General features: G+C 66.7%; 50 protein-coding genes and 1 pseudogene (2 of these 51 only partly in view). 28 read left to right on the plus strand and 23 right to left on the minus strand.

Features of this window, described 5'->3' with window-relative positions:
• The 7 genes from ACTXG5_RS12820 to ACTXG5_RS12850 form a co-directional block, all read left to right on the plus strand.
• Nucleotides 1-196, plus strand: partial view of a TIGR00730 family Rossman fold protein gene (locus tag ACTXG5_RS12820; RefSeq protein ID WP_445163997.1) — the final stretch only. It extends 368 nt beyond the left edge of the window; 196 of the gene's 564 nt are visible here — the last part of the coding sequence; its start codon lies off the left edge, out of view; it ends in the stop codon at nucleotides 194-196.
• Between the two features lie 33 nt (nucleotides 197-229).
• On the plus strand, nucleotides 230-2,014 hold the full coding sequence (gene fadD6, locus ACTXG5_RS12825) for a long-chain-acyl-CoA synthetase FadD6 (RefSeq protein WP_445163998.1): 1,785 nt from the start codon (nucleotides 230-232) through the stop codon (nucleotides 2,012-2,014).
• A gap of 140 nt (nucleotides 2,015-2,154) precedes the next feature.
• The gene (gene folP / locus ACTXG5_RS12830) at nucleotides 2,155-2,979 is read left to right on the plus strand and encodes a dihydropteroate synthase (RefSeq protein ID WP_445163999.1); all 825 of its coding nucleotides are present in this window, start codon (nucleotides 2,155-2,157) and stop codon (nucleotides 2,977-2,979) included.
• Nucleotides 2,976-3,971: a glucosyl-3-phosphoglycerate synthase gene (locus tag ACTXG5_RS12835; RefSeq protein ID WP_445164000.1), complete on the plus strand. Its 996-nt coding sequence runs from the start codon at nucleotides 2,976-2,978 to the stop codon at nucleotides 3,969-3,971. The genes folP and ACTXG5_RS12835 overlap by 4 nt, the downstream gene beginning before the upstream one ends.
• Nucleotides 3,972-4,018: 47 nt before the next feature.
• Complete coding sequence (locus tag ACTXG5_RS12840) at nucleotides 4,019-4,372, plus strand: DivIVA domain-containing protein (protein ID WP_445164001.1); 354 nt, start codon at nucleotides 4,019-4,021, stop codon at nucleotides 4,370-4,372.
• Nucleotides 4,369-4,947 (plus strand): DNA-3-methyladenine glycosylase I, encoded by a 579-nt coding sequence (locus ACTXG5_RS12845; RefSeq protein WP_445164002.1) that lies wholly within the window; start codon nucleotides 4,369-4,371, stop codon nucleotides 4,945-4,947. Before ACTXG5_RS12840 ends, ACTXG5_RS12845 begins: the two co-directional genes overlap by 4 nt.
• 213 nt (nucleotides 4,948-5,160) lie before the next feature.
• A complete protein-coding gene (locus ACTXG5_RS12850; RefSeq protein WP_003406247.1) occupies nucleotides 5,161-5,328 on the plus strand; it encodes a DUF3117 domain-containing protein in 168 nt (55 codons plus the stop codon).
• A gap of 34 nt (nucleotides 5,329-5,362) precedes the next feature.
• On the opposite strand, the gene glgA is transcribed toward ACTXG5_RS12850, so the two are convergent.
• Nucleotides 5,363-6,526, minus strand: a complete 1,164-nt coding sequence (gene glgA / locus ACTXG5_RS12855) for a glycogen synthase (RefSeq protein WP_445164003.1) — start codon at nucleotides 6,524-6,526, stop codon at nucleotides 5,363-5,365.
• A 206-nt stretch (nucleotides 6,527-6,732) separates the two neighbouring features.
• Here glgA and glgC point away from each other — a divergent pair, with 206 nt between their 5' ends.
• Nucleotides 6,733-7,947 (plus strand): glucose-1-phosphate adenylyltransferase, encoded by a 1,215-nt coding sequence (gene glgC / locus ACTXG5_RS12860; protein ID WP_445164004.1) that lies wholly within the window; start codon nucleotides 6,733-6,735, stop codon nucleotides 7,945-7,947.
• Nucleotides 7,948-8,011: 64 nt separating this feature from the next.
• Here glgC and ACTXG5_RS12865 read toward each other — a convergent pair whose 3' ends face one another.
• From ACTXG5_RS12865 to ACTXG5_RS12885, 5 genes are all read right to left on the minus strand, one after another.
• A complete protein-coding gene (locus ACTXG5_RS12865) occupies nucleotides 8,012-8,686 on the minus strand; it encodes a methyltransferase family protein (protein WP_445164005.1) in 675 nt (224 codons plus the stop codon).
• Nucleotides 8,683-10,314 carry an ABC transporter permease gene (locus ACTXG5_RS12870; RefSeq protein ID WP_445164006.1) on the minus strand — a complete coding sequence of 544 codons (1,632 nt, stop codon included), beginning with the start codon at nucleotides 10,312-10,314 and terminating at the stop codon, nucleotides 8,683-8,685. The genes ACTXG5_RS12865 and ACTXG5_RS12870 overlap by 4 nt, the downstream gene beginning before the upstream one ends.
• Nucleotides 10,314-11,234: an ABC transporter ATP-binding protein gene (locus ACTXG5_RS12875; protein ID WP_445164007.1), complete on the minus strand. Its 921-nt coding sequence runs from the start codon at nucleotides 11,232-11,234 to the stop codon at nucleotides 10,314-10,316. The genes ACTXG5_RS12870 and ACTXG5_RS12875 overlap by 1 nt, the downstream gene beginning before the upstream one ends.
• Complete coding sequence (locus tag ACTXG5_RS12880) at nucleotides 11,224-11,862, minus strand: TetR family transcriptional regulator (RefSeq protein ID WP_445164008.1); 639 nt, start codon at nucleotides 11,860-11,862, stop codon at nucleotides 11,224-11,226. Before ACTXG5_RS12880 ends, ACTXG5_RS12875 begins: the two co-directional genes overlap by 11 nt.
• Before the next feature lie 144 nt (nucleotides 11,863-12,006).
• Nucleotides 12,007-12,675, minus strand: a complete 669-nt coding sequence (locus tag ACTXG5_RS12885; RefSeq protein WP_445164009.1) for an O-methyltransferase — start codon at nucleotides 12,673-12,675, stop codon at nucleotides 12,007-12,009.
• Nucleotides 12,676-12,877: 202 nt separating this feature from the next.
• On the opposite strand from ACTXG5_RS12885, the gene sigE reads away from it, so the two are divergent.
• The 4 genes from sigE to tatB all read left to right on the plus strand — a co-directional run bounded on the left by sigE (nucleotide 12,878) and on the right by tatB (nucleotide 16,200).
• Nucleotides 12,878-13,633 (plus strand): RNA polymerase sigma factor SigE, encoded by a 756-nt coding sequence (gene sigE / locus ACTXG5_RS12890; protein WP_445164010.1) that lies wholly within the window; start codon nucleotides 12,878-12,880, stop codon nucleotides 13,631-13,633.
• Between the two features lie 117 nt (nucleotides 13,634-13,750).
• Nucleotides 13,751-14,146 carry an anti-sigma E factor RseA gene (gene rseA / locus ACTXG5_RS12895; protein WP_445164011.1) on the plus strand — a complete coding sequence of 132 codons (396 nt, stop codon included), beginning with the start codon at nucleotides 13,751-13,753 and terminating at the stop codon, nucleotides 14,144-14,146.
• 158 nt (nucleotides 14,147-14,304) lie between these two features.
• Nucleotides 14,305-15,819, plus strand: a complete 1,515-nt coding sequence (htrA, locus tag ACTXG5_RS12900; protein ID WP_445164012.1) for a serine protease HtrA — start codon at nucleotides 14,305-14,307, stop codon at nucleotides 15,817-15,819.
• On the plus strand, nucleotides 15,820-16,200 hold the full coding sequence (tatB, locus tag ACTXG5_RS12905) for a Sec-independent protein translocase protein TatB (protein ID WP_445164013.1): 381 nt from the start codon (nucleotides 15,820-15,822) through the stop codon (nucleotides 16,198-16,200).
• A 24-nt stretch (nucleotides 16,201-16,224) separates the two neighbouring features.
• On the opposite strand, the gene ACTXG5_RS12910 is transcribed toward tatB, so the two are convergent.
• The 5 genes and pseudogenes from ACTXG5_RS12910 to ACTXG5_RS12930 form a co-directional block, all read right to left on the minus strand.
• Nucleotides 16,225-17,382, minus strand: a complete 1,158-nt coding sequence (locus ACTXG5_RS12910; protein ID WP_445164014.1) for an Mrp/NBP35 family ATP-binding protein — start codon at nucleotides 17,380-17,382, stop codon at nucleotides 16,225-16,227.
• Nucleotides 17,383-17,427: 45 nt separating this feature from the next.
• Nucleotides 17,428-18,855: a lytic transglycosylase domain-containing protein gene (locus ACTXG5_RS12915; protein ID WP_445164015.1), complete on the minus strand. Its 1,428-nt coding sequence runs from the start codon at nucleotides 18,853-18,855 to the stop codon at nucleotides 17,428-17,430.
• 162 nt (nucleotides 18,856-19,017) lie between these two features.
• Nucleotides 19,018-19,527: a DUF1003 domain-containing protein gene (locus ACTXG5_RS12920; protein WP_445164016.1), complete on the minus strand. Its 510-nt coding sequence runs from the start codon at nucleotides 19,525-19,527 to the stop codon at nucleotides 19,018-19,020.
• Nucleotides 19,520-20,834: pseudogene (locus tag ACTXG5_RS12925) on the minus strand (magnesium transporter MgtE N-terminal domain-containing protein). The gene ACTXG5_RS12920 and the pseudogene ACTXG5_RS12925 overlap by 8 nt, the downstream one beginning before the upstream one ends.
• A 59-nt stretch (nucleotides 20,835-20,893) precedes the next feature.
• Nucleotides 20,894-21,454 carry a DUF4190 domain-containing protein gene (locus ACTXG5_RS12930; protein WP_445164017.1) on the minus strand — a complete coding sequence of 187 codons (561 nt, stop codon included), beginning with the start codon at nucleotides 21,452-21,454 and terminating at the stop codon, nucleotides 20,894-20,896.
• A gap of 86 nt (nucleotides 21,455-21,540) precedes the next feature.
• Between ACTXG5_RS12930 and ACTXG5_RS12935 the strand changes: the two genes are divergently transcribed.
• From ACTXG5_RS12935 to ACTXG5_RS12960, 6 genes are all read left to right on the plus strand, one after another.
• Nucleotides 21,541-22,068, plus strand: a complete 528-nt coding sequence (locus tag ACTXG5_RS12935) for a general stress protein (protein WP_313864152.1) — start codon at nucleotides 21,541-21,543, stop codon at nucleotides 22,066-22,068.
• 75 nt (nucleotides 22,069-22,143) lie between these two features.
• Nucleotides 22,144-23,496, plus strand: coding sequence for an extracellular solute-binding protein (locus ACTXG5_RS12940; RefSeq protein WP_445164396.1), 1,353 nt, complete (start codon nucleotides 22,144-22,146; stop codon nucleotides 23,494-23,496).
• A gap of 17 nt (nucleotides 23,497-23,513) precedes the next feature.
• Nucleotides 23,514-24,434: a carbohydrate ABC transporter permease gene (locus ACTXG5_RS12945; RefSeq protein ID WP_445164397.1), complete on the plus strand. Its 921-nt coding sequence runs from the start codon at nucleotides 23,514-23,516 to the stop codon at nucleotides 24,432-24,434.
• 4 nt (nucleotides 24,435-24,438) lie between these two features.
• Nucleotides 24,439-25,263: a carbohydrate ABC transporter permease gene (locus ACTXG5_RS12950; protein WP_445164398.1), complete on the plus strand. Its 825-nt coding sequence runs from the start codon at nucleotides 24,439-24,441 to the stop codon at nucleotides 25,261-25,263.
• A 4-nt stretch (nucleotides 25,264-25,267) separates the two neighbouring features.
• On the plus strand, nucleotides 25,268-26,449 hold the full coding sequence (locus ACTXG5_RS12955; protein ID WP_445164018.1) for an ABC transporter ATP-binding protein: 1,182 nt from the start codon (nucleotides 25,268-25,270) through the stop codon (nucleotides 26,447-26,449).
• The gene (locus tag ACTXG5_RS12960; RefSeq protein ID WP_445164019.1) at nucleotides 26,446-27,060 is read left to right on the plus strand and encodes a suppressor of fused domain protein; all 615 of its coding nucleotides are present in this window, start codon (nucleotides 26,446-26,448) and stop codon (nucleotides 27,058-27,060) included. Before ACTXG5_RS12955 ends, ACTXG5_RS12960 begins: the two co-directional genes overlap by 4 nt.
• A gap of 37 nt (nucleotides 27,061-27,097) precedes the next feature.
• Here ACTXG5_RS12960 and corA read toward each other — a convergent pair whose 3' ends face one another.
• On the minus strand, nucleotides 27,098-28,198 hold the full coding sequence (corA, locus tag ACTXG5_RS12965; RefSeq protein WP_445164020.1) for a magnesium/cobalt transporter CorA: 1,101 nt from the start codon (nucleotides 28,196-28,198) through the stop codon (nucleotides 27,098-27,100).
• 163 nt (nucleotides 28,199-28,361) lie between these two features.
• Between corA and ACTXG5_RS12970 the strand changes: the two genes are divergently transcribed.
• The 3 genes from ACTXG5_RS12970 to ACTXG5_RS12980 all read left to right on the plus strand — a co-directional run bounded on the left by ACTXG5_RS12970 (nucleotide 28,362) and on the right by ACTXG5_RS12980 (nucleotide 31,474).
• A complete protein-coding gene (locus ACTXG5_RS12970) occupies nucleotides 28,362-29,351 on the plus strand; it encodes a malate dehydrogenase (RefSeq protein WP_445164021.1) in 990 nt (329 codons plus the stop codon).
• An 84-nt stretch (nucleotides 29,352-29,435) separates the two neighbouring features.
• Nucleotides 29,436-30,599, plus strand: coding sequence for an NAD(P)-dependent malic enzyme (locus tag ACTXG5_RS12975; protein WP_445164022.1), 1,164 nt, complete (start codon nucleotides 29,436-29,438; stop codon nucleotides 30,597-30,599).
• A complete protein-coding gene (locus ACTXG5_RS12980) occupies nucleotides 30,596-31,474 on the plus strand; it encodes a glycine betaine ABC transporter substrate-binding protein (RefSeq protein ID WP_445164023.1) in 879 nt (292 codons plus the stop codon). The genes ACTXG5_RS12975 and ACTXG5_RS12980 overlap by 4 nt, the downstream gene beginning before the upstream one ends.
• A gap of 4 nt (nucleotides 31,475-31,478) precedes the next feature.
• On the opposite strand, the gene ACTXG5_RS12985 is transcribed toward ACTXG5_RS12980, so the two are convergent.
• From ACTXG5_RS12985 to ACTXG5_RS13000, 4 genes are all read right to left on the minus strand, one after another.
• Complete coding sequence (locus ACTXG5_RS12985) at nucleotides 31,479-32,309, minus strand: SDR family NAD(P)-dependent oxidoreductase (RefSeq protein WP_445164024.1); 831 nt, start codon at nucleotides 32,307-32,309, stop codon at nucleotides 31,479-31,481.
• Between the two features lie 115 nt (nucleotides 32,310-32,424).
• A complete protein-coding gene (locus ACTXG5_RS12990) occupies nucleotides 32,425-33,291 on the minus strand; it encodes an SDR family NAD(P)-dependent oxidoreductase (protein ID WP_445164025.1) in 867 nt (288 codons plus the stop codon).
• A 78-nt stretch (nucleotides 33,292-33,369) separates the two neighbouring features.
• Entirely contained in the window at nucleotides 33,370-37,110 is a 3,741-nt protein-coding gene (locus tag ACTXG5_RS12995; RefSeq protein ID WP_445164026.1) for a multifunctional oxoglutarate decarboxylase/oxoglutarate dehydrogenase thiamine pyrophosphate-binding subunit/dihydrolipoyllysine-residue succinyltransferase subunit, read from the minus strand.
• Between the two features lie 147 nt (nucleotides 37,111-37,257).
• Nucleotides 37,258-38,019, minus strand: coding sequence for a hypothetical protein (locus ACTXG5_RS13000; RefSeq protein WP_445164027.1), 762 nt, complete (start codon nucleotides 38,017-38,019; stop codon nucleotides 37,258-37,260).
• Between the two features lie 353 nt (nucleotides 38,020-38,372).
• On the opposite strand from ACTXG5_RS13000, the gene ACTXG5_RS13005 reads away from it, so the two are divergent.
• Nucleotides 38,373-40,220 (plus strand): MFS transporter, encoded by a 1,848-nt coding sequence (locus tag ACTXG5_RS13005; RefSeq protein WP_445164399.1) that lies wholly within the window; start codon nucleotides 38,373-38,375, stop codon nucleotides 40,218-40,220.
• Between the two features lie 24 nt (nucleotides 40,221-40,244).
• On the opposite strand, the gene ACTXG5_RS13010 is transcribed toward ACTXG5_RS13005, so the two are convergent.
• Both ACTXG5_RS13010 and ACTXG5_RS13015 read right to left on the minus strand, forming a co-directional pair.
• Nucleotides 40,245-43,649: a TM0106 family RecB-like putative nuclease gene (locus tag ACTXG5_RS13010; protein WP_445164028.1), complete on the minus strand. Its 3,405-nt coding sequence runs from the start codon at nucleotides 43,647-43,649 to the stop codon at nucleotides 40,245-40,247.
• 58 nt (nucleotides 43,650-43,707) lie between these two features.
• A complete protein-coding gene (locus tag ACTXG5_RS13015) occupies nucleotides 43,708-44,295 on the minus strand; it encodes an LppP/LprE family lipoprotein (protein WP_445164400.1) in 588 nt (195 codons plus the stop codon).
• A 422-nt stretch (nucleotides 44,296-44,717) separates the two neighbouring features.
• On the opposite strand from ACTXG5_RS13015, the gene ACTXG5_RS13020 reads away from it, so the two are divergent.
• From ACTXG5_RS13020 to ACTXG5_RS13030, 3 genes are all read left to right on the plus strand, one after another.
• Nucleotides 44,718-46,433 (plus strand): DEAD/DEAH box helicase, encoded by a 1,716-nt coding sequence (locus ACTXG5_RS13020; protein ID WP_445164029.1) that lies wholly within the window; start codon nucleotides 44,718-44,720, stop codon nucleotides 46,431-46,433.
• Nucleotides 46,430-47,572 (plus strand): acyltransferase family protein, encoded by a 1,143-nt coding sequence (locus tag ACTXG5_RS13025; protein ID WP_445164030.1) that lies wholly within the window; start codon nucleotides 46,430-46,432, stop codon nucleotides 47,570-47,572. Before ACTXG5_RS13020 ends, ACTXG5_RS13025 begins: the two co-directional genes overlap by 4 nt.
• Nucleotides 47,573-47,641: 69 nt before the next feature.
• Complete coding sequence (locus ACTXG5_RS13030; protein WP_445164031.1) at nucleotides 47,642-48,358, plus strand: siderophore-interacting protein; 717 nt, start codon at nucleotides 47,642-47,644, stop codon at nucleotides 48,356-48,358.
• 25 nt (nucleotides 48,359-48,383) lie between these two features.
• Here ACTXG5_RS13030 and ACTXG5_RS13035 read toward each other — a convergent pair whose 3' ends face one another.
• The 4 genes from ACTXG5_RS13035 to ACTXG5_RS13050 form a co-directional block, all read right to left on the minus strand.
• Nucleotides 48,384-48,965 (minus strand): TetR/AcrR family transcriptional regulator, encoded by a 582-nt coding sequence (locus ACTXG5_RS13035; RefSeq protein WP_445164032.1) that lies wholly within the window; start codon nucleotides 48,963-48,965, stop codon nucleotides 48,384-48,386.
• Nucleotides 48,965-50,206: a cytochrome P450 gene (locus ACTXG5_RS13040; protein WP_445164033.1), complete on the minus strand. Its 1,242-nt coding sequence runs from the start codon at nucleotides 50,204-50,206 to the stop codon at nucleotides 48,965-48,967. The genes ACTXG5_RS13035 and ACTXG5_RS13040 overlap by 1 nt, the downstream gene beginning before the upstream one ends.
• Nucleotides 50,207-50,350: 144 nt before the next feature.
• Entirely contained in the window at nucleotides 50,351-51,670 is a 1,320-nt protein-coding gene (locus ACTXG5_RS13045; protein WP_445164401.1) for an FAD-binding oxidoreductase, read from the minus strand.
• Between the two features lie 69 nt (nucleotides 51,671-51,739).
• Nucleotides 51,740-52,987: an MFS transporter gene (locus ACTXG5_RS13050; RefSeq protein ID WP_445164034.1), complete on the minus strand. Its 1,248-nt coding sequence runs from the start codon at nucleotides 52,985-52,987 to the stop codon at nucleotides 51,740-51,742.
• A gap of 72 nt (nucleotides 52,988-53,059) precedes the next feature.
• On the opposite strand from ACTXG5_RS13050, the gene ACTXG5_RS13055 reads away from it, so the two are divergent.
• From ACTXG5_RS13055 to ACTXG5_RS13065, 3 genes are read left to right on the plus strand one after another with little or no spacing between them, the layout of a single operon-like run.
• The gene (locus ACTXG5_RS13055) at nucleotides 53,060-53,896 is read left to right on the plus strand and encodes a uracil-DNA glycosylase (protein WP_445164035.1); all 837 of its coding nucleotides are present in this window, start codon (nucleotides 53,060-53,062) and stop codon (nucleotides 53,894-53,896) included.
• Complete coding sequence (locus ACTXG5_RS13060; protein ID WP_445164036.1) at nucleotides 53,893-55,023, plus strand: FAD-binding protein; 1,131 nt, start codon at nucleotides 53,893-53,895, stop codon at nucleotides 55,021-55,023. Before ACTXG5_RS13055 ends, ACTXG5_RS13060 begins: the two co-directional genes overlap by 4 nt.
• 38 nt (nucleotides 55,024-55,061) lie before the next feature.
• A complete protein-coding gene (locus tag ACTXG5_RS13065) occupies nucleotides 55,062-56,093 on the plus strand; it encodes an LLM class flavin-dependent oxidoreductase (RefSeq protein WP_445164037.1) in 1,032 nt (343 codons plus the stop codon).
• A gap of 3 nt (nucleotides 56,094-56,096) precedes the next feature.
• Here ACTXG5_RS13065 and ACTXG5_RS13070 read toward each other — a convergent pair whose 3' ends face one another.
• Nucleotides 56,097-57,671 carry the end of a diguanylate cyclase domain-containing protein gene (locus ACTXG5_RS13070; protein ID WP_445164038.1) on the minus strand. It continues 2,418 nt past the right edge of the window, so the window shows 1,575 of its 3,993 coding nt (coding positions 2,419-3,993); its start codon lies beyond the right edge, outside the window — the gene reads right to left on this strand; it ends in the stop codon at nucleotides 56,097-56,099.

Below are 57,671 nucleotides of genomic sequence, written 5' to 3' on the forward strand. Positions count from 1 at the left end.
CGAGGCGTGGACGACCGGCTATCTGGGTATGCACGACAAACCCGTGGTGATGCTGGATCCGTGGGGGCACTACGAGGGCTTGCTGGTGTGGTTGAACGGATTGCTGGACAGCGGGTACATCTCGCAGGTAGCGGTGGACCGGCTGGTGCTGGTCGATAAAGTGGGTGCCGCAATCGAGGCGTGCGCCCCTATCTGAGGTCGGCTGCGTCAAGGGGAATCGAGGGAGCACGTGTCCGACCACGGCGCGGGAGCACGCAAACGGATCGGCCTGACCGATATCGCGTCGGGGCTGCCGGGCGTACTGGCCGACCTGCCGGTGATCGTCCGCGGCGCGCTGACGGGCCTGTTGGCCCAGCCCGGCTCGAACAAGTCCATCGGCAGCGTGTTTCAGGAGCGGGCCGCTCGCTACGGTGACCGGGTCTTCCTGAGGTTCGGCGATCAGCAGCTGACCTACCGCGAGGCCAACGCGGCCGCCAACCGGTACGCCGCTGTGCTGGCCGCGCGCGGCGTCGGCCACGGCGACGTCGTCGCGATCATGCTGCGCAACTCGCCCCAGACCGTGTTGGCGATGCTGGCCACGGTCAAGTGCGGTGCCGTCGCCGGCATGCTCAACTACCACCAGCGCGGCGAGGTGCTGGCGCACAGCCTGGGCCTGCTCGACGCCAAGGTGCTGATTGCGGAGACCGACCTGGTCAGCGCCGTCAGCGAGTCCGGTTCGTCGGGAGCCGGGGCGACCCTGACCATCGAAGACCTGGAGCGCTTCGCCGTGAGCGCGGTGGCCACCAACCCGGATTCGGTGGCGGCCGTGCACGCCCGAGACACCGCCTTCTACATCTTCACGTCGGGCACCACCGGGTTCCCCAAGGCCAGCGTGATGACGCATCTGCGGTGGCTCAAGGCGCTCGCGGCGTTCGGCGGGCTGGGGCTGCGGCTGAAGAGCTCCGACACCCTGTACAGCTGCCTGCCGCTGTACCACAACAACGCGCTGACGGTGGCGCTGTCGTCGGTGATCAACTCCGGCGCGACGCTGGCGCTGGGCAAGTCGTTTTCGGCCTCCCGGTTCTGGGACGAGGTCATCGACAGCCAGGCCACGGCCTTCATCTACATCGGCGAGATCTGCCGCTACCTGCTCAACCAGCCGGCCAAAGCCACCGACCGCGCACACAAGGTGCGTCTGATCGCCGGCAACGGGTTGCGTCCGGAGATCTGGGAGGAATTCACCAAGCGGTTCGGCATCGCGCGGGTGTGTGAGTTCTACGCCTCCAGCGAGGGCAACACGGCATTCATCAACATCTTCAATGTGCCCCGGACGACCGGTATCGCGCCGATGCCACTGGTGTACGTCGCATACGACCCTGACACCGGGGCTCCGCTGCGCGACGACGACGGCCGGGTGCACCGGGTGCCGGCCGGCCAGCCCGGTCTGTTGCTCAGCCCGGTCAACCGGTTGCAGCCGTTTGACGGCTACACCGACAAGTCGTCGAGCGAAAAGAAGCTGGTGCGCAACGCTTTCCGGGACGGCGACTGCTGGTTCAATTCCGGCGACGTGATGAGCCCGCAAGGGATGCGGCACGCCGCCTTCGTCGACCGGCTCGGCGACACCTTCCGCTGGAAGGGCGAGAACGTCGCCACCACGCAGGTCGAGGCGGCGCTGGCATCGGACAAGGCCGTCGAGGAGTGCACCGTCTTCGGCGTCGAGGTGCCAGACACCGGCGGACGGGCCGGGATGGCCGCGGTCCAGCTGCGCGAAGGCGCCGAGTTCGACGGCAAGTCGCTGGCCCGCGCGGTGTATGGCCAGCTGCCCGCGTACGCGCTGCCGCTGTTCGTTCGGGTGGTGGAGTCGCTGGAGCACACCACGACGTTCAAGAGCCGCAAGGTGGAGTTGCGCGAGCACGCCTACGGCCCGGACGTGAAGGACCCGTTGTACGTCCTGGCGGGCCGCGACGACGGCTATGTGCCGTACTACGGCGAATATCCCGAAGAGGTGGCGGCCGGTAAGCGACCGCAAGGCTGAGGCCTTGGGGGAGCGCGGCGGCCCATCAGCTCGAGCCGGTAAGCGACCGCAAGGCTGAGGCCCCCGCGGTGGCCGGGCACTATGGACGTGTGCAGTCAACTCTGTGCGGCCGACCCGTTGCGGGGGATCGCGCGCTGGTCATGGCGATTATCAACCGCACACCGGACTCGTTCTACGACAAGGGCGCGACCTTCAGCGACGAGGCCGCCAGGGCCGCCGTTCACCGCGCCGTCGCGGAAGGCGCCGATCTCATCGACGTGGGTGGCGTCAAGGCGGGCCCGGGCGAGAACGTCGACGCGAACATGGAGATCGCCCGGCTGGTGCCGTTCATCGAATGGCTGCGCGGCGCCTATCCGGACCAGCTGATCAGCGTCGACACCTGGCGCTCCGAGGTAGCCAAACTGGCCTGCGCGGCGGGTGCGGACCTGATCAACGACACCTGGGGAGGCATCGACCCGGCCCTGCCCGAGGTGGCCGCCGAGTTCGGCGTCGGCCTGGTGTGTTCGCACACCGGCGGCGCGTTGCCGCGCACGCGTCCCTTCCGGGTGAGCTTTGGGACGACCACTCGCGGTGTGGTCGACGACGTGATTCGCCAGGTGACCGGGGCCGCGGAGCGGGCGGTCGCCGCCGGAGTGGCCGCCGACCGGGTGCTGATCGACCCGGCCCACGACTTCGGCAAGAACACCTTCCACGGGCTGGTGCTGTTGCGCCACGTGAACGAACTTGTTAAGACCGGGTGGCCCGTGCTGATGGCTTTGAGCAACAAGGACTTTGTCGGGGAGACTCTGGGTGTGGAATTGACCGAACGGCTTGAGGGGACACTGGCAGCCACCGCGCTGGCAGCTGCCGCCGGGGTGCGCGTGTTTCGGGTGCATCAGGTCGCCGCGACCCGACGGGTACTGGAAATGGTCGCCTCGATCCAGGGCACCCGCCCGCCGGCGCGCACCGTGAGGGGACTGGCATGACGGCATCGGAGTTGGTGGCACGCGATCTCGCCACCGGGGCCGTCGCGGCCCGGCCCGGCGACGTCTGGCTGTCCAACCGCAGCTCGAGCCGTCCTGGCCGGACGCTGGGGCAACTGGAAGAGGCGAAGGCGGGGCGCACGATCTCGGTGGTGCTGCCGGCGCTTAACGAGGAAGCAACCGTCGCCTCGGTGGTCGACAGCATTTCACCGCTGGTCGACGGATTGGTCGACGAGCTGATCGTGCTCGACTCCGGCTCGACCGACGACACCGAGATCCGCGCGATCACGGCCGGCGCCCGGGTGATCAGCCGGGAACAGGCATTGCCCGAGGTTCCGACCCGGCCCGGCAAGGGCGAGGCGTTGTGGCGCTCGCTTGCCGCGACCAGCGGCGACATCGTGGTCTTCGTCGACTCCGACCTGGTCGACCCGCACCCGATGTTCGTGCCCTGGCTGGTCGACCCGCTGCTGACCGGCGACGGCATTCACCTGGTCAAAAGCTTCTACCGGCGGCCCCTGATGGTCCGCGAGGCCGACGGTGTCGACGACGCGGATGGCAGTGCGCCCTCCACCGGTGGGGGGCGGGTGACCGAGCTGGCCGCCCGGCCGCTGCTGGCGGCGCTGCGGCCCGAGCTGGGCTGCATATTGCAGCCGCTGGGCGGCGAGTACGCGGCCACCCGGGAACTGCTGACCTCGCTGTCGTTCGCCCCGGGTTACGGCGTGGAGATCGGCCTGCTGATCGACACCTTCGACCGGTTGGGCCTGGACGCGATTGCCCAGGTCAATCTGGGTGTGCGGGCGCATCGCAACCGGCCGCTGGCCGAGCTGGGCGCGATGAGCCGCCAGGTGATCGCGACCCTGCTCTCGCGCTGCGGCATTCCCGACTCCGGGGTCGGGTTGACCCAGTTCCTCGCCGACGGCGAGGGCTACACCCAGCGCACCTCGCCGGTGTCTCTGGCGGACCGGCCGCCGATGAACGGGGTTCGGCCCCGATAGGGCCCACGCTCGCCGTGCTGTCGGCGGTATAGGGCACTATCGACTCCGTGGCGTTGGTCTTGCTGTACCTCGTGGTGTTGGTGCTGGTGGCGATCGTGCTTTTCGGCGCGGCGAGCCTGCTGTTCGGTCGGGGTGAGCAGTTGCCGCCCCTGCCACGGGGCACGACGGCGACGGTGCTGCCCGCATTCGGTGTCACCGGCACCGACGTCGACGCGGTCAAGTTCACCCAGGTGCTGCGCGGATACAAGACCAGCGAGGTGGACTGGGTGCTGGATCGGCTGGCCCGCGAGCTCGAGGCGCTGCGCGGTCAGCTTGCGGCGGTCCACCCCTCGCCGGTCGCGGGGAAAGAAGCAGCCGACGCGGGGAAAGGCACGGACGCCACGAGCGAGGGTCCGGCGTGACCGATGACGGGCTGATTCGCTGCAGCTGGGCGCTGGGCCGGCCCGGGCCCGACTTCGACTTGTACCGCGACTATCACGACAAGGAGTGGGGCCGCCCATTGCGCGGCCCGGTGGCGCTGTTCGAGCGGATGAGCCTGGAGGCCTTCCAAAGCGGCCTGTCGTGGTTGACGATCCTGCGCAAACGGGAGAATTTCCGGCGCGCGTTCTCCGGGTTCGACATCGGAAGGGTTGCTCGCTTCACCGACGCGGATGTGCAACGGCTGATGGCGGACGCCGGGATCGTCCGCAACCGGGCCAAGATCGACGCGACGATTGCCAACGCGCGCGCGGTGGCTGACTTGGATTCTTCCGAAGACCTGTCCGACCTGCTGTGGTCGTTCGCGCCGCCGACCCGGCCCCGCCCGGCCGACGGATCCGAAATCCCTTCCGCTACCGACGAATCCAAGGCCATGGCGAAGGAACTCAAACGGCGCGGATTCCGCTTCGTGGGCCCCACCACCGCTTACGCGCTGATGCAGGCGACCGGGATGGTCGACGACCATGTCCGCGATTGCTGGGTCCCCTCGCCTCGATGAGGTGGGGCGCAACCGGGCCCGGCAAACCGGCGCCATAGCCCCGGAGAGGGCCCTAGGGATGGGTCTTGTGCATTTGGTGACCCGAATAGGGAACAATGGGGGAGTGATTTGGCAGTTCAACGTCGGGTATGGCTGGAAATCTGCTGGCGGGGCTAGCTCGCCGCCGACCAGGCTCGCGAGGACGGGTCCACTCGAATCTGGAGGGAGCACTCGATGGCGGCGATGAAGCCCCGGACCGGAGACGGTCCCCTGGAAGCGACTAAGGAGGGGCGCGGCATCGTGATGCGGGTACCACTTGAAGGTGGTGGTCGTCTTGTCGTCGAGTTGACGCCCGACGAAGCCGCCGCCCTGGGCGACGAACTCAAGGGCGTCACCAGCTAAGGCCCCCACACCGAAGGTGTCGGGTCATCGATCGCTAGACACATACCTTTCGGTAGATCTCCAGCGTCTGCTCGGCGACCTGCGCCCAGGAGAATTCCTCGATGCAGCGCTGGCGTCCGGCGCGCCCGTAACGCTCGGCTTTCGCGGGGTCCGCGACGAGCTGATTTACCGCGTCGGCCAATCTCGCCTGGTATCCGGTTGGGTCGTCGGCGTCGTAATGCACCAGCGAGCCGGTGACTCCGTCGACGACCACCTCCGGTATTCCGCCCACGTCGGAGGCCACCACCGCGGTTGCGCACGCCATCGCCTCCAGGTTCACGATGCCCAACGGCTCGTAGACCGACGAGCACACGAAAACTGTCGCCGCCGAAAGTATTTCGCGTAGTTCCCCGACGGGGAGCATCTCCTGGATCCAGAACACACCCGTGCGGGTGCGGGCCAGTTCGTCTACCGCGGTGCGTATTTCGGCGGCGATCTGCGGGGTGTCGGGAGCGCCTGCGCAGAGCACTAATTGCACGTCCGGGCTGAATTGATGCGCGGCGGCCACCAGGTGGCCAACGCCTTTCTGCCGGGTGATGCGTCCGACGAATGCCGCCATCGGCCGGTTCGGATCAACCCCGAGCTCGGCCAGCACCGACCCCGTGCTCACCGGTCCGGCCGGATGCCACACGTCGGTGTCGACCCCGTTGCGGATGACGTGTACCTGGCTCGGATCCAGCGTGGGGTAGACCCGCAGCACGTCCTCGCGCATACCGGCGCTCACCGCGATAACGGCATCGGCCGCCAGCACCGCGGTGCGCTCCACCCAGGTCGACACCCGGTAACCGCCGCCGAGTTGCTCGGCCTTCCACGGCCGCAGCGGTTCCAGCGAGTGGGCGGTGAGAATGTGGGGAATGTCGTAGAGCAACGCGGTCAGGTGCCCGGCCATGCCGGTGTACCAGGTGTGCGAATGCACGACCGTGGCCTCCGATGCGGCGTTGGCCATCAGCAGATCCGCCGACAGGGTGGACAGCGCGGGATTGGCATCGTGGATTCGCGGGTCGGGCTGATGTGCGACGGCGCCCGGGCGGGGTTCGCCCATGCAGTGCACGTCGACCGTGCACAGGCGGCGTAGTTGGGCGACGAGCTCGGTGACGTGTACTCCGGCTCCGCCGTAGACGTCTGGTGGGTACTCCCGAGTCATCATCGCCACCCGCATACTCCGCACCGTAGTTCGGTGATGACGCCGCCCGCGAGTCGGATGGCAAAGCGGCTGGTGAATTCGGCGTCGATGCCGCCCGCGCGCCCGGCGGCGCGATCAATTACCGTGATCGGTACGTCAAACTGAGCCAAATACCTTGACGGACAGACCGTCAGAACAGCGCCCCCTGGCAGCGGTTCGCGACGGCCGATAGGTTTGGAGCCATGAGGGAAGCACCACAGGTGCTGGGCATCGTCCTGGCCGGCGGTGAGGGCAAGCGGTTGTATCCGCTGACCGCGGACCGGGCCAAGCCCGCGGTTCCCTTTGGCGGCGCCTATCGGCTGATCGACTTCGTGCTGTCCAACCTCGTCAATGCCCGTTATCTGAGGATCTGCGTTCTCACGCAATATAAGTCGCATTCACTTGACCGTCACATTTCGCAGAACTGGCGGTTGTCCGGTCTCGCCGGCGAGTACATCACCCCGGTGCCGGCGCAGCAGCGACTCGGCCCGCGCTGGTACACGGGCTCGGCCGACGCGATCTATCAGTCCCTCAACCTGATTTACGACGAAGACCCGGACTACATAGTGGTTTTCGGCGCCGACCACGTGTACCGGATGGACCCCGAGCAAATGGTCCAGTTCCACATCGACAGCGGGGCCGGTGCGACCGTGGCCGGCATCCGGGTGCCGCGCAGCGAGGCCAGCGCGTTCGGCTGCATTGACGCCGACGACTCCGGGCGGATCCGCAATTTCATGGAGAAGCCGTTGGAGCCACCGGGAACGCATGACGACCCGGAGACGACGTTCGTCTCGATGGGCAACTACATCTTCACCACCAAGGTGCTCATCGACGCGATTCGCGCCGACGCCGACGACGACCACTCCGATCACGACATGGGTGGTGACATCATTCCGCGGTTGGTGGGCGACGGCATGGCCGCCGTTTACGACTTCTGTGACAACGAGGTGCCCGGCGCCACCGACCGCGACCGGGCCTACTGGCGCGATGTCGGGACGCTGGATGCGTTCTACGACGCGCACATGGATTTGGTGTCTGTGCACCCGGTGTTCAATCTGTACAACCGGCGCTGGCCGATTCGCGGTGCGACGGAGAACCTGGCGCCGGCCAAGTTCGTCAACGGTGGCTCCGCCCAGGAGTCGGTGGTCGGTGCGGGCAGCATCATCTCGGCGGCCTCGGTGCGTAACTCGGTGCTGTCGTCGAACGTCGTGGTCGACGACGGAGCGATCGTCGAGGGCAGCGTGATCATGCCGGGAGCCCGCGTCGGCCGCGGCGCGGTGGTACGCCACGCGATCCTGGACAAGAACGTCGTGATCGGGCCCGGCGAGATGGTCGGGGTGGATCTGGAGAGGGACCGGGAACGCTTCGCGATCAGCGCCGGCGGCGTGGTCGCGGTGGGCAAAGGCGTTTGGGTCTAGTGACGATCGCAAGCGCGGCGTAGCCGGGTGCAGCGGGTCGTCATCATCGGTCTAGCTCCTCGCGCTACCAGACGTAGGGCAGCAGCCGGTAGCGCACGTCGTGTGCGTACTCGCGGTAGCCGGCCAATTCCTGGGAGAGCATCGTTTCCTCGTCGCGGATCCGAAAGACGAGGGCCGCCACGCCTGGGAGGACGAACAAAAGTCCCCAGTACGAGCCCAGTGCCAGGGGTACACCGACCATCATGATCACGTTGCCGACGTACATCGGGTGCCGGACGAACGTGTAGACGCCGGAGGAGACCACCTTCTGACCCGTCTCCACCGTCACCGTGGCGGCGGCATAGCCGTTCTGGATGATCACCAACATGGCGATACCGAGTCCGGTCGCTACCAGCACATCGCCGAGCAGACACACCCAGTCGGGCGGCTGCGACCAGCCCATCCGGTGGTCGTATGCGCTAAACGCCAGCATCACGATGAGGTCCACGAACACGCTGGTGATCACGATCTTCTGCAGTGGTCTGGCTTCCGCCCGTGGGCCACCGTGCATCCGGCGCTGCAGCGCCGCCGGGTTTGTCCGGGCGATGTAAATGCTCGGGAAGATCGTCACCACCAGGGTGGTGGCGATGAAAGCCCATGCCTGCCAATAGTTGAGCGCGCCGGCCGGCAGGAACAGCAGCAAGGCCAAGATGGCCAGCCCGAAGACCGAGGATGAGGTCGCTCGAACGCCGGTGTTCATGAGCGGAGATCCCGACGCCGGAATGCCATGGCCCCCAACGCGATCAGCGCCGCATCGACGGCCAGCAGCCACAGCACCGGCACGATGGTGAAGTCGCTGCCAACCCGCGGAACGTGCGCGAAGGGTTCGAGATCAAGCACCCACTGCGGGTAACCCGCCAACGAACCGATCAGGTACAAGGCGATGAACGCGATCAGTATGCCCCAGGCCACTGGCATGAACCGTGGTGCCAGACCGAATAACCCGACGGCCACGGCCGACGCCAGCCAGACGGCCGGCAACTGGACGGCTGCGGCTCCGAGGACCATCGCCAACTTGCCGCCGACGTCGTCGGCTGCGGCTCCGTAGAGGAGTCCGGCCGTCACGCCCGCAGCCAGCATCGCCACCGCGGACCCGAGCAGGGCAGCCACCAAATGGCTTGCCAGCCAACGAGTTCGCGACACCGCCCCGGCCAGCGTCGTCTCGGCTCGCAAGCCGGATTCTTCCTGGTGCAGTCGCAGGGTGAGCGAGACCGCGAACGCCGCTGCCACCATGCCCATCATGGTGAACGCCACCGCGATGAAGGCCTGCTCCAAAGCAGTGGTGCCGCCCATCCGCGCGACGATGTCACGCGCCACGCCGCCGCCGATCTGGTCGCCGATGCCGGGCGCCACGCTGCCCATCACCAGGCCGTACAGGCACAGGCCCACCGTCCACAGCAGCAGCGCCCCACGATCCAGCCGCCAGGCCAACCCGAAGACGTTGCTCAACGCCGGCGCGGCGGCGGCGGGACCGGCACGCTCGGCGACGAGTCCGGCGCCGACGTCGCGGCCGGCGAGCAGTCGATACGCCACGGCGGTGAGCACGGCGGCCGTCAGCAGATGCAACCCGAGCACCCACCAGTGATCGCCCGCGTAGGGTCGCACCTGCAGCGACCAGCCCAGCGGGGAGAGCCACGACAAGGCGCCGGAGCTGGCGTCGCCGACGGCGCGCAGCGTGAACGCGGCCCCCAACACGGCGAAGGCGGCGCCGCGGGCGAATCGTGCGCTCGCCGACAGCTGCGCGGTCACCGCGGCCACTGCCGTGAACACCAGGCCGGAGCCGGCCAGCGCGGCCCCGAATGCCAGCGATCCACCACGCGGGACGCTGGTGCTGAGCAATCCCGCCGCGCCGATCGCACCGGTGCCAATCGAGGCCCCGAACGACAAGATCAGCGCCGCAGTGAGACTGGCATACCGTCCCACCCCGGTCGAGTCGACCAGTTCGGTCCGGCCACTCTCCTCGTCGGCGCGGGTGTGCCGGATCACCGTGAGAATGACCGCCACCGCGATCAGCACGTGGAACATCCCGGCTTTCCAGATGCCCACCGCGCCAAGGCTGTCGTTGTAGACCTGCCCGTAGAGCGCACGCTGGGCCGGGCTGGCCATGATGGTCGCCGCGAATCCGGCCCGGGCGACTTGGGTGGGGTAGACCTTCTCGATGCTTCCGATGTAGACCGTCGCCAACGGCAGCGACAGCAGCAGCATCCACAGCGGTAACGACACCCGGTCGCGGCGCAGATAGAGGCGCAGCATCCCCAGGGTTCCCGCGAAATTCGAACCGCGTTGCGGTGCAGAGTGTTCCGGGCGAGCCAAGGTTACGGTGCTCATTACGCTGAAACCCTCTTTCCGCTGCGTCCGGTGTCGTAATGGCGCAGGAAGAGCTCCTCGAGCGTCGGTGGCTGACTGACTAGGCTGCGCACCCCAGCGTCGCCCAGCACCCGAATGAGTTCCCCGAGGCTTTCGCTGTCGACCTGCGCGCGCAGCGTGTTGCCCTCGACGGTGACGTCCTCGACCCCTTTGATTCGAGTGAGATCGCCTGGATCGCCGGTCATTTCGGCCTTGATCGAGGTCCGGCTCAGATGCCGCATCGAATCCAGCGTTCCGCTCTCGATGGTCTTGCCGGCCCGAATGATGGTCACCCGCTGGCATAGCGCTTCCGTTTCGGCCAGGATGTGGCTGGACAGCAACACCGTGACGCCACGGTCGCGGGCTTCGGCGACGCACTGCTGAAACACGTTCTCCATCAACGGGTCCAGGCCGCTGCTGGGCTCGTCCAGCAGCAGCAGGCCGGCCTGCGACGAGAAGGCGGATATCAGGGAGACCTTTTGGCGGTTGCCCTTGGAGTAGGTGCGCGATTTCTTGGTCGGGTCGAGGTCGAAGCGTTCGATCAGCTCCCGGCGGCGTGCGTCGTCGATGCCGCCGCGCATCCGGGCCAGCAGATCGATGGTCTCACCGCCGGTCAGTGCCGGCCACAGCGTGACATCGCCCGGCACGTAGGCGATTTGGCGGTGCAATCCGACGGCGTCGGTCCACGGATCGCCGCCCAGCAGCCTTACTGTTCCGCTGTCGGCTTTCACCAGGCCCAACAGGACGCGGATGGTGGTGGACTTGCCGGCGCCGTTGGGGCCGAGAAAGCCGTGCACCTCACCTTGACGCACCGTCAGGTCAAGGCCGTCCAGCGCCCGCACCGCACCGAAGTTCTTGGTGAGGTTGCGGATTTCGATGGGGGCGACGTGGTCAGCTGACATGGGATCCTCCTTGATCTTCTGCGGCCAGAAATGCGTCGTACATGGTGCGGTCGGACATCAACCCGTCGGTGTAGATCTCCAGCGCGGGCAGCACCATATCGCGGGCGTAGTCGCGAAGGACCGCCCGCAAATCTGTTGGGGTTGGATGCATTTGGATATAGAGCAGCAGGCCGCCACCCGAGGTGATGGCCAGATACTTGGCCCTGGCATGCGGATCGCGGCTGGCCTTGATGGTTCCGGCCGCCACACCGTCGGCAAAGTACTCTTCGGCATTTTCAATCATTCTCTGCCACAACATCATCGCCAGGTCACCGCCGGTCTGCAGGCTGCGCACCACGTAACCTGTCAGGGCCGCATAGGACTCGATCTCCGCCATCTGCCCCAGCCAGCTGGCCGGATCGTTGGACGTGAGCGCCTCCGACTTGCTATTGCGGATCTCTTCGGCGACGTAGTCGTCACACACTTTGCGCAGGCCTTCCTTCGAGCCGAAGTGATGAATGACCAGTGCCGCGCTCACACCCGCGGCCTCGGCGATGGTGCGCAGCCCGACGGCGAAGCCGTGCTGGGCGAACTGCTCGATCGCCGCATCGCGGATCCGAGCGGCGGCGGTCAGGTCGGCTGAACGCATGTTCAGAACACTAAACGCATGTTCAGTCGAAGGTCAAGGAGGCGCGACGTAAGGAATGCGTAAAGAAGTGAGCGGGTGGATGAGTCGCCGTGTGAGGTCACACCGGCCACAGCGGTACCGCGCGGCGCAGCGGCAAGGTGCCGGCTAGTCGCGGACCGCGGCCAAGACGCCGTCACCGAGCGGTACCAGCGCGGGTGTCAGCCGCTCGTCCTCGGCGATCAGGCGGGCCGCCTCCCGGACCGCGACGACCTCGGCGTCCCGCGCCGCGGGATCACCGGCCCGCCCGCCCAGCGCCGAGCCGTGCACCACGATGATCCCGCCGGATCTCAGCAACCGCACGCCCTCGACGACGTAATCCGGCTGATCGATCGGGTCGGCGTCGATGAACACGAGGTCATAGGACTCGTCGGCGAGCCGGGTGAGGACCTCTTGAGCGCGGCCGCTGATCAACCGGGTGCGCGACTGGCCGATCCCGACCTCGGAGAAAGCCTGCTTGGCCAGCCGCAGATACTCCGGCTCGATATCGATCGTGGTTAACACCCCGTCGTCGCTCATCCCCGACAGCAACCAGAGCCCGCTGACCCCGGCGCCGGTTCCCACCTCGGCGACCGCCTTACCGCCGCTGAGCTTGGTCAGCAGGCTCAGCAGCGCGCCGACCGCGGGTGTAACCGCCCGAGCACCGATGTCCACCGAGCGTTCGCGGGCGCTTGCCAGGATCGCGTCCTCGGATATCGAATTCTCGGCATGCGCGGAGAGCGATTCGGCTCGACTGGGGTCCGCCTGGCCGGGGGTTTCGTCGACGGTGCCGTCCATGTCCGCAGCGTATTCCATGTCGGGGCGCGGTCCGTCAGGCGCGCCTGAGACCACCCGTTTCCGACACGCCCGGGACACCTGACGCGGCCTAAGTCACTCCGCCCCGGATTTGCCCTGCTTATGCCGTGTAACGATCTGGTTTCTCAGCCAAACCTCAGACTGCTCCTATATCTGGCATACGCCGATACGCGACGGTGACGGTATGGAACGTGGAGGACGTTGGGTGGGGAATACGGACTGGCAACTACGTGTTGCCGCGAATAATGAACTGCCGCCAGTGGGCAGGGCAAATTATTCGGAGGATTTGATCAGTACCACTCTCTTAAGCCCGAGCAGCATGTCGCATGCTCAGGAGTGCCCGGACGACGAATGGGTCGAGCCGGTGGATGGCTTGCAGGGCACAGCCGTATTCGACGCGACCGGGGACAAGACGACGATGCCGTCTTGGGACGAGTTGGTCCGTCAGCATGCGGACCGGGTGTACCGGCTGGCCTATCGGCTCGCCGGCAACCAGCAAGATGCTGAAGACCTGACCCAGGACACCTTCATCCGGGTTTTTCGGTCCGTCCAGAACTATCAGCCCGGGACCTTCGAGGGCTGGCTACACCGCATCACCACCAACTTGTTCCTCGACATGGTGCGCCGGCGTGCCCGCATCCGGATGGAAGCCTTGCCGGAGGACTACGACCGGGTGCCGGCCGACGAGCCCAATCCCGAGCAGATCTACCACGATGCGCACCTTGGGCCCGACCTGCAGGCTGCCCTGGATTCGTTGCCGCCGGAGTTTCGCGCCGCGGTGGTGCTGTGCGATATCGAAGGTCTGTCCTATGAGGAGATCGGCGCCACGCTGGGCGTCAAGCTCGGCACCGTGCGCAGCCGGATCCACCGCGGACGCCAGGCGCTGCGCGACTATTTGGCCGCGCACTCCGAGCCCGAAACTCACGCCAAGTCCGCTTAGGGCGGTTGAAGCACGGCTTTCGGGCCGATAATCATGCGATTTCGCGAGATGCATAGCGGTGCTGGGCACCTTGTCGCGCTACATTCGAGGGATACGTGGCAGCGAAAGGAGCTGGTGATGGCCGACCGGGGACATGTGTTCCGCCGCGTGTTCTCCTGGCTCCCCGCGCAGTTCGCCTCCCAGAGTGATGCCCCGGTGGGTGCGCCGCGTCAATTCGGTTCGACCGAGCACCTTTCGATCGAGGCGATCGCGGCATTCGTCGACGGTGAGCTGCGGATGAACGCGCACCTGCGGGCCGCCCACCACCTCTCGCTGTGCGCGGAATGCGCGGCCGAGGTCGACGACCAGGGCCGGGCGCGTGCGGCGCTGCGCGACTCCCACCCGATCCGCATCCCGAGCACGCTGCTGGGAATGCTGTCGGAGATTCCGCACTACCCGTCCGACGACACGCCATCGCAGGCGTCCGACCGTTTCGCTGACCGCGATGTGCGCGACCAGCGTAAGCGCGGGTAGCAGGCGCGTTGCCCTGTCCCGTGGGTTCAAGCCGACCGATCAGCAACCGTGGATACTAGGGTGGACACGACCAATGCCGTGCCTGGTGCTCGCCCTGGACAGGGGCCCTGTGCGAGGCCTGTCTCGAGCACACAAGTAGCGGATTCAAAAGGGGTAACGTGACCTCCGACCAAGGCAACGACGGCGGCGACAACGGAGGCAACCGCCTGGCGCCGCGCCCCATTTCCCGGCCGCCGGTCGACCCGGCATCGCGTCAGGCATTCGGTCGTCCCGATGGTCTGCAGGGATCGTTTGTCGCGGAACGAGTGCGGCCACAGAAGTTCCGGGACCAAGCCGAGTTCAGTCCACACGATCAAAGCCGCGACCCGGTTCTGCAGGAAGCATTCAGCCGGCCCGTCGGCGGTACCGAGACCCTGCAGCGCCACCCCGTCGACGCCAGCGCACTGGCGGCCGAGCAGAACGGGTTCGATCAGGACGAATCTGACGACCCGTGGCGGGACCCGGGGGCCGCGGCGGCGCTGGGCAGCCCGGCAGTTCCCACCGCCACTTCGCGCACCGCGTTGGGGTACGGCGGCAAGCTCGGCGTCCGCGACGTCCTCTTCGGCAGGAAGGTGTCCTACCTCGCCCTAGCCGTCCTGCTGGCTATCGCGTTGGGCATCGGCGTTATCGGCGGGGTGATCGGTCGCAAGACGGCCGAGGTCGTCGACGCCTTCACCACCTCGAAGGTGACGTTGGCGACCGGCGGCAACACCGAAGAGCCGGCGGGCCGCTTCGCCAAGGTGGCGGCCGCCACCGCCAACGCGGTGGTGACCATCGAGTCGAAGAGCGACCAGGAAGGCATGCAGGGTTCCGGCGTCGTCATCGACGGTCGGGGCTACATCGTCACCAACAATCACGTGATCTCCGAGGCCGCCAACAATCCCAGCCAATTCAAGACGACCGTGGTGTTCAACGACGGTAAGGAAGTGCCCGCCAACCTGGTAGGCCGCGACCCCAAGACCGACCTGGCCGTGCTCAAGGTCGACAACGTCGACAACCTGAGCGTGGCCCGGCTCGGTGATTCCGACAAGGTGCGCGTCGGTGACGAGGTTCTTGCGGCGGGTGCGCCGCTGGGGCTGCGCAGCACCGTGACGCACGGCATCATCAGCGCGCTGCACCGTCCCGTCCCGTTGTCGGGGGAGGGATCTGACACCGACACCGTCATCGACGGGGTGCAAACGGATGCCTCGATCAACCACGGCAACTCAGGCGGCCCGCTGATCGACATGGATTCCCAGGTGATCGGCATTAACACCGCCGGAAAGTCGTTGTCGGACAGCGCAAGTGGGCTGGGCTTCGCGATCCCGGTCAACGAGGCGAAGATAGTTGCCCAGACTCTGATCAAAGACGGAAAGATCGTGCACCCGACCCTCGGTGTCAGCACCCGGTCGGTGAGCAACTCGATCGCTGCCGGTGCCCAGGTCGCCAACGTCAAGGCGGGCAGCCCGGCGCAAAAGGGCGGAATCCTGGAAAACGACGTCATCGTCAAGGTCGGTAGCCGTAAGGTCGCCGACGCCGACGAGTTCGTCGTCGCCGTGCGGCAGCTGACCATCGGGCAGGACTCTCCGATCGAGGTGGTGCGTGATGGCCGCAACGTCACCCTGACCGTCAAACCCGACCCCGATAACGGCTAGATGTTCGGGAACCTGAGCTGGGAGCACATCCTGGTCCTCGTGGTGGTCGGGCTGGTAATCCTTGGGCCCGAGCGGCTTCCGGGTGCGATCCGGTGGACGTCGACCTCGCTCCGGCAAGCCCGCGACTACCTCAGCGGCGTCACCAGCCAACTGCGCGAGGACATCGGACCCGAATTCGACGATCTGCGCGGACCCCTCAGCGAATTGCAGAAGCTGCGGGGGATGACGCCGCGCGCGGCGCTGACCAGGCACCTGCTGGACGGCGACGACTCATTCCTCACCGGGAATTTCGACCGGCCGCCCGCCAACGGCGCGCCGAATACCGTGCAAAACGGCGCCGAGCAGCACGCGCCTGCGCCGTTCGATACCGACGCGACCTAGCGGGCCATCAGACCTGAGTTTGAATTAGTGCGGGGTTGGGTCAAGCCCCAGCGACACGCCTGCCAATCCACGCCGTCGCGACGAGAGCTTGTCGGCGATACTGCGCAATTCCTTGCCCACCGGCGAATCGGGTGCGCTCAGCACGATCGGGACGCCGGCGTCACCGGCGGCCACCAGCGCCGGGTCCAGCGGGATCTGACCCAGCAGCGGAACGTCGGCGCCGACCGCGCGGGAGAGCCGCTCGGCGACCTGCGCGCCACCACCCTCCCCGAACACCTGCAGGGTTGAGCCGTCCGGCAGGACGAGCCCGGCCATGTTCTCGACGACCCCGACGATGCGCTGACGGGTTTGCAGCGCGATGCTGCCGGCCCGCTCGGCGACCTCGGCGGCGGCCAACTGCGGCGTGGTCACGACCAGGATTTCCGCGTTGGGGACCAGCTGAGCCACCGAGATGGCGATGTCGCCGGTGCCCGGCGGCAGGTCCATGAGCAGCACGTCCAGGTCCCCCCAATAGACGTCGGCCAGGAACTGCTGCAACGCCCGGTGCAGCATCGGCCCGCGCCACACCACCGGGGTGTTGCCCTCGGTGAACTGGGCGATCGAGATGACCTTCACCTCGTGCGCGATCGGCGGCAGGATCATCGACTCGACCTGGGTGGGCCGGTCGGTGGTGCCCATCATCCGGGGGATGGAATGGCCGTGGATGTCGGCGTCGAGCACGCCGACCGACAGGCCGCGGGTGGCCATCGCCGTGGCCAGGTTGACCGTGACGCTCGACTTCCCGACGCCGCCCTTGCCGGACGCGACCGCGTATACCCGGGTCAGCGAGCTGGGCTGGGCGAACGGGATGACGGGCTCGCGGGCGTCGCCGCGCAACTGCTTGCGCAGCTCGGTGCGCTGCTCGTCGTTCATCACGTCCAGGCTGACTTTCACCGCCCCGGTACCGGGGACGTCGGCGACGGCCTGGCTGACGCGCTCGCTGATTTCGGTCTTCTTCGGGCAGGCGGCGGTGGTCAGGTAAATCTGGACGTGCACCCCGCCGTCGGAGTCGATATCGATGCTCTTGACCATCCCGAGTTCGGTGATGGGACGCCGCAATTCGGGGTCGATCACCTTGCCCAGGGCGGTGCGGATGGCAGCGCTGCGGTCGGCTTGCGAACCAGGGGGGTCATGACGAGGCATTACCGCCGAGTGTAGGCGGCTTGGCTTTCTACCAGCGGGCAGGCGTCAGGCTGGCGGCGCGGGCACCGCGGCCGGGCTCGCGGGCTTAGGCGATGGCGAGGCGTTCGGCGCTCCGACCACCGGGCTTGGCGCTGCGGCCAGGGGAGGACTACCGGGCGGGCCGGCCGGTGGATTCGGCAGCGGTGGGGCCGGCGGTGGTGCGACCGGCGGTGGTGCGGCCTGCGGCGCCCAGGGCGGGGCGGCGTTCGGTGGCGGCGGCGGGGCTAGCGGGCCAAACGGCTGCGGCGGGGCTAGCGGTCCAAACGGCTGCGGGGGCGGGGCTAGTGGCCCAAACGGCTGCGGTCCACCCGCCGGCGCGGTTTGCGAACTGATGCAGATCACCGTGCACCCAGGCATGTGCCCCTGCACCGGTGGCGGGCTGGCGGGCGCCATCCAGGGGAACATCGGCGGCGGACTGACCGGCTGCTGCTGTTGACCGGTCAAGTCGATCAGCGGCATCCGCGCCATCGGATCGTCCATCGGCAGGCCGATCATGTTCATCGGTAGGCCGGGCCCCAGACCCTCGGGATGCTCGTCGTGGGCATTGCCGAGCGGGGGTGGCGGTCCGGTGATCGCCGGCAGGTCGACCGGGACCACGCCGGTGGCGTAGGCCGCGGCCCAGCCCAGCACGTTCTGGGCGTAGGGCGTCGAGTTGTTGTAACGCAGGATCGCGGCCATGACCTGGGCCGGGTCGCGCAGGTTGAGCCCGCCGCTGCACAGGTAGTGGGCCGCGGTCAGCGTGGAGTCGAACAGGTTCTGCGGGTCGGCCACACCATCGCCGTCGCCGTCGGAGGCATAGCGTGCCCAGGTGCCGGGCAAGAACTGCATGGGCCCCAACGCGCGGGCGTAGGTGAGGCGATTGCCGGCGCTGCTGGAGATGATGACCTCGTTGCCGGGCAACGAGCCGTCCAACGAGGGACCGTAGATCGGGGTGACCGCGGTGCCGCGCGCGTCGACGGCACCCCCACTTGCGTGCCCGGACTCGATGCGTCCGATGCCGGCGAGCAAGTTCCAACTGACGCCGCAGCCCGGCTCGGCGATGGCCATCTTCAGTTCGGCGTTGCGGTAGGCGGACAGTGCCATCGTCGGAATGCCCAGTGCGCCAGGCGCATTCACGACCCTCGGTGGCGGGGGTGCCGATGCGGCGCCCGCCGCGACGTGGAAGGCCGTCGGCGCCCGGTCGATCGCGATGACCACCGGTCCAGAGAGGTCGGGGTCCGTCGGGGACACGGCGGCGACCGGGGTGATGACGGTGTGCACCGACGGAATGGGGCTCTTCTTGTGTAACGGCTCAGGCGTGGCGCCGACGGCGCCCGCGAACACCAGCGGACTGATCACCGCCACGCTGAATGCCTGTGCCCGAGTTATCGGAAGCCCCCACTTCCGCACCGACGCGACGGCCGAGCGTGCACCCAAGCGACCCCCTTTGCGCACTCCACCGTCCTAAGTGTTTTGGGTGTCGGGAACCCATGTGAGCTGCCGGAAACCTCTTCTTAGCATCGTGACCTCGATCACCATACATAACCCTTGTGACGGGAGTGGCGCAATGGTGGATTTGCTATTCATGGGGATTCCTTAGTGCTCCGCCCCCCACCGTCACCGGCGCGTCCTGGGCTCCTCGGCCGGGATGTGCGGGTTCCGCTCGGTCAGCAGGGCGCGCAGTTCGTCCAGCTCATCGCGCAGGTATTCGCGGGTCACGACCTCGCCGATGGCCAGCCGCAGTGCCGCCAGCTCACGGGACAAATACTCGGTGTCGGCCTTGGTCTGCGCGGCGCGGCGACGATCTTCTTCGAGCGTGACCCGGTCCCGGTTCTCTTGACGGTTTTGCGCGAGCAGAATCAGCGGGGCGGCGTAGGCGGCCTGCGTGGAGAAGGCCAGATTGAGCAGGATAAAGGGGTACGGGTCGAAGCGCGCTTCAACCGCGATCAGGTTCACCGCGATCCACACGATCACGATCATGGTCTGTATCAGCAGGTAGCGGCCGGTACCGAAGAACCGCGCGATGGCCTCGGTGCTCTGCCCGACCGTCTCGGGGTCCAGGCGCAGTGAGATCCCGCGCGATGTCCGCGGGGTGTACAGCCGACGCGGTGCCGAGGGTTTACTCACGAGACCCCCTCGGTTGGGTCGGCGCCTCCGATGCCGGCGGTCACCTCTTGGGCGTGCGCGCGCCAGTCGTGCGGCAGTAGGTGATCGAGCAGGTCGTCCACGGTCACCGCCCCCAGCAGGTGGCTTTGGTCGTCGACGACGGGTCCGCACACCAGGTTGTAGGCGGCGAGGTAGCGCGTCACGGCGGCCAGCGAGGTCTCCGGGGTCAGGGTGAGCAGGTCACTGTCGACGATCCCGCCGACCAACTCGCTCGGCGGCTCGCGAAGGAGGCGCTGTAGCGGGACGCAGCCGAGGTACTGCCCGGTGGGCGTGGCCGTCGGTGGGCGCGCCACGAACACCATTGACGACAGCGCGGGGGTGAGGTCGGGATCGCGGACCAGTGCCAGGGCCTCGGCAACCGTGGTGTCCGCGGTCAGTACCACCGGGTCGGAGGTCATCAATCCGCCCGCGGTGTCCGGAGAATGCTTCAAAAGCCTTCGCAGCGGGGCGGATTCGCCGGGATCCATCCGGGCCAGCAGCAGCTCGGCATCCGTCGGGTTCAGCTCACCGAGCAGGTCGGCGGCATCGTCGGGGTCCATCTCCTCCAGCACATCGGCCGCGCGATCGGTGCCCAGCTGCGACAGCGCATCGGCCTGCTCCGACTCGGGCAACTCCTGCAGGATGTCGGCCAACCGTTCGTCGGTGAGGGCCTTGAACACCTCGGTGCGTCGCTTGGCCGGCAGGCCGCGGATGGCGTCCGCCACGTCGACCGCGCGGCGTCCCTCGAACTGGTTGAGGAGTTGCGCCACCGCCTGGCCCGGCATCGCTAGCGCCGATGGCGTCAATCCGTGCACGCTTTGCCAATCGACCACGTGCGCGGGCCCGCGCCGTCCAAGGCGACGCTGAGTGCGCACGGCGATCCGGGTCACCAGCCAGTCGCGGGTTCGGGATTGCTCGATGCCCAGGTCGGTGATCATGACGTCGCGCCCGGCCAGCTCCGGTAGTTCGGGGTCGTTGACCGTGACCGGGGTGTCGAGTATCTGACCGATCGCCAGGACCTCGCCGGGACGTTGTTCGAAGTGGCGCAGGGACACGCTTCCGGTGTTGAGCGTCACCGCATTTGGCTCGATCGCGGCGACCCGCAGAATCGGGATGAAGATGCTGCGGCGGGTCGCCAAATCGACAACCAGCCCCAATACCCGCGGCTGCTGACGGACAATGCCGATGTTGATCACGACATCGCGGATGCGCCCGAAGTTTTCGCCCATTGGCCCCAACACCAACATCCGCGCCAGCCGCGCGACGTACACCCTGTTGACCGATGCCATGGAAGAGAGCCTAAGCAGCCGGTTGCGCGATGGCAGCTAGCCGGCTCGGGCGAGCCCCATTAATGGGAATGCACCGCAAAAATCATCACAATCAGAGCCACGATCAGGGTCGCGATGCCGATCACTATGCCGGCGACGGCCAGGGCGTAGCCGTCTTGCCGCGTTCGTTTGATCTGGTCGAGCGCGATCGTGCCCAGCACGATGGCCACGACCCCGCCGATGCAGCAGAACAAGCCGGTGAACGATGAGATCAGCGAGGCGATCGCCAGCCCGTTGGTCCCCGACTGGACGGCGTCCTGCGGCCAGTAATCGCGCTGATAATCCGGCGTCGGGTAATAGGCGCCGGGATATGACGGGGACCCATAGCCCGGCGGTGGGCCACTGAATTGCGACGGCCCCGCCGGGTAGGGGTCGCCGTAGCTGGGCGGCTGCTGGTAGCCGAAGGGCGGGGTGCCCGGGTAGTCGACCGGATAGTCGGGCGGCGGATACGGCGGGGGCGGATAGTTGGCTGGTGGCGGCGATGCGGGCGGATTCCAGGGGGCTGCCCACCCCGGCTGCTGCGGGTACTGCCCACCGGCCGCGTGCGGATCAGCCGCGTCTTCGCCGCCGGGAGCTGTCATGGTGTTCAACCTAGCTTGCAGGTCGCCTCGATAGGGTGGGAGGGCCGAGGTGAAACTATGGCCACGGCGGAGGAGAATGAGCGCTGATGACTAGTCCTTTCCAGCCTGGCCAAGTCCCCGGCGCAACGCCCTCCGGCGCGGCCGGGGGCCGTCGCGGTGTGCCGCAGTTGCCGACTCCGCCCAAAGGCTGGCCGGTGGGGTCTTACCCCACCTACGCCGAGGCACAGCGCTCCGTCGACTACCTATCCGAACAGCAGTTCCCGGTCCAACAGGTGACCATCGTCGGCGTCGATTTGATGCAGGTTGAACGGGTCACCGGTCGGCTGACGTGGCCCAAAGTGCTGGGCGGTGGCGTGCTCAGCGGGGCCTGGCTCGGGCTGTTCATCGGGTTGGTGCTGGGCTTCTTCAGCCCCAGCCCGTGGGGTGCGCTGGCGACGGGTCTGGTTGCCGGGGTGTTCTTCGGGCTGATCACCTCCGCGGTTCCTTACGCAATGGCCCGTGGCACAAGGGATTTCAGCTCAACGATGCAGTTGGTAGCCGGCCGGTACGACGTACTCTGCGATCCGCAGAATGCCGAGAAGGCTCGGGATTTGCTTGCGCGCCTGGCGATCTGACGGCCGGATGCTTTTGTGGTGAGTCGCCGCGAGCGCGCGCGCCGAGTAAGCGCAGTCGTGCTGGCGATTCTGACCATGGTGTCGGCGCTATCGGCCTGTGGGTCGGGCCAGCACGGGCTGGTGATCACCTTCTACACGCCGGCCGCCGACGGCGCGACGTTCGCCGAAGTTGCCCGACGTTGCAGCCAGGACTCCCACGGCCGGTTCGTCGTCCAGCACGTCAGCCTCCCCAGAGCCCCCGGCGCGCAGCGGTTGCAGTACGCCCGCCGGCTTGCCGGTCGTGATCGCACGCTGGACGTGATGTCGCTGGACGTCATCTGGACCGCGGAGTTCGCCGAGGCGGGCTGGGTGCTGCCGCTGTCCGACGACCCGGCCGGACAGGCCGAGGACGACGCAGCCGTCGATACCCTGCCGGGTCCGCTGGCGACCGCCGGCTGGAAGCACCGCTTGTATGCCGCACCCATCACGACCAATACCCAATTGCTGTGGTACCGAGCAGATCTGGTGCATCAACCGCCACACGACTGGAATGGTATGGTGGCCGAGGCAGCTCGATTGCACGCCACCGGTCAGCCTGGCTGGATCGCTGTGCAGGCCAATCAGGGCGAGGGTCTGGTGGTGTGGTTCAACACGCTGCTGGCCAGCGCCGGTGGCCAGGTGCTCTCCGAAGACGGCCAGCACGTCACCCTGACCGATACCCCCGCGCACCGGGCCGCCACCGTCACCGCCCTGCGGATCCTCAAGGCGGTGGCCACCGCGCCGGGAGCCGACCCGTCGATCACCCGAACCGACGAGAGCACGGCGCGGTTGGCGGTCGAACAGGGCAGGGCCGCACTCGAAGTCAACTGGCCGTTTGTGCTCGCGTCGCTGCTCCAGAACGCGGTCAAGGGTGGCGTGAACTTCCTGCCGCTCAACCAGAATCCGGCGCTGGCCGGCAGCATCAATCAGTTCGGCACTTTCGTGCCCAACGACGAGCAATTCCGCATCGCCTATCAGGCCAGCGAAAAGGTCTTCGGCTTTGCGCCCTACCCCGGCGTGGTGCCGGGCCGGCCGGCCAAGGTGACGATCGGGGGGCTGAACCTGGCGGTGGCCAGCACGACTCGTCATAAAGCCGAGGCGTTTGAAGCCATCAGATGCCTGCGCAGCCTGCAGAATCAGAAGTTCATCTCGATCGAAGGCGGTCTGCCCGCGGTCCGGACGTCGCTGTACTCCGACCCGCAATTCCAGGTCAAGTATCCGATGTACACGATCATTCGCCAGCAGCTGACCGATGCCGCGGTGCGTCCCGCAACACCGGCCTACCAAGCGGTCGGAATTCGACTGGCCACGACGTTGAACCCCATCACCGAGATCGACCCGGAGCGCACGGCCGACGAGCTCACCACCGAGGTGCAGAAGGCCATCGACGGGAAGGGGCTGCTCCCGTGATCGCACTGGCGCCCCGACTGCGCGCACTCGAGCACACCCCCGTCGAGATCGCCAGGCGGATCTGGAATCGCCCGCCCGAGCAGCGACTGGCCTTCATTCTCGTCGCGCCCGCGGCGACCCTGATGCTGGCGGTGACGGCCTATCCGATCGGTTACAGCATCTGGCTGAGCCTGCAGCACAACAATCTGGCCACCCCGAGCGACACCAGGTTCATCGGCCTGGGCAATTACCAAACGATCTTGACCGACCGCTATTGGTGGACAGCGCTGTTGGTGACGCTGGCTATCACGGTGGTTTCGGTGTCGATCGAATTCGTGCTCGGCCTGGCGCTGGCGCTGGTGATGCACCACACCCTGATCGGCAGGGGGCTGGTTCGCACCGCGGTGCTCGTCCCCTACGGCATCGTGACGGTGGTCGCCTCCTACAGCTGGTATTACGCGTGGACGCCGGGAACCGGCTACCTGGCCAACCTGCTGCCGCAGGGCAGTGCGCCGCTGACCCAACAGATCCCGTCGCTGGGCATCGTCGTCATCGCCGAGGTCTGGAAGACGACGCCATTCATGTCGCTGCTGTTGCTGGCCGGGTTGGCGCTGGTGCCAGAGGATTTGCTGAAAGCCGCGCAGGTCGATGGCGCCGGCGCCTGGCGGCGACTGACCAGGATCATGCTGCCGATCATCAAGCCGGCGGTCGTGGTTGCGCTGTTGTTCCGGACCCTGGACGCCTTCCGCATTTTCGACAACATCTATGTGCTGACCGAGGGCAACAACAACACCGGCTCGGTGTCGATCCTGGGCTACGACAACCTGTTCGAAGGCTTCAACGTCGGCCTGGGCTCGGCGATCAGCGTGCTGATCTTTGTCTGCGTCGGCGTCATCGCGCTCATCTTCATCAAGGTGTTCGGCGCCGCGGCACCGGGTGGTGACGTCGATGAACGCTGAGTTGATGGGCGCGCGGCGCACCGCGATATGGGCCGTCATCAACACCGCGGTCGTGGTCTACGCGCTGCTTCCGGTGCTCTGGATTCTCAGCCTGTCACTCAAACCGACGTCAACTGTCAAGGACGGCAAGCTGATTCCGTCGTCGGTGACGCTGGAGAACTATCGCGGTATCTTCCGGGGCGACTTCTTCACTTCGGCTCTGATCAACTCCGTCGGCATCGCGTTGATCGCCACCGCGATCGCGGTGCTGCTGGGCGCGATGGCGGCCTATGCGATCGCGCGGCTGAACTTTCCCGGCAAACGGGTGCTGGTTGGTTGCACGCTGCTGATCACCATGTTCCCGGCGATCTCTCTGGTGACGCCACTGTTCGAAATCGAGCGCGCCGTGGGGCTTTTCGATACCTGGCCCGGGTTGATCCTGCCCTACATCACCTTCGCCTTGCCCTTGGCCATCTACACCTTGTCGGCCTTCTTCCGGGAGATCCCCTGGGATCTGGAGAAGGCGGCCAAGATGGACGGCGCGACGCCGGGGCAGGCCTTCCGCAAGATCATCGTGCCGCTGGCGGCGCCCGGACTGGTGACCGCGGCGATCCTGGTGTTCATCTTCGCCTGGAACGACCTGCTGCTGGCGTTGTCGCTGACCGCCACCAAGGCAGCGATCACCGCGCCGGTGGCGATCGCGAACTTCCCCGGCAGTTCGCAATTCGAGGAACCAACTGGATCTATCGCGGCCGGTGCCATTGTGATTACGATCCCGATCATCGTGTTTGTTCTAATCTTCCAACGACGGATTGTCGCCGGGTTGACCTCAGGCGCCGTGAAGGGATAACGCGATGGCCGAGATCGTGCTGGAGCACGTCAACAAGAGTTACCCCAACGGGATGACGGCGGTGAAAGACCTGAACCTCACCATCGCCGACGGCGAATTCCTGATCCTGGTCGGCCCGTCCGGCTGCGGCAAGACCACGACGCTGAATATGATTGCTGGACTTGAGGATATCTCGTCGGGCGAGCTGCGCATCGGCGGCGAACGAGTCAACGAGAAGGCGCCGAAGGACCGCGATATCGCGATGGTGTTTCAGTCCTACGCGCTGTATCCGCACATGACCGTTCGGCAGAACATCGCGTTTCCGCTGACCCTGGCGAAGATGAAAAAAGCCGATATCGCCCAGAAGGTCTCCGAGACGGCCAAAATCCTCGACCTGACCGAGCTTCTGGACCGCAAGCCTTCCCAGTTGTCGGGTGGGCAACGGCAGCGGGTCGCGATGGGCCGGGCCATCGTGCGCCACCCCAAGGCGTTCTTGATGGACGAGCCGCTGTCAAACCTGGACGCCAAGCTGCGGGTGCAGATGCGCGGCGAGATCGCCCGGCTGCAGCGCCGGCTGGGCGCCACCACCGTCTACGTCACCCACGACCAGACCGAGGCGATGACGCTGGGCGACCGCGTGGTGGTGATGCACGGGGGAGTTGCGCAGCAGATCGGCACTCCCGAGGAGCTGTACGAGCGTCCTGCGAATCTCTTTGTCGCGGGGTTCATCGGCTCGCCTCCGATGAATTTCTTCCCCGGCACACTGACGCCGACCGGACTGACCCTGCCCTTCGGTGAGGTGATGCTGACGCCGGAAGTCCTGGAAGTGATCGCGGCGCACCCGAAACCGGAAAACGTCATCGTCGGGGTGCGGCCCGAACATCTGGCCGATGCCGCCCTGATCGACGGCTATCAGCGCATCAGGGCGACAACCCTCGAGGTGAGGGTGGAGCTGGTCGAATCGCTGGGGGCCGACAAGTACGTGTACTTCACCACCGCGGGGTGCGACGTGCATTCAGCGCAGCTCGACGAGCTGGCCGCCGAGTCTGAGGTAGTCGAAAACCAGTTTGTGGCAAGGGTTCCCGCCGAGTCCAAGGCTGCCATCGGTCAGTCGGTCGAATTGGCCTTCGACACCGGGAAGCTCGCCGTCTTCGACGCCGACTCCGGAACGAACCTGACCGTCGCCGGGGCACCCGCAGCCCAGTGACACAAATCCTGGACCAGGTGCGGGCACACCTGCGCGATTACTTCACCAAGGCAGGCGCCACCGGGGAGTGGGGTGAGCCCGATTCGGCGAGCGTGACGTTTTTGGGTACCGAACCCATTGAGGTGCAGCGGTTCCGCTGCGCGGACGGATTGGTGCAGTACGTGTCGCTGGGATGCTCGCGCCATCCGATGGGTGATCCCACCGAAATCGTCGTCGATCGCCACCACGGCCCGCGCGCCGAGGTTGCGCTGTGCCTGCGAGATCCCGGACCGGCCACCGGTATTGCCCGCAGCGTGGCGATACTAGCCGCTTCGCCGGCGGTCGACGGTGTGGTGCTCGGCGTCGACGCACTGATCGACCTCGGCTCGCCGCTGTGGGCATGGCCATCGCGACGAGTGCCCTTCACAGCTGTCCTGTTGGGCCGCAGCGACATTCCGGATCTACCGCCGGAGCCGCCGCGTGACCCGGTGACTTTTCTGTCGGCGACGCCGATCACCGCGACCGAGGCGGCGTGGGTGCGGCTCAAGGGCGCCGAGGCCATGCGACAGGCCTGGCAGAGCGACGGCGTGGACGTGCTGGACCCGAATCGCCGTGCGGCACAACCGAACTGACGTGTTGCGACCGCTCCGGAGCGCAGACTCGGCAGAGTTAAAGCCAGTTGTTCCTGCGGAATTGGAAATACAGGATCAGGCAGGAGACCGTCATAAAGGCCATGACCCCCGGGTAACCCCACGTCCAGTCCAGCTCGGGCATGAAATGGAAGTTCATCCCGTAGATCGCGGCAACCGCGGTGGGCAGCGCCGCGATACCGGCCCAGGCGGCCATCTTGCGCATGTCGTTGTTCTGCTGCATGCCGACGCGGGCCAGCGCCGCCTGCACCAGCGAGTTGAGCATGTCGTCGTAGCTGGCGATCTGGTCTGCGGCCTCGGAGTGGTGGTCGCCGACGTCGCGCAGGTAGCGCCGCAATTCCTTGGAGATCAATTCCTTGTATTCCACCTGGATTCGATGGAATGCGATAGACAGCGGGTTGACGCAACGGCGTAGTTCGACGACCTCACGCTTGAGCATGTAAATCGGTTCGATGTCGAGCTTGCGGCCCGGGGCAAACGCCACTTCCTCGATGCTGTCGATATCGGCTTCCACCAGCGTGGACACCTCGAGGTAGTGATCCACCACGTGATCGGCGATCGCGTGCATGACCGCGTACGGGCCCAGCGCCAGCTGCTCGATGTCGGTTTCCATCCGCTTGCGCACGTCGGCCAGCCCGCTGTGTTCGCCATGGCGGACCGTGACCACGAAATCCTTGCCAACGAAGATCATCACCTCGCCGGTTTCCACGATCTCTCGCGCCAGCGCCACCGATTCGTGCGGGACGTAGTTGACGGTCTTCAGCACAAGGAACAGCGTGTCGTCGTAGCGCTCCAGCTTGGGTCGTTGATGGGCGCACACGGCGTCTTCGACAGCCAGTGGGTGCAGCCCGAAGACCTCTGCGACCTCTGTCATCTGGGTCTCGTCCGGCTCGTGCAGACCAACCCAGACGAACGCTTCGTTCCCGAACATTTCGATCTGCTGCACTTTGCTGTGTGCGGCGGCGTAGGTGAACTTCCCGGGCAGCCGCTGACCTGCGACGTAGACCGCGCAGTCGATCAGGGCTTCGTGTGGGGGAGGTGGTTCAGCAGCGGGTTGTGGTTCCGGTTCGTGCGCGATCGTTCGAAGCGCTTCCGGTAATGCGTCGAAACCCTCGAACACCTCAACCTCCTATCGCAGCGCAGGTCTGGCCAAGCGGTGCTCAATGCTACGCGTTCGGCCAGAACGCAGCATGAAGAGTGTGTGGTGGCCGCGCGCCGGGGAAACCCGCGGGTGCGCTAGTTTCGAGCACGACCGAAACTCTCTGTCCAAGGAGTAAATCGAAGTGAGCGCAAGTCCTCTGAAGGTCGCCGTCACCGGCGCCGCCGGCCAGATCGGCTACAGCCTGTTGTTCCGCCTCGCTAGCGGCTCGCTGCTGGGGCCGGATCGCCCGATCGAGCTGCGGCTGCTCGAGATCGAGCCCGCGCTCAAGGCCCTCGAGGGCGTCGTGATGGAGCTCGATGACTGCGCGTTTCCGCTGCTGGCGGGTGTCGAGATCGGTGCGGACGCGAACAAGATCTTCGATGGTGTGAACCTGGCCCTGCTGGTGGGCGCCAGGCCGCGCGGCCCGGGCATGGAGCGCGGCGACCTGCTCTCGGCCAACGGCGCGATCTTCACCGCCCAGGGCAAGGCGCTGAACTCCGTCGCCGCCGACGACGTCCGCGTGGGTGTGACCGGCAACCCGGCCAACACCAACGCGCTGATCGCGCTGAGCAACGCACCCGACATCCCCAGTGAGCGTTTCTCGGCGCTCACCCGTTTGGACCACAACCGGGCGATCTCGCAGCTGGCCAAGAAGACGGGTGCCGCCGTCACCGACATCAAGAAGATCACCATCTGGGGCAATCACTCGGCCACCCAGTACCCCGACATCTTCCACGCCGAGGTCGGTGGCAAGAACGCGGCCGAGGTCGTCAACGACCAGGACTGGATCGAGAACGATTTCATCCCGACCGTCGCCAAGCGCGGCGCGGCGATCATCGATGCGCGCGGCGCCTCGTCGGCGGCCTCGGCCGCCTCGGCGACCGTCGACGCCGCCCGGTCCTGGCTGCTGGGCAGCCCGAAGGACGACTGGGTGTCGATGGCCGTCCTGTCGGACGGTTCCTACGGGGTGCCGGAGGGGATCGTGTCGTCGTTCCCGGTGACCACCAAGGACGGCAACTGGACGATCGTCAGCGGCCTGGAGATCGACGACTTCTCCCGCGCCCGGATCGACAAGACCACCGCCGAATTGGCCGACGAGCGCAAAGCGGTGACCGAGCTCGGTCTGATCTGAGGCCCACCGGCAGAGTCAGCGCGTCACCACTGGTCAGACCCAGTCGATTAGGGCTACTAATGGGTTAGTCAGTACCCTGGGCGCGTGTCCGAAATCGTGCCGCCACAGCTCGTCATCGGTGACGACGAGATCTTCGAGGCCCACGTAGGTGGGAAGCTTTCGGTCGGGATGAAGGCCCCGCTAGACACGCAGCGCGCGTTGTCGATCGCCTACACTCCCGGCGTCGCGCAGGTCAGTCGGGCGATCGCCGCCGACCACACCCTGGCCGACCGCTACACGTGGGCGAACCGGCTGGTCGCCGTGATCAGCGACGGCAGCGCGGTCCTGGGTCTCGGCGACATCGGACCGGCCGCGGCGCTGCCGGTGATGGAGGGCAAGTGCGCGCTGTTCAAGCAGTTCGCCGATCTGGACGCGATCCCGATCGTGCTGGACACCAAGGATCCCGACGCGATCGTCGAAACCCTGGTACGACTGCGCCCCACCTTCGGCGCCGTGAACCTCGAGGACATCTCCGCGCCCCGCTGCTTCGAGATCGAACGACGAGTCATCGAAGCGCTGGACTGCCCGGTGATGCACGACGACCAGCACGGCACGGCGATCGTCGTGCTGGCGGCGCTGATGGGCGCCAGCAAGTTGCTCGGCCGCGATATGGGCTCGATGCGGGTGGTGGTCTCGGGCGCCGGGGCCGCGGGTGTTGCCTGCTCGAAACTTCTTCTCGCCATGGGGGTTTCGGACATCACGGTGCTCGATTCGCGCGGCATCCTGCATGCCGGCCGCGAGGATATGAACATCGTCAAGACCGATCTGGCGCGCAGCAGTAATCCCCGCGGTCTCACCGGCGGCATGGTGGAAGCGCTCAAGGAGGCCGACGTGTTTCTCGGGGTGTCGGCCGGTGTCGTCCCCGAGGAGCTGATCGCCACCATGGCGCCCGATTGCGTCGTGTTCGCGCTGTCGAACCCCGACCCCGAGATCCACCCCGACGTCGCGGCCAAATACGCCGCCGTGGTGGCCACGGGTCGCAGCGATTTCCCCAACCAGATCAACAATGTGCTGGCGTTCCCCGGGGTATTCCGCGGCGCGCTGGATGCCGGGGCGCGGCGGATCACGGAAAAGATGATGGTGGCCGCAGCGGAGGCGATCTTCGCCGTCGTGAGCGACGACCTCGCGCCCGACCGGATCGTGCCGAGCCCGCTGGACCTGCGCGTCGGCCCGGCAGTGGCCCAAGCGGTGGCAGACAGCGCGGAGTGAAAACCGGCAAGCTGGCTGCGCTTCTGCTCGCCGTCGCGCTCGCTGTCCCGTTCTGCGCCGGCTGTACGGGCGGAGCCGGCGACCATCGCGGCGTGCCCGCACTGGTGGTCGGTTCCACCAACGACGCCTTCTCGAGGCTGCTGGCCGCCGTCTACCTCGCGGCGCTGCGGTCCTACGGTTTCGCCGCGCAACCCGAGACCGCGCCGGACCCGATGGCCCAACTGGACTCCGGCGCCTTCACCGTCACTCCCGCCTTCACCGGCCAGACGTTGCAGACTCTGCAACCCGGCGCCATGGCGCTGTCGGACGCGCAGGTCTACCGCGAGATGGTGTCGGCGCTACCCGAGGGCGTCGCCGCGGGGGACTACGCCACGGCTGCAGAAGACAAACCCGTGCTGCTGGTGACGCAATCCACCGCCAAAGCCTGGGGTGGCCAGGACCGCAGCGCGGATCTGAGCACGCTGGGAAAACACTGCGATGGGCTGGCTGTCGGGATCGTCACCGGCCGCCAAGCGCCTGCGTTGGTCGGCACCTGCCGACCGCCCGCTCCGCGCGAATTCCCGGATGAGACAACGATGTTCGCGGCGGTGCGCGCGGGGGAAGTGACCGCGGGGTGGACCACCACCGCTGACCCCGCGACTCCGGGGGATCTGGTGCCACTGGTCGACGGCAAACCCGCGCTGATCCGGGCGCAGAACGTGGTGCCGCTCTACCGCCGCAACGTGCTGACCGATCGGCAGGTGCTGGCGATCAACGAAGTGGCGGGCGTGCTGGACACCGCGGCCCTGGCCGACATGCGCCGCCAAGTCGCCGGCGGAGCAGATCCGCAGGCGGTCGCCGGCGGATGGCTCGCCGAACACCCGCTGGGGCGCTGAGGACCTATCGCTTGGTCGAAGTGAACCGGTGCGCGACGGGGCCGAATAACCGCTGATATCCCGGGCCCGTCAGCCGCACCAACAGATCCAGGACCTTGGCGTCCGTGCCGACCAACACCCGAGCCTTGTTCTTGCGAACGCCCGCCAAGATGACTTGTGCGGCTCGCTCCGGGGTGGTGCTGGCCATCCGCTTGTCGAACACCTTGGCCAGCTGTGCCGCGTCGATTCCCTCGGCGGCGGTGGCGTTGCGCGCGATCCCGGTCTTGATGCCGCCCGGGTGCACCGTGGTCACCCGCACCGGGTGGCCGGCGACCACCATCTCCTGGCGCAGCGCCTCGGTGAAGCCGCGGACGGCGAACTTGGCCGCGTTGTACGCCGCCTGACTCGGCACGGCGAACAACCCGAACACGCTGGAGACGTTGATGACGTGGCCGTCCCCGGACGCGATCAGGTGGGGGAGAAAGACCTTGGTGCCGTTGACGACGCCCCAATAGTCGACGTCCATCACCCGTTCGATGTCCTTGAACTGGCTGACTTCGATGTCGCCGGTGAACGCAATGCCGGCGTTGTTGTAGATCTGGTTGACCTTGCCGAAGTGCTCGTTGACCGCGTCGGCGTAGGCCAGGAAGGCCTCGCGCTCGGTCACGTCGAGTCGATCGGTTTTTACCGGAGCGCCGATGGCCTTCACCTGTTGCTCGGTTTGCGCCAGTCCCTCGGTATCGACGTCACTGATCGCGAGCTTGGCACCCGAGCGGGCGAGTTCGACGGCCAGCGCCTGGCCGATACCCGAACCCGCGCCAGTGACCACGGCGACCTTGTCAGCGAAACCCTGCATGTGCACCCTCCCTCGTGTCCACACTTGCCGCCAGGTTACCGGTACCAGCGGTCCCGGGTAGCAGCGGGTGGCTGGCGAAGCGGGAGGTCTGCTGGGCCGCGCCGGAATCCGGGTATCAGGACTTGCGCGCGAGGAGCCCGCGTACGAAGGTCGCCAATCGGCCCAGCCGGGTCGGGCCGCCGAACATCAGCTCGCCGTATCGCGCACCGAACAGCCGCACCATCAGGTCCGCGGCTCTGGCGTCCGAGCCGATCAGCACCCGGCCCTTGTTCTTACCCACCGCGGCCAAGATGGCGCGGGCGGCCTGCTCCGGAGTGGTCTTGGCCACCTGCTGGTCGAAGTTTTCGAGGACCTGGTCCTGGTCGAGTCCCATGCCCTCGGCGATGACGGCGTTGGTACCGAAAGAGGTCTTGATGCCGCCCGGGTGTACCACGGTCACCCCCACCGGGTAGCCGGCCACCACCATCTCCTGGCGCAGCGCCTCGGTGAAGCCGCGGACGGCGAACTTGGCCGAGACGTAGGCGGGCTGACCCGGCAGCGCCATCAACCCGAGCACGCTGGAGATATTGACGATGTGGCCGTCCCCGGACGCGATCAAGTGTGGGAGAAAGGCTTTGGTGCCGTTGACCACACCCCAGAAGTCGACGTCCATCACCTGTTCGATGTCCTTGAACCGGCTGAACTCAATGGTGCTGATGTAGGTGATGCCGGCGTTGTTGTAGATCTGGTTGACCTTGCCGAAGTGCTCGTTGACCGCGTCGGCGTAGGCCAGGAAGGCCTCGCGCTCGGTCACGTCGAGTCGGTCGACTTTGACCGGAGCGCCGATGGCCTTCAGCTGTTGCTCGGTCTGCGCCAGTCCCTCGGCATTAACGTCGCTGATCGCCAGGCTCGCACCGGAACGGGCGAGCTCGACGGCCAGCGCCTGGCCGATACCCGAACCCGCGCCAGTGACCACGGCGACTTTGCCGGCGAACTTTGACATGTGCACCCTTTCTCAAGTCCGCCCCATCCGTCGAGGTTAGCGGGTATCAGGAGCGGTCCAGGGGTGCGTTGGCAAATCTCACCCGAAGGCGGTGTCGAGTATCTCCTGTTGCTCGACAGCGTGCACCTTCGACGAACCCGAGGAGGGAGCCGACATGGCCCGGCGCGAGATGCGCTTGATCCCGCTCAACTTGTCCGGCAGCACCTCGGGCAGCGTCAAGCCCAACGACGGCCATGCGCCCTGATTGGCCGGCTCCTCCTGGACCCAGAAGAACTCGTTGGCGTCTGGGTAGCGCTCCAACGTGTCCTCCAGCCGGCGCCGCGGCAGGGGGGCGAGCTGCTCGAGGCGCACGATGGCGACGTCGTCGCGGTTGTCCTTGGCCTTGCGTGCGGCCAGCTCGTAGTAGATCTTGCCGCTGGTCAGCAGGATTCGGGTGACCTTGCTGCGGTCGCCGATGCCGTCCTCGTAGCTGGGCTCCTCGAGCACCGAGCGGAACTTGATCTCGGTGAAGTCCCGGATGTCGCTGACCGCCGCCTTGTTGCGCAGCATCGACTTCGGCGTGAACACGATCAGCGGGCGCATCACCCCGTCCAGGGCGTGCCGGCGCAGCAGGTGGAAGTAGTTCGCCGGCGTCGACGGCACCGCGATCGTCATCGAACCCTCGGCCCACAGCTGCAAGAAGCGTTCGATCCGGCCGGAGGTGTGGTCAGGCCCCTGCCCCTCGTGACCGTGCGGCAGCAGCAGGACGACGGTCGACAGCTGGCCCCATTTAGCCTCGCCGGAGCTGATGAACTCGTCGATGATCGACTGCGCCCCGTTGACGAAGTCGCCGAACTGTCCCTCCCACAGCACCACGGCATCCGGGTTGCCCACGGTGTAGCCGTATTCGAAGCCGACAGCGGCGTACTCCGACAGCGGCGAGTCGTAGACCAGGAACTTGCCGCCGGACGGGCTGCCGTCCTTGTTGGTCGCCAGCAGCTGCAACGGGGTGAACTCGTCGCAGTTGTTGCGGTCGATGATCACCGAATGCCGTTGGGAGAAGGTGCCGCGCCGGGTGTCTTGTCCCGACAGGCGCACCAGCTTGCCCTCGGCCACTAGCGATCCCAGCGCCAGCAGCTCGCCGAAGGCCCAGTCGATCTTGCCTTCGTAAGCCATCTCCCGGCGCCTTTCCAGCACCGGTTGGACCCGCGGGTGGGCGGTGAATCCCTCGGGGACGGCAAGGAACGCGTCGCCGATGCGGGCCAGCAGCGACTTGTCCACCGCGGTGTCCAGCCCCGCGGGAATCATCTGGTCCGCCTCGACCGATTCGCTCGCCTTCGCGCCGTGCTTCTCCAGGTCGCGGACCTCGTTGAACACCCGCTCCAGCTGGCCCTGGTAGTCGCGCAGCGCGTCCTCGGCTTCCTTCATCGAGATGTCGCCGCGGCCGATCAGGGCTTCGGTGTAGGTCTTGCGGGCCCCGCGCTTGGTGTCGACGACGTCGTACATGTAGGGGTTCGTCATCGACGGGTCGTCGCCCTCGTTGTGCCCGCGCCGGCGGTAGCACAGCATGTCGATGATGACGTCTTTCCTGAACTTCTGGCGGAAGTCAACGGCCAGCCGCGCGACCCACGCGCACGCTTCCGGGTCGTCGCCGTTGACGTGGAAGATCGGCGCACCGATCATCTTGGCGACGTCGGTGCAGTACTCGCTGGACCGGGAAAACTCCGGTGCGGTGGTGAAGCCGATCTGGTTGTTGACGATGAGGTGGATGGTGCCGCCGACGCGGTAGCCCGGCAGGTTTGCCAGGTTCAGCGTCTCGGCGACCACACCCTGGCCGGCGAAGGCGGCATCACCGTGCAGCATCAGCGGCACCACCGCGAAGCTCTTGCCCCCGTCGTCGTCGGCACCCCGGTCCAGCAGGTCCTGCTTGGCCCGCACCAGGCCCTCCAGCACCGGGTCCACGGCCTCCAGGTGCGACGGGTTGGCGGTCAGCGAAACCTGAAGGTCGTTGTCGCCGAACATCTGCAGGTACACACCGGTGGCGCCGAGGTGGTATTTGACGTCGCCGGAACCGTGCGCCTGGGACGGGTTCAGGTTGCCCTCGAACTCACTGAAGATCTGCGAGTACGGCTTTCCGACGATATTGGCCAGCACGTTGAGCCGGCCGCGGTGCGGCATCGCGATGACCACTTCGTCCAGGCCGTGCTCGGCGCACTGGTCGATGGCCGCGTCCATCAGCGGGATCTGGCTTTCGGCGCCTTCCAGCGAGAACCGCTTCTGCCCGACGTACTTGGTCTGCAGGAACGTCTCGAACGCCTCGGCGGCGTTGAGCTTGCTCAGGATGTATTTCTGTTCGGCCACAGTGGGTTTGACGTGTTTGGTCTCGACCCGCTCTTCCAGCCATTGCTGTTGTTCGGGCTCGAGGATGTGGGTGTATTCCACGCCGATGTGGCGGCAGTAGGCGTCGCGCAACAGGCCCAGCACGTCGCGCAGCTTCTTGTACTCGCAGCCGGCAAAACCGTTGACCTTGAACACCCGGTCGAGATCCCACAGCGTCAGGCCGTGATTGAGGATTTCGAGATCGGGGTGGCTGCGGAACCGGCTGGTGTCCAACCGCAACGGGTCGATGTCGGCCATCAGGTGGCCGCGGTTGCGATAGGCCGCGATCAACTCCATGACTCGGGCGTTCTTGTCGACGATCGAATCCGGGTTGTCGGTACTCCAGCGCACCGGCAGGTACGGGTTGCCCAGCTCACGGAAGATGTCGTCCCAGAACGTATCCGAGAGCAGCATTTCGTGGATGGTGCGCAGGAAGTCGCCGGACTCCGCGCCCTGGATGATGCGGTGGTCGTAGGTCGACGTCAGGGTGATCAGCTTGCCGATGCCCAGCTCGGCGATGCGCTCCTCGCTGGCCCCCTGGAACTCGGCGGGGTATTCCATCGCGCCGACACCGATGATGGCGCCCTGGCCGGCCATCAGCCGCGGCACCGAGTGCACGGTGCCGATGGTGCCGGGGTTGGTCAGCGAAATCGTCACTCCGGCAAAGTCTTCGGCGGTCAGCTTGCCGTCGCGGGCGCGGCGCACGATGTCCTCGTAGGCGGAGACGAATTCCGCGAAGCGCAATTCCTCGCAGCGCCTGATGCCGGCCACCACCAGCGAGCGCTTGCCGTCTTTGCCCCGCAGGTCGATGGCCAGGCCGAGATTGGTGTGCGCCGGGGTGATGGCGTTGGGCTTACCGTCGACCTCGGCGAAGTGCCGGTTCATGTTCGGGAACTTCTTGACGGCCTGCACCAGCGCGTAGCCCAGCAGATGGGTGAACGAGATCTTGCCGCCGCGAGTGCGTTTGAGTTGGTTGTTGACAACGATCCGGTTGTCGATCATCAGCTTGGCCGGAACGGCCCGGACGCTGGTGGCCGTCGGCACATCGAGCGACGCCGACATGTTCTTGACGACGGCCGCGGCGGCGCCGCGCAGCACCTGCGCCTCGTCGCCTTCGGCCGGCGGGGGCGGAGGCGCCTTCGGGTTGGGTGCGGTGGGAGCAGACGCAGCAGGCGGTGCCGTGCCGGCGCCGTTGCCGGCCGCAGCTGTGCCGGCGGGGTTGACAGGGGCGGGCGCAGGGGCCGGTGGCTCGGCTACGGCGACCGGTGCGGGCGCCGGGGCGGGCGCGGCGGCACTGGTTCTCGGGGTGTCTTGGGCCGCTGAGGCGGTCGGCTCGGGGTTGTAGTCAACCAGGAACTCGTGCCAGCTCGGATCCACCGACGAGGGGTCGTCGCGGAACTTGCGGTACATCTCCTCGACCAGCCATTCATTTTGCCCGAATGGTGAACCTACGTTGCTCACGGCCGCTGTTCGCCTCAATTCTTATGTCCTGCAGGCCCGACGAGATACCTCACACCCGTGGCGGCCCTGCCCGTTTCCGCCCCATAAAGGCTAACCCTTCGCCGCTAATTCGCCAGCGAGACCGCGGAACCGGGGGCCGGACGGCTACTAATTGCTGACTTCGTGGACCGTCGGCAACACGTGCAAGGTGTTCGGCCAGCGGGCCGGCGGGGCGCCGAATGCCCGGCGGGCGTTGCCGACGATCTTCTTGCCCACCATGCGATTGCCGGCGCCGCCGACCGCGGCTCCGATGCCGACGGGCAACATTTTGCCGAACATCAGCGCACCGCGCCGCAGCGCGTACCGCTTGACGAAGTACTTCAGCATTCGCGAGTTCAGCCGCCCCAGCGACGACAGTGGCAGCGAGGCCATGCCCTCGGCCAGCCAACCACCGTTGGTGCGCGCGGGACCGATCAGCTCGCCGATAGCGCGCTTGCTGTCGTCGCCGACCAGGACGGCCAGCACCAGTGCGCGACGCCGCTCACGGTGATCGGCGGGGATGCCGTAGACCACGGCGTTCGCCAGAACGAACACCGCCGTTGCCTCCATAAAGAACACCGTCTCGCCGGCGCCCGCCGACATGGCCGTCAACGTCCCGACCCCGGGGAACGTCGCCGCCGAACCCACGGCGGCACCGCTGGCCGTCAATGCGGTCAGGTAGCGCTTTTCCAGCTTGGTGACGATCTCAGCGGGGCTCGCGCCTGGGTATGCCCGGCGCAACCGGGCCACATAGGCCTGGGCGGCTGGGCCCTGGACCCGCGAGCTGCGCTCGATGACCTGCGCCAATGCGCGCGCGGATGCCTTGGGCCGACCGGAGCCGCCGGGCTCGGTGTTCTCAGGCAATGGCTCAGATCGTTTCAGGGACCACATCCCTGACCTATTGCGTCGCGCGCTCATAGTGCCTCTCCTGCGAATGGCGTTCCTCTCAGGCTAGCCCGTGTTTGCTGAACACGGTGGCAGCCGCGATGCTGCTGAGTTAGCCCGACCGCGGGTGGCCCGGGGGTGCCCGGCCGGTCGGCCAACCCTGAATAATGCAGGCGGGACACAGTCGGTCCCAGTTGTCGGCTGCGGTTGGGGGACCCGCTGGGTGCGGGCGGTATCACACCTGCTCACGGCGGCAAGCCCGTCGTCGGGCGCTGAAGCGAGGTGAGTGCATGACCACGGCCACGCCCGGGTCGTCCGGGGGAGCCCGGCGCGCCGGGCCGCGTCGTGCCGAGCTGGCCATGGACCGCAAGTTCCGCACCGCTGGGGGCCCTGCGACGGGCGACAACCCGTGGAACGCGCTCTGGGCGATGATGATCGGCTTCTTCATGATCATGGTCGACTCGACCATCGTCGCGATCGCCAATCCGACGATCATGGCCGACTTGCATATCGGCTACGACGCCGTGGTCTGGGTGACCAGCGCCTACCTGCTCGGCTATGCGGTGGTGTTGCTGGTGGCCGGCCGGCTTGGCGACCGGTACGGCCCGAAGAACCTCTACTTGATCGGCCTGGTGGTGTTCACCGTCGCGTCGGTGTGGTGTGGGCTGTCCGGTAGCGCCGGCATGCTGATCGCCGCGCGGGTCGTGCAGGGGATCGGCGCCGGGGTGCTCACCCCGCAGACCTTGTCGACGATCACCCGGATCTTCCCGCCGCAGCGGCGCGGGGTGGCGGTCAGCGTGTGGGGCGCTACCGCCGGCGTCGCCAGCCTGGTGGGTCCGTTGGCCGGTGGCGTGCTGGTGGATGGGCTGGGTTGGGAGTGGATCTTCTTCGTCAATGTTCCGATCGGCATCATCGGGTTGGTGTTGGCGGTGTGGCTGGTTCCGGTGCTGCCCACCCAGTCGCACCGGTTCGATCTGGTCGGCGTCGGACTGTCCGGGGTGGGCGTGCTCCTGATCGTGTTCGGTCTACAACAGGGCCAGGCCGCCGGATGGCAGCCGTGGATCTGGGCCACCATCGTCGCGGGAGCGGGATGCGTTTCGGCGTTCGTCTACTGGCAGGCGGTGAACACCCGGGAGCCGCTGATCCCGCTGGACGTGTTCGCCGACCGGGACTTCAGCCTGTGCAACGTCGGGGTGGCCATCACCTCGTTCGCCTCGACGGCGATGATGCTGCCGCTCACCTTCTATACGCAGACGGTGTGTGGGCTGTCGCCGACGCGTTCGGCCCTGCTGATCGCCCCGATGGCGATCGCCAACGGGGTGCTCGCGCCGTTCGTCGGCAGAATCGTCGACCGATACCACCCGCGGCCCGTGCTCGGCTTCGGCTTTTCGGTGCTGGCGATCGCGCTGACGTGGCTTTCGTTCGAGATGGCCCCGGACACGCCGATCTGGCGGCTGGTGTTGCCGTTCACCGCGATTGGTGTCGGGATGGCGTTTGTGTGGTCTCCGCTGACGGCCACCGCGACCCGCAACCTGCCGCCGCATCTGGCCGGCACTGGCTCTGCCGTCTTCAACTCGGTCCGCCAGCTCGGGGCGGTGCTCGGCAGCGCCGCCATGGCGGCGTTCATGACGTGGCGGATCGGCGCCGAGATGCCGCCCAACGCGTCCGGTCAAGACGCGGGGGATGGCGCTATTCCCTTGCAACTGCCCGAGTTCGTGCGCGAGCCGTTCTCGGCAGCGATGTCGCAATCGGTGCTTTTGCCCGCGTTCATCACGTTGTTCGGGATCGTCGCCGCCCTGTTCCTGGTCGGCTTCGCGCCCTCGGTGCTGGCCCGCGCGGGCATCGGTGGCGCGCCGTCCGGACACCACGACGTTGGCACTGACGACGACGATGACGACGACGACTATGTCGAAGTCATACTGCGTCGTGGGCCGGACCGCGCGCCAGGGCCCGGCGCAGCGGTCGCACCGGCAAAGATGCGGCACCGCGTGCTCGACGACGCACGGCCGCGACCCGAACCGATTGGATTCGCCCACAACGACTCTCGCGCCGACCGTGAAAAGCACTTTGGTCCTCTCGCTGAGCTTCCGCCAGGCCGGTTAGGGAGACCCGCACGCAACGATCGCCGCGCGCCTACGCCGGGATGGCGCGGACCCGATCCGGACGACGACCCCACCGGCCGCGGTCGGCACTCCTCGGACAGGTAGGCCTGGCCGGCCGACGGGGCAATCTCAGCCAGTCGCCGTCAGCGCCAAAAAGCCGCCTAACTCCAGCAGGCCGGCGGGCGTGGTGGGCAGGTACTCAGTCAGCAACTCCGAGCGCACGATCACCGCCGCGTATTGCGCCCGGCTGACTGCCACATTGAGTCGATTCCTGTTGAGCAGGAAGGAGATTCCGCGTGGCACTTCATCTACTGACGACGCTGTCATCGAGATGAAGACCACCGGCGCCTGGCCGCCCTGGAACTTGTCGACGGTTCCGACCCGGACTGCGCCCAGATCCGCAGACGTCAGCCGCTGACGCACCAACGACACCTGAGCGTTGTACGGCGCCAACACCAGCACGTCCGAGGCGGCCAACGGCCTGGTGCCGTGCTCGTCGGTCCAGGATGACCCGAGCAGCCGCCGGATCTCGGCGAGGATCGTGTCGGCTTCCTCCGAGCTTTCAATCGAGTTGCCTTGGTGGCGAACCGAAAGCACCCGCACGCCGGGCTGATAGCCGTCGAGGCGGCGCGCGGCGGTGCGCTCGGTGACCGAATGCAGCCTGCCTTCGTAGGACAGCTCGGAGACCGCGGCGCAGACCGCCGGATGCATCCGGTAGGAGCGGTCCAGGAAGTAGCCGCGCTCATCGGGCAATGTGCGCTGACCGTCGACCAGCCAATCGAGGGCAGATGTGTCGACAGGTTCGGGATGAGTGCCCTGAGTGACCTGCGGCAGCTGCTGCGGGTCCCCAAGCAGCAGGAGGTTCCCGGCCGCCGGTGCCACGGCGATCGTGTTGGCCAGGCAGAACTGGCCGGCCTCGTCGATGACCAGCAGATCCAGGCTGTTCGGCAGCACCCGATTGGCGTTGGCGAAATCCCAAGCCGTACCACCGATCACGCATCCAACGGTGGCCGAGATGAATGCCGCGTAGTCGCCGCCGTCGATCTCCTGCCAGCGTGGAGCGTGGTGGTCGTACTTCTTCTTCGCTACCCGGCCCGGTTCCAGCCCGGCATCGATCACGGCATCGAGCAGGTTTTCCACGGTCGCGTGCGATTGCGCCACCACGCCGACGCGCCAGCCGTGTTCGGTGACCAAGCGGGTGATCACTTGGGCAGCGGTGTATGTCTTCCCGGTCCCGGGCGGCCCATGCACCGCCAGATAGGACAAATCGAGATCCAGGGCCGCTGCGGTGATGTCGGCGATGGTCTCGGTACTACGCGGTAGCGCAGCACCGCTGCGGGTACGGGGCGGGCGGCGCAGCAGGACATCGATCATCGCGGTGCGGGGGAGTTGTGGCAGCCCGGCGGCCACGGCGACCGCGGTCGATTCGATCGACTCGCGCAGCGCTGTCGTGGGCACGGGTGGCCCGGGCGTCAGCGCAAAGGGTAGCTGGTGAAATGCGTTGCCGTCACTGCCGACTCGTTCAAGGATGACGACTTCGGTGGGCACTGCCGGGTCGTCGACTTCGACAACCTTGGCCCGCCCGGCCGCGCGCCGGTCGGGGTTGTCGCTCATGCTGGGCGGAGCCGGCGCCTCGTAGAGCGCGAACACATCCGTCATCAGGTCGCCGCGGGACAGTCCGCCGCGCAGCGTCACCCGCCGTTGCGGCTTGCGTGCGCGGGGAGGCATATGCCAGTCGACGCTGAGCGACGCGTCGTCGGAAACGAACACATCGGTGTTATCCGCCCATTCGTCAACCGGAAAGTTCAGCCGGTCGAAATGCGCCCACCAGAACGGTTTGTCCTCACGCCGGTGGTAGCCGCGAGCCGCGCCCACCAGCGCGACGCCAATCTGCTCCGGCGTGCGGTCGCCGACGGCGGCATCGCCGGCGAAGGCCGACAGGGTCGCCGCCAGCTCGTCATGGTCGTCGACGGTGTCGCCGCCGGGAACCGGTTGGGCGCCAACCGGTGTGACGCCGGCTTCCCAGGCGCGCACCAGCAACCAATTGCGCAGTTCCTGAGTCGAGCGGCAGTCGTAGTGGTTGTAGTCCTCGATCTCCTTGAGCACGGTTTCGGCTTCGCCGACACGACCGGCGTCTCCCAGTTCGCAGTACTTGGCGTAGGAGGTGATCGAATCGGTGGCCGTGGTGACGTCACCGGAGCGCAGCTGCGTCCCCATATACAGCGGCTCGAGCGCCTTGAGGCTGAACGACTCTGCGCCCACCCGAATGCTCTTGCGCACCAACGGGTACAGGTCAACCAGTGTCCCGCTACGCAACAGCTCGTCGACCTGGTCCTCGCCGACGCCGTAACGTCCGGCAAGTCGCAACAACGCGGTCTTCTCGTACGGCGCGTAATGGTAGATGTGCATGTTGGGGCGACGCTTGCGACGCTTGGCCACCATCGCCAGAAAATCGACGAGCGCCTTGCGTTCGGCCACCCGGTTATGCGCCCACAGCGGCTGAAATTTCCCTGCCGCGTCCAAGACGCCGAACAGGTATTCCAGGCCCCAGTCGTGGCCATCGGCGGTCCATAGCGGATCGCCTTCGAAGTCGAAGAACAGATCGCCGGGGTCGGGCTCTGGCAGCAGCGTCAGCGGCTGCGGATCGACGATCTGAAACTGCGGAACGCCGGTATCACGTTGCTGTACTTGTAGTTTAGCCTGAGCGGTCAGCTTGCCCAACGCGCTGGGCGCCAGGTCGGGCACCGGCCCGCAATGTTGCGCCAGGTCGGCGACCGTGGCGATCCCGGCGTCAATGAGCTTGTCCCGCTGGCTGACTCGCAGACCTGCGACCAGCAGCAGATCATCGGCGGCCTGCACCTGCTCGATACACAGCGGACAACGAAAACATGCCCGCACACCCTCGTCTTCCCAGCGCACCGCGGTGCCCGCGGCGTAATGGCCGTCGAGCAGCCGCTGCAACTGCGCGCGCTGGGCTCGGTAGACGGGGATCAGATCGCAGACGCGATACCGCACGACCGATCCGTCGCCCAATCTGAGCTCGGCCTCGTCCGCGACGGACACGTCCATGGCGGCGAGAGCGTCGGCGTAGGCCGCCAGCTGCAATAACGCGGTGACCTTGGGGGAGCGGGCCAGCTTGGTGTCGACGAGCCGGTACTGCTCGCCGTCGGCAACCAGGAAGTCGGCGAACCCTACGAAGCGGCCATCGAACATCGCGGCCTGGTACACCACCGGGGCGCGGTTGGCGATGGCGCGCCGGGTTGCCTGCGCGGCGGCGGCCAGCCCGGCGAGGGTGTATGCGGGACGGCCGATGACCGCGACGCCATCCGCGAACTCCTCGCGTAGACGGTCGAGTTCGCGTTGCTCATGGTCGTCACCGAGGGTGGCGGTGCGCGCCAGCAGTTCGTCGACGACGCTGACGGCGGGGGCCCGGCCCAGCTTTGCGTCGAAATCGCGGAGCAGCGCGTACTCGCACCGGGCCGCGGCGGCCAGGTCCGATGCGCTGTAGACGATGCTGTCGCCGGTGACGAACACAGCAGCCACTGTAGGTGAGGAGGCCGACAGCGAGACGGTTCTGCGAGGGTGTGCCGGCTCAGCGACCGGCGCCGTTACCGATCAGCTCGACGCTGTTGCCGTTCCAGCGGAATCGCACGTCGGTGTTCAAGCCGTTGATACCGCTGGGATACGTCAGCGCCACCGTGTCGCCGGTGGTTTGTGCGGCGTCGATGCCGTTGAAGCCATAGGTGTCCGGCACTCCCTGCGGGATGAACTGCCCGAGATGAAACAACACCGCGCGGGTGGTCGGATTGACCGCGTTGGTGTTGGCCTTAATGATCACCGCCGAAAGCTGGGCGCACTGGTTGTAGTTACCGGCCAGCGGTTCCGGGTTCCAGGCCTGCTGGCTGCGCGGATCGCGGGGCAAATCGGAGACCACTTTCGCGATCGTGGGCGAGGCCAGATTGACCGCGCACGGGTCGGCCGGCGTACTGGGACCGGGCGACGCGCCGTCGGCCGGCACGGGCGTGGCGGGGGCGGTGATCGACGCGGTCGGCGGCGTCGTGGCTTGGGGTGTCTTGGCGACCGTCGAATCTCCCGAACCACAGCCGGTCAGCGTCACAGCGACCAGGACGCCGACGGTCAGTGGCTCGGCACGGCGGGGTAGCGACCACACATCGCGCAACCGTACCGGCATCAGGCTGGCCGGCGCGACAGACCCGCCACGCCCAGCTGCGCTGCGCTCGCGATCGCCACTGGGTCCGATGGTGGTGACCCGCCACGCCCAGCTGCGCTGCGCTCGCGATCGCCACTGGGTCCGATGGTGGTGACCCGCCACGCCCAGCTGCGCTGCGCTCGCGATCGCCACTGGGTCCGATGGTGGTGACCCGCCACGCCCAGCTGCGCTGCGCTCGCGATCGCCACTGGGTCCGATGGTGGTGACCCGCCACGCCCAGCTGCGCTGCGCTCGCGATCGCCACTGGGTCCGATGGTGGTGACCCGCCACGCCCAGCTGCGCTGCGCTCGCGATCGCCACTGGGTCCGATGGTGGTGACCCGCCACGCCCAGCTGCGCTGCGCTCGCGATCGCCACTAAACTCAATGCACGATGACCCTCCCGGATAGCTCGCCCGCGGCTCCCTCTGCGACCTTTGCCGACCTGCAGATTCCTCCTCCCGTCATGCGGGCGATCGCCGACGTCGGCTACGAGTCGCCGACCGCGATTCAGGCGGCGACGATTCCGGCGCTGATGGCGGGTTCCGACGTGGTGGGACTGGCGCAAACCGGCACCGGAAAGACGGCAGCGTTCGCGATCCCGATCCTGTCCAAGATCGACGTCACCAATAAGGCGACTCAGGCCCTGGTGCTGGCGCCCACCCGCGAGCTGGCCTTGCAGGTCGCCGAGGCGTTCAGTCGCTACGGCGCCCATCTGCCCCAGATCAACGTGCTGCCGATCTACGGCGGCGCGTCCTACACCGTCCAACTTGCCGGCCTGAGGCGCGGCGCCCAGGTGGTCGTCGGCACCCCGGGCCGGGTCATCGACCACCTGGAACGCGGCACGCTGGACCTCTCGCACGTGGACTACCTGGTGCTCGACGAGGCCGACGAGATGCTGACCATGGGGTTCGCCGAAGAGGTCGACCGCATCCTGTCCGAAACCCCGGAGTTCAAACAGGTGGCCCTGTTTTCGGCGACCATGCCGCCGGCCATCCGCAAGATCACCACCAAGTACCTGCACGATCCGCTCGAAGTCACGACCAAATCGAAAACCACCACCGCGGAAAACATTTCGCAGCGCTACATTCAGGTGGCCGGTCCGCGCAAGATGGATGCGCTGACCAGGGTCCTCGAAGTCGAGCCGTTCGAGGCGATGATCGTCTTCGTGCGCACCAAGCAGGCGACCGAGGAGGTCGCCGAAAAGCTGCGTGCCCGAGGGTTTTCCGCGGCCGCCATCAACGGCGACATCGCGCAGGCGCAGCGCGAGCGGACCATAGCCTCGCTCAAGAATGGAAAAATCGACATCTTGGTGGCCACCGATGTGGCGGCGCGCGGGCTGGACGTCGAGCGCATCTCGCATGTGCTCAACTACGACATCCCGCATGACACTGAGTCTTACGTGCACCGGATCGGACGCACCGGCAGGGCCGGGCGTTCGGGAAACGCGCTGCTGTTCGTCTCCCCGCGGGAGCGCCACATGCTCAAGGCCATCGAAAAAGCGACCCGGCAAACGTTGACCGAAGTTGAATTGCCCAGCGTCGAGGACGTCAACGCACAACGGGTAGCGAAATTCGCCGATTCCATCACCGACACGCTCGGCGGTTCAGGAATCGAGCTGTTCCGCAGGCTAGTTGAGGACTACGAACGCGAGCACGACGTCCCGATGGCTGACATCGCCGCGGCGCTGGCCTTGCAGTCCCGCGATGGCGAGGCGTTCCTGATGTCGCCCGAACCGCCGCAACGACGTGAGCGGCCCGAGCGCAACACCGAACGTCGGGATCACACAGACAAGCCAAGGCAGACAAGAGATTTCGCCACGTACCGGATCTCCGTGGGTAAACGGCACAAGATCGGCCCGGGCGCGATCGTCGGCGCTATCGCCAACGAAGGGGGCCTGCACCGTAGCGATTTCGGCCACATCTCGATCGGGCCGGACTTTTCACTGGTGGAGCTTCCGCCCAAACTCCCGCACGCGACATTGAAAAAGCTTGAGCGCACCCGCATCTCGGGCGTACTGATCGAACTCCGACTGGAGCGGTCAGCCGGGAAGTCGTCTGAAAAGACGCGTCGCGAAGGTGGAAAACCGTACAGAAAACACACCGAATGACCCTGTCCGAGGACACCGACGCACAAGGCGGACTCGAGCAGGTCTCGCGCGTCGACCGGGTCGCTTCCCTGACCGGTATCCGCGCGGTCGCGGCGATCCTGGTTGTCGGTACCCACGCGGCCTACACCACCGGTAAGTACACGCACGGTTATTGGGGCCTGGTCGGTGCCCGGATGGAGATCGGCGTGCCGATCTTCTTCGTCCTGTCGGGTTTTCTGCTGTTCCGCCCCTGGGTGAAGTCGGCGGTTCGCGACGGCCCGCCCCCCTCGGTGAGTCGCTATGCGCGGCACCGGGTTCGGCGCATCATGCCTGCCTACGTCATCACCGTGCTGTTCGCCTATGTGCTGTACCACTTTCGCGAAGCCGGACCGAACCCCGGGCATTCCTGGCACGGACTGCTCCGCAACCTCACGTTGACGCAGATCTACACCGACGGCTACCTCGGCAAGTACCTGCACCAGGGCCTGACCCAGATGTGGAGCCTCGCGGTCGAGGCGTCCTTCTACCTCATCCTGCCGGGTTTGGCCTATCTGCTGCTGGTGGTGCTCTGTCGGCGGCGCTGGCAGCCGCGGTTGTTGGTAGGTACGGTGCTGGCGCTGAGTTTGATCAGCCCGGCATGGGTGGTCCTGGTGCGCATCGATCACTGGTTTCCCGACGGCGCTCGGCTGTGGCTGCCGACCTACCTGGCCTGGTTTCTAGGCGGCATGTTGCTGGCGGTGCTGCAGGCAATGGGGGTGCGCTGGTACGCGTTCGCTGCCGTCCCGCTGGCGGTCATCTGCTATTTCATCGTCGCCACCCCGATCGGGGGTGCACCCACGACATCGCCGGCAGCGATGACCGAAGCACTCGTCAAGACGATGTTCTACGCAGTGATCGCCACCCTGGCCGTGGCTCCGCTGGCCTTGGGGGACGAGCAGAGTTGGTACGGGCAGCTGCTGGCCAGCCGGCCGATGGTGTGGCTCGGAGAGATCTCCTACGAAATCTTCCTGATCCACCTGGTGACGATGGAATTCGCGATGGTGTACGTGGTGCGGGCCCACGTCTACACGGGTTCGATGCTGTACCTGTTCATCGTGACGCTGGTGGTGACGATCCCGCTGGCCTGGCTCTTGCACCGCTTCACGCGCGTTTCCAGCTGAGTGACATTCGCCTTTAGGTAGGTTACCCTAACCTAACTCGATGCACGGGTAGGGGAGGGCGTCATTCCGATGAGCGAACACAAGGCATCCCGCGGCTGGACGGGCACGGTGCTCAAGCTGATGGGCGCCGGGGACTACCGGCTCACGGTCACCGACCGGCATGAGATCGGCCCGCACTATCTGCGGCTGAGCTTCGACGCCGGCGGGATGCTCGCGGATCAGGCGGTGCACCCGACGATGTGGATCCGGATGTGGTTCGTCGACGGCGACCGGCTGCACCAGCGTGGCTATACGCTGGTCGACCCCGACTCGGCCGCCGACACGGTCAGTGTCGAGTTCGCCCTGCACGACGGCATCGCATCGCAATGGGCGCGTGCGGCGCAACCGGGCGACACCATCGAGGCGACCGTGCTGGGCAGCAGGTTCGCCATTCCCGAGCCCGCGCCGGCCGGGTACGTCATCGTCGGAGACTGCGCCTCGCTGCCGGCGATCAACTCGTTGCTCGAGTGGATCGGTGACGCTCCGGCGCAGGTGTTCTTGGAGGCCGACCACGACGACGACAAAGAGCTGCCGGTGGCGCCCGGCGCCGACATCACCTGGGTGGACCGCAAGAACGCCGGTCAGGCCTTGCTGGAGGTGGTGCGGTCGGCGGCCTTTGACGCCGGCGACTACTTCGGCTGGGTGGCCTGCGATAACCGCACCACCCGCGCGGTTGCCAAGGCTTTACGGGAGGACTTCGGTATCCCACGGAAATCCATTAAGGCGCAAGCCTATTGGGTGGCCTGATCCCGGAGAGGGGGATGGCTGCCAGCTAGCGGCGGGCGCTTGCCGGGGCGATGATCGGGACGACAAATTCCTCGATCATCGCCCGCTCCTCGTCAAGGTCGCGGCCCGGGTACGTCAGCAGCGAGACGATCACCCGGACCGCCCAGCGGGCGCGGCGTTCGATGACGGCGGGATCGTCGGCTCCCAGCGAGTGCAGGAACGCCGCCGCCAAGGCCGCGATCACGTCGGACTGTCCGGCCAACTCGCCGCCGACCGGCGGGCGGGTGGTGGCGAACCAGGACGCCAGCGCGGGGCTGTCGCGAACCATCGCCAGCGTGACCAGGATGCTGACGATCAGCCGTTCGTGTGGGTCCTGGATGCTGCCGGTCCGCGCGACGATCTCGCGGCCCAGCCGGTGGGTCTCCCGGTGCACGTACGCGGTTCGTAGCGCCTCCCGGTTTTCGAAGTACCGGTACAGCGTCGCGCGGGAACAGCCTGCGGCCCTGGCGATCTCGTTCATGCCAATCGAATCAGAGTCGCGCGCAGTGTAGAGCTCCTCGGCCGCGTCGAGTATCCGATCCACGGCTGCTTCGTTGCGGCGCGGGGCAAGCCAGTCGTTACCGGGCATCAGGACTTCGCGGTGATCGGTACCGACAGCGGACGCCGCACGTAGCTGCCGCCCGCCCACGCGATCGAATTCTCGTCGACGTCGAAGTCCGGGCAGCGGGCCAGCAGCTCGGTCAGCGCGACCCTGGATTGCATCCGCGCCGCCGCCGCGCCCAGGCAGTGGTGGGCGCCGTGGCTGAAGGTCAGGATGTTGCGCGGGCCGCGGGTCACATCGAGTTCGCCGGCGTCCGGCCCGTATTGGCGTTCGTCGCGGTTGGCCGACCCGTACAGCAGCAGCACTCGGCGATCGGCCGGGATGGTGGTGTCGCCGATCGTCACGTCGCAGGTGGCAGTGCGCGCCAGCCCCTGCACCGGCGAGGTCAGCCGCAACAGTTCCTCGATCGCGTCGGTGATCAGTTCGGGCTTGTCCACCAGTAACTCTCGCTGGTCGGGTCGCTGGTGCAGCAGCGGCATCGAACCGCCGAGCATGCCGGTCACCGTGTCGTTGCCGCCGGTGACCATCGTGAAGGTGAACGCCAGGATCGACAGCGTGCCGGAGATGTCGCCGTCGGCTCCGACGCCGGCGGCGACGAGGTGCGAGATAGTGTCGTCCTCCGGTTCGGTCCGGCGGCGCTCGATCAGCCCGGTGAAGTAGGCCATCATCGATCCGACCGCGTCGCCGACGGTTTCCAGCGCGCCCGCGACACCGCCCTCGGCGGTGTTGGCCGCGACAATAGCCTGGGTCCAGCCGTCAAATTGTGCCCAATCCTCTTCGGGCACACCGAGATAATGCGCGACGACCATCGACGGCAGCGGCTTGAACAGCTCGGTGACGATGTCGCCTCCGCCGTCGGCGCGCAGTTTCTCGATACGCTCGACGACGAACTCACGCACCTTGGGCTCCACCGCCTCGACCTGTCGCGGGGTGAACCCGCGCGACACCAGCTTGCGAAACTCGGTGTGTACCGGGGGGTCCTGCATGACGAACGGTGGGTTATCTTGCAGGCCAATCATTTCCAGGTCGCCATAGTTGACCGTCAGCCCCTGCGCGGAGGAGAACGTCTCGTGGTCTCGGGCCGCCGACCACACGTCGGCGTGCCGGGACAGCACGTAGTAATCCTCCTCGGGATGTTTCGGCGGTACGACGTGGTGCACCGGGTCGTGGTCGCGCAGCGCGCGGTACATCGGCCAGGGATCCCGCCAGGTGTCGGCGTTGGCGAGCTGGAACGTGACCGGTGCGCTGTAAGACATAACCGCGGCCATGTCTCATTCGTACGACAAGTGCATCGATATGTCAACACCCTGCGGCCGCGAGTGTGCGTCCAGGGCGCCCCCAGCGCACAAACCGCGCCGTCAGCGCACACTCAACGCCCAGCGCGCACACTCGGCGCCCAGGGAGGCCCAGCGCTAAATCGCCGCGCCGGGGTTAAGGATCCCCAGCGGGTCCAATGCCTGCTTGATGCGCTGGTTCAGCTGCATCACCTCGGACCCGAGGTAGCCGTCCAGCCATGGCCGCTTCAAGCGACCGACCCCATGCTCACCGGTGATCGTGCCGCCCAATCCGACGGCCAGATCCATGATCTCGCCGAACGCGAGCTGGGCCCGCTGGGTCATCGCGGCATCGGCTGCGTCGTACACGATCAGCGGATGCGTGTTGCCGTCACCGGCGTGCGCGATCACCGAGATCATCAGGTCGTGTTCCGCGGCGATGTGGGCAATCCCGGTCACCAGCTTGCCCAGCGCCGGAAGCGGCACCCCGACGTCTTCGAGCATTAGCGATCCCTTGGCCTCGACCGCTGGGATACAGAACCGGCGCGCGGCGACGAACGCCTCGCCCTCGTCCGGATCGTCGGTGGTGAAAACGTCCGTTGCCTTGTTCTCGGCAAATATCGCCGCGATCAGTTCGGCGTCCTCACCGCTGGCGCGGCCGCGCTCGTCGGAACCGGCGACCAGCATCGCGGCCGCCCCGCGGTCCAGGTCCATCCGCAAGATGTCCTCGACGGCGTTGATCGCCGCCGAATCCATGAACTCCAGCATCGCGGGCCTCAACCGCGCCGAGACCCCGAGCACCGCGTCGACCGCCGATTCCAGCGACGCGAACGTGGCCACCACGACGCTGGACGTGTTTTGGGCGGGCAGTAGCCGCAGCGTCACTTCCGTGACGACGCCCAGCGTGCCTTCGCTGCCGACGAAGAGCTTGGTCAGGCTCAGCCCCGCGACGTCCTTGAGTCGCGGGCCGCCAAGGCGTACCGCGGTCCCGTCGGCCAGCACCACCTGCATGCCCAGCACGTAATCGGTGGTGACGCCGTACTTCACACAGCACAGACCCCCGGCGTTGGTGGCGACATTGCCGCCGATGCTGCAGATTTCGTACGACGACGGATCCGGTGGATACCAGAGGCCGTATCCGGCGACGGCCTTCTTGACCTCGGCGTTGAGCAGGCCGGGCTGGCATACCGCGGTGCGGGTGACGGGGTCGACGGTGATGTCGCGCATCTTTTCCGTGGACAAGACGATCCCGCCGGCCAGCGCCGTCGCCCCGCCGGACAGGCCGGTGCCGGCTCCGCGGGGCACGACCGCCACCCGGTTGGCGGTGGCCCAGCGCAGCACTGTCTGGACGTCTTCGGTGCACCGCGCCCGGACCACGGCCAACGGTGTGCCGGCCGACGGGTCGAAGGCGCGGTCGTGGCGGTAGCCGTCGGTGATGGAGGGGTCGGTGACCACCATCCCATCGGGTAGGTCGGCGATCAGGGCCGCCAGCGTGTCTTCATTGACTGTGGTGCTCACGGGCTGATTTTACGGCTCATTTTCGTCGGCAAACTCCGGTACGCGGTCGAGTTCGCGCAGCGACGGTAGCCCGCACGCGATCAGGCCGACCACGATGATGGGCACCGCCAACGTCAGGAAGGTGGCCCGCAGCCCGGCGGTGTCGGCCAGGGGACCGGCCACCATCAAGCCCAACGGGCCCGCGGCGAAGGTCAGCCCCGTCATCACACCGACCACTCGACCGCGTAGGTGGTGCGGAGCCCGGGTCTGCATCACGTAGTTGTAGATCGGCTGGATCGGCCCGTAGACCAAGCCGGTTACCGCGCACAGCACCAGAATCAACGGCAACGGTGGCAGGAACGCGATGCCGGCCGTCGCGGCACCGAAGGTGAGGGTCGCGGTCAGCACGGCCGTGCGTCGCCGCAGGTATTTCGAGAGTCCGGCATAGCCGAGCGCGCCCACCACGCCACCGACCCCGAGCGCCATCAACGCCCAGCCCAACTGCGCGGGTTGGTGACGGTCGCTGAAGTATTTGGGGAACAGCACGCTTTCCATCGGCAGGTACAGAGCGGTGACGACGAGATCGATCAACCCGAGCGTCCGTAGCACCCGCAGGTTCCAGACAAAGCGCATTCCTTCGACGACCCCCGACACCAACCCGTCGGGCCGGGTCGCGTCGTGTGGCTTGCCGGTTCCCTCGAGCCGCAGCGCACCAATCGCGAGGAAGGACAACCCGAAGAAACCGCCCGTGATCCACATCGTGTTGATGCCGCCAACCGTGGCGATCATCAAACCGCCGATGCCCGGTCCCACGATGTAGGCCAGGTTGAGAATCGCTTCGTAGACGCTGTTGGTGCGGTCCAGCGACCAGCCGGCGCGGGCGGCGGCCTCGGGCAGCATCGACTGGCGCGCTGTTGTGCCGGCCGGGTCGAAAGCGGCCGAGAAGAAGGCCAGCACGGCCAGTTCGGCGACGTTGATCGCGTCCGCACCGGACAACCCGGCGATCAGCGGGACGGCCGCCACCGCCGTGCCGGACAGCGCATCGGAGATCAGCGAAATTCGGCGGCGCCCGAAAAAGTCGACCGCGGTACCGGCGACCAGCGTGGAGAGCACCAGTGGCAGCGTCATGGCCGCGGCCACGATCGACGCGTCGGCGGCGCTGTCTCGGTGCTGCAACGCCAGCCAGGGGAAGGCAACTAACGAAATGCCGGTACCCGCGGTCGCCATCAGCGTGGCGAACAGGATCAGAAGCGCCGGGCCGCGGCTGGAATGTCTCATGGGTATCGCCGGGAGAATTTAACCCCAAAGCCAGCCTGTGAGCCACCAAATTTCGTGGTCACCGTCGGCTGAATGCAGGATGTTCATGTGCTTGTTCACCCGAATACCGGATTGGCATTCGATTCGCCGGTGCAGCCCGGTACCGGGTGGCCCGGCGATCCGGCCACGCCGCAGACTCCCGAGGCCACCGATGCCGCGCAGGTCGCAGCGCTGGCCGGCGAGGCCGGCTCGATTCCGGAACTGGACGCGTTGGTCAGCGTCTGTCGCGCCTGCCCGCGGCTGGTCACCTGGCGCGAGGATGTTGCTGTCGCCAAACGGCGAGCGTTTGCCGACCAACCGTATTGGGGCCGGCCGGTACCGGGCTGGGGATCGCAGCGGCCGCGGCTATTCATCGTCGGGTTGGCGCCAGCAGCGCACGGCGCCAACCGGACCGGACGGATGTTCACCGGCGACCGGTCCGGGGATCAACTCTACGCCGCGCTGTACCGGGCCGGGCTGGTAAACCAACCGATCAGCGTCGACGCCGCGGATGGGTTGCAGACCAAGCAGATTCGGATCTCCGCACCGGTACGCTGCGCGCCTCCGGCCAATGCTCCGACCCCGGCCGAACGTGACACCTGCTGGCCCTGGCTGGAAGCCGAATGGCGGTTGGTCTCCGATCACGTCCGCGTGGTGGTGGCCCTGGGCGGGTTCGGCTGGCAGATCGCGTTGCGACTGCCGGGCGCAGCCGGAATTCGAGGGGTGCCCAAGCCGCGGTTCGGCCATGGCGTCGTGGCCGAGCTGCCGTCGGGTGTGCGTTTGCTGGGTTGCTACCACCCGAGCCAGCAAAACATGTTCACCGGTAGGCTGACCCCGGCAATGCTCGACGACGTCTTCATTGAGGCCAAGAAGCTGGCAGGGATTAAGTGACCGAGGTATTGATTTCCGGGGCCAGTGTCGCCGGTACGACGTTGGCGTATTGGCTTGGGCAGCATGGCTATTCGGTCACGGTCGTGGAGCGGCACCCCGGGCTGCGCCCGGGTGGGCAGGCGATCGATGTGCGGGGTCCGGCGCTGACCGTGCTGGACCGCATGGGGTTGCTGGCCGCCGCCGCGGACCGCAAGACGGGGATTCGCGGCTCTTCCGTCGTCGACAGCGACGGCAACGAGCTGTCTCGGGACACCGAGTCGACGCCCACCGGCGGTCTCATCGACAACCCCGACATCGAGCTGCTGCGTGACGACTTAGTCGAGTTGCTTTACGAGGCAACGCAGCCCGCGACCGAATACCTCTTCGACGACAGCATCGCCGCTGTCCAGAACCGTGGTACCGCCGTCGATGTGACCTTTGAACGCTCGCCAGCCCGCAGCTTCGATCTGGTGATCGGCGCCGACGGTTTGCACTCCAACGTGCGCCGACTGGTTTTCGGCCCTGAGGAGCGATTCATCAAAAGGCTCGGGACGCACGCCGCGATCTTCACCGTGCCCAACTTCCTCGATCTGGACTACTGGCAGATGTGGCACTACGGGGACGCCACGATGGCCGGGGTCTACAGCGCTCGCAACAACACCGAGGCGCGCGCCATGTTGGGCTTCATGGACGCCGAACTGCGGATCGACTACCGCGACACCGAAACCCAATTCGCCGAGGTGGAGGAGCGGATGTCCGGTGACGGCTGGGTGCGACCGCAACTGCTGCAGTTCATGCGCAACGCGCCGGATTTCTACTACGACGAGATGGCGCAGATCCTGATGGATCACTGGTCGATCGGCCGAGTCGCGCTGGTGGGCGACGCCGCGTACTGCTGCTCGCCGTTGTCGGGCCAGGGGACCAGCGTCGCGCTGCTGGGCGCCTACATCCTCGCCGGCGAGCTCAAACGCGCCACCCAGGGCGACTGGGTCGACCACGGGCTCGGCTTCTCCAACTACTTCAAGCGCTTTCACGGATACACCGAGCGCACACAGTTTCTGGCCACCGACAACATTCCCGGTGGTGCGCCCATATCGCAGGAGCAGTTCGAGGCGATCGTGAACTCGATCACGCCGAGCAACTATTAACCGGGAACGAACACTGCCCCGGATGCGTTGAGGGCATCGTGCGTCTTTCCGTTCTCGATCTCGTCCCGGTACGCACCGACCAGTCGACCGGCGATGCGCTGGCGGCCACCGTGCAGCTGGCGCAGACCGCCGACCGTCTGGGCTTTACTCGCTACTGGGTCGCCGAACATCACAACATGCCTTCGGTGGGCGCGACCAGCCCGCCGGTGCTGCTCGCCTATCTGGCCGCGCAGACGTCGCGAGTGCGACTCGGATCCGGCGGCGTCATGCTGCCCAATCATGCGCCGCTGGCCGTTGCCGAACAGTTCGCCCTGCTGGAAGCCGCCGCCCCGGGCCGAATCGACCTGGGCATCGGCCGGGCGCCCGGCTCGGACCCCGTCACGTCATACGCGTTGCGCGGCGCCCGCGATGATCGCGACATCGAGAACTTCCCCGAGTACCTCGACGACGTGGCCGCGCTGATGAGCGCGCGCGGCGTGCTGGTTCCGCTGCGCTCGGGCGAATATCGGCTCAAGGCCACCCCGGCTGCGGCCAGCGAACCGCGACTCTGGCTGCTGGGCTCGTCGATGTACTCGGCGCATTTGGCCGCCGCCAAGGGATTGCCCTACGTGTTCGCACATCACTTCTCCGGCAACGGGACCGAAGAGGCACTCGAGGTCTACCGCTCCCAATTCAAGCCCAGCGCCAACGCGTCGGAGCCGGTCACGTTCTTGACGGTGAATGCGGCGGTAGCCGAAACACGGGATGAGGCAACGGCATTGATGGTGCCTAACCTGCAGATGATGGCGCGGCTGCGGACCGGCCAGCCGCTGGGTCCGGTCCCTCTGGTGGAGGAAGCCCAAGTCGCGGAACTGACGTCGCAGCAACAGCACATCGTGGACAGTGGGCTGCAACGTGCTGTCCTCGGGACTCCGGCGGAGGCCGCCGAACAGTTGCGCGCTCTCGCCGAACAATTCGGCGTCGACGAGGTGATGGTGCACCCGGTCGCATCCGCTCACCGGGGCACCGACCCCGCTACCGCCCCGGCGCGGGTAACAACCCTGGAACTGCTGGCCAAGGAATTGTTCTAGCGCTCAGTCCGACACGCTGGCCTGCTCGGATTGACTCGAATTGAGCTGGGGCGCACGGCTGCTGATCCAGTCCTCGAGGTCACTCGGCGGCACCGGCGGACAGTGCACGAACCCCTGGGTGATGCTGCAGCCGAACCGCTGCAGTGCGCTCAACGTGACCTCGTCTTCAACTCCCTCGGCGACGAGGTCTGCTCCGAGGCTGTCTGCCAACGCCACCGTGGAGCGCACAATGGCGACCGATCGCGCGTCTTGGGCCAGTCGCGCCACGAAAATTCTGTCGAGTTTCAGCTCATCCACCGTGACATCCTGCAGGCGTGCCAGCGACGACCACCCGGTGCCATAGTCGTCGAGCGAGATGCGAACACCGAGGCGCTGCAGTTCGGTCACCGTATCGCGGGACCGCACCGAGTCGACCAGGGCGCTTTCGGTGATCTCGACGATGAGGGCGTCGGCGGGCAAGTCGTGAGTCCGCAGTAGCCATTCGATCGTGCCGACAAGTTCGAGATCGAGCAGGTTCGTCGTCGCCAGGTTCACCGCGACGGTTGAGACGATGCCTTCGTCGCGCCAGGATCTGATCTGCTGGAGCGCGAGCGCGAGCGCTCGATTAGCCACCTTGCGCATCAGCCCGGCGCGTTCGGCGGCGGGTAGGAACTCCTCGGGCTGCAGCAATCCACGGCTGGGGTGGTTCCAACGCAGCAGCGCCTCAACGCTGTGGACACTGCCGTCGCCCGCGTTGATTTTGGGCTGGTAATACACCGTCGGCTCGTCGCCCTCTAATAGCGCGGTGCGCAACTCCTCGATGAGGTTGACGTCGTTTTCGCGAGACACCTCCAACGTCGCTTCATAGAACGCGATCCTGCTTATGGCGGATTTAGCGTGCGGAAGCACCGCCTCCGCGCGACTGAGCAGCTCCTGCGGATGCTCACAATGGTCGGGGCACAACGCAATAGCGACACACGCATCGACTCGCAGAGTGATCGGATCCAACGCGAACGGTTCACGCAGGGCCTCGAGCACAAGGCCCGCTTGGGCGCGTGCGCCGCCGAGGTCCGCCCCCTTGGTCAGCAGGATCGCGAATTCGTCCTCACCCACTCGGGCGAGCAGATCCTCACGTCGCAGGCTGTTCGCAAGTCGATTCGCGATATGGAGCAACAGCTCGTTGCTGAGTTGGCCATCGATCGAGTCGTTGATCTCTTGTAGCCCATAGAGATTCACCAACAGCAGTGCTGTGTGTGATGATGTCCTCGGTATCGACTCGGACCCCGCCAACCCGAAGCCGGACAACGTGGTCAAGGTCGTCGCCAGTGACCGCCGGTTGGGCAGCGTGGTCAATTCGTCGGTCATCGCGTGCTGGTAACTGTCGGCCATCATGCTGACATCACGGAAGGTGAGCGAAAATCGCACGGCGACCGTGATCAGACTCAACCCGGCCAGAGCCGCCGCGAATCGCGAGTTTTGATCCCAGACAGCAACTCCGAGAGCAACGAGTGCCCACGCTACCGGCACGGCGTAGCTGCGAAATCCACGTTTCGGCGCAGTTTTCACCGATGACCTGGGCGCCCAGCTCGCCATTGCCAG

The sequence above is a fragment of the Mycobacterium sp. Dal123C01 genome (assembly GCF_052566995.1).

Coding starts and splice junctions, on each gene's coding strand:
- ACTXG5_RS13035 (WP_445164032.1), bottom strand. CDS start 48,965: ATGCCCGGTAACGACTGGCTTGCCCCGCGCCGCAACGAAGCAGCCGTG.
- ACTXG5_RS12875 (WP_445164007.1), bottom strand. CDS start 11,234: ATGTCAGCTGACCACGTCGCCCCCATCGAAATCCGCAACCTCACCAAG.
- glgA (WP_445164003.1), bottom strand. CDS start 6,526: ATGCGGGTGGCGATGATGACTCGGGAGTACCCACCAGACGTCTACGGC.
- ACTXG5_RS13050 (WP_445164034.1), bottom strand. CDS start 52,987: ATGAGACATTCCAGCCGCGGCCCGGCGCTTCTGATCCTGTTCGCCACG.
- ACTXG5_RS12935 (WP_313864152.1), top strand. CDS start 21,541: ATGACTAGTCCTTTCCAGCCTGGCCAAGTCCCCGGCGCAACGCCCTCC.
- ACTXG5_RS13045 (WP_445164401.1), bottom strand. CDS start 51,670: ATGGTGGTCACCGACCCCTCCATCACCGACGGCTACCGCCACGACCGC.
- ACTXG5_RS12955 (WP_445164018.1), top strand. CDS start 25,268: ATGGCCGAGATCGTGCTGGAGCACGTCAACAAGAGTTACCCCAACGGG.
- folP (WP_445163999.1), top strand. CDS start 2,155: ATGGCGATTATCAACCGCACACCGGACTCGTTCTACGACAAGGGCGCG.
- ACTXG5_RS13020 (WP_445164029.1), top strand. CDS start 44,718: ATGACCCTCCCGGATAGCTCGCCCGCGGCTCCCTCTGCGACCTTTGCC.
- ACTXG5_RS12870 (WP_445164006.1), bottom strand. CDS start 10,314: ATGAGCACCGTAACCTTGGCTCGCCCGGAACACTCTGCACCGCAACGC.
- ACTXG5_RS13005 (WP_445164399.1), top strand. CDS start 38,373: ATGGACCGCAAGTTCCGCACCGCTGGGGGCCCTGCGACGGGCGACAAC.
- ACTXG5_RS12990 (WP_445164025.1), bottom strand. CDS start 33,291: ATGTCAAAGTTCGCCGGCAAAGTCGCCGTGGTCACTGGCGCGGGTTCG.
- ACTXG5_RS12880 (WP_445164008.1), bottom strand. CDS start 11,862: ATGCGTTCAGCCGACCTGACCGCCGCCGCTCGGATCCGCGATGCGGCG.
- ACTXG5_RS12910 (WP_445164014.1), bottom strand. CDS start 17,382: ATGCCTCGTCATGACCCCCCTGGTTCGCAAGCCGACCGCAGCGCTGCC.
- ACTXG5_RS12885 (WP_445164009.1), bottom strand. CDS start 12,675: ATGGACGGCACCGTCGACGAAACCCCCGGCCAGGCGGACCCCAGTCGA.
- glgC (WP_445164004.1), top strand. CDS start 6,733: ATGAGGGAAGCACCACAGGTGCTGGGCATCGTCCTGGCCGGCGGTGAG.
- ACTXG5_RS13040 (WP_445164033.1), bottom strand. CDS start 50,206: ATGGCCGCGGTTATGTCTTACAGCGCACCGGTCACGTTCCAGCTCGCC.
- ACTXG5_RS12940 (WP_445164396.1), top strand. CDS start 22,144: ATGGTGTCGGCGCTATCGGCCTGTGGGTCGGGCCAGCACGGGCTGGTG.
- ACTXG5_RS13030 (WP_445164031.1), top strand. CDS start 47,642: ATGAGCGAACACAAGGCATCCCGCGGCTGGACGGGCACGGTGCTCAAG.
- ACTXG5_RS13025 (WP_445164030.1), top strand. CDS start 46,430: ATGACCCTGTCCGAGGACACCGACGCACAAGGCGGACTCGAGCAGGTC.
- ACTXG5_RS12950 (WP_445164398.1), top strand. CDS start 24,439: ATGGGCGCGCGGCGCACCGCGATATGGGCCGTCATCAACACCGCGGTC.
- sigE (WP_445164010.1), top strand. CDS start 12,878: ATGGAACGTGGAGGACGTTGGGTGGGGAATACGGACTGGCAACTACGT.
- ACTXG5_RS12930 (WP_445164017.1), bottom strand. CDS start 21,454: ATGACAGCTCCCGGCGGCGAAGACGCGGCTGATCCGCACGCGGCCGGT.
- ACTXG5_RS12835 (WP_445164000.1), top strand. CDS start 2,976: ATGACGGCATCGGAGTTGGTGGCACGCGATCTCGCCACCGGGGCCGTC.
- ACTXG5_RS13000 (WP_445164027.1), bottom strand. CDS start 38,019: ATGTGGTCCCTGAAACGATCTGAGCCATTGCCTGAGAACACCGAGCCC.
- ACTXG5_RS13055 (WP_445164035.1), top strand. CDS start 53,060: ATGCAGGATGTTCATGTGCTTGTTCACCCGAATACCGGATTGGCATTC.
- rseA (WP_445164011.1), top strand. CDS start 13,751: ATGGCCGACCGGGGACATGTGTTCCGCCGCGTGTTCTCCTGGCTCCCC.
- ACTXG5_RS12985 (WP_445164024.1), bottom strand. CDS start 32,309: ATGCAGGGTTTCGCTGACAAGGTCGCCGTGGTCACTGGCGCGGGTTCG.
- ACTXG5_RS12865 (WP_445164005.1), bottom strand. CDS start 8,686: ATGAACACCGGCGTTCGAGCGACCTCATCCTCGGTCTTCGGGCTGGCC.
- tatB (WP_445164013.1), top strand. CDS start 15,820: ATGTTCGGGAACCTGAGCTGGGAGCACATCCTGGTCCTCGTGGTGGTC.
- ACTXG5_RS12850 (WP_003406247.1), top strand. CDS start 5,161: ATGGCGGCGATGAAGCCCCGGACCGGAGACGGTCCCCTGGAAGCGACT.